At 40.8% G+C, this 44,659-nt stretch carries 34 protein-coding genes, 1 other RNA gene and 1 pseudogene (1 of these 36 only partly in view); 23 read left to right on the forward strand and 13 right to left on the reverse strand.

From position 1 onward, the window contains the following. On the reverse strand, positions 1-2,475 hold the 5' portion of the coding sequence (locus L2672_RS12635; RefSeq protein WP_248996216.1) for a penicillin-binding protein 1A. The gene continues 108 nt to the left of window position 1, outside the view; the window shows 2,475 of its 2,583 coding nt (coding positions 1-2,475); it begins with the start codon at positions 2,473-2,475; its stop codon lies off the left edge, out of view. Positions 2,476-2,676: 201 nt separating this feature from the next. Here L2672_RS12635 and L2672_RS12640 point away from each other — a divergent pair, with 201 nt between their 5' ends. From L2672_RS12640 to L2672_RS12680, 9 genes are all read left to right on the forward strand, one after another. Continuing rightward, entirely contained in the window at positions 2,677-3,756 is a 1,080-nt protein-coding gene (locus tag L2672_RS12640; RefSeq protein ID WP_248996217.1) for a pilus assembly protein PilM, read from the forward strand. Further along, a complete protein-coding gene (locus L2672_RS12645; protein ID WP_248996218.1) occupies positions 3,744-4,328 on the forward strand; it encodes a PilN domain-containing protein in 585 nt (194 codons plus the stop codon). The genes L2672_RS12640 and L2672_RS12645 overlap by 13 nt, the downstream gene beginning before the upstream one ends. After that, positions 4,325-4,939, forward strand: coding sequence for a type IV pilus inner membrane component PilO (locus L2672_RS12650; RefSeq protein WP_248996219.1), 615 nt, complete (start codon positions 4,325-4,327; stop codon positions 4,937-4,939). Before L2672_RS12645 ends, L2672_RS12650 begins: the two co-directional genes overlap by 4 nt. Continuing rightward, complete coding sequence (locus tag L2672_RS12655; RefSeq protein ID WP_248996220.1) at positions 4,940-5,458, forward strand: pilus assembly protein PilP; 519 nt, start codon at positions 4,940-4,942, stop codon at positions 5,456-5,458. Between the two features lie 22 nt (positions 5,459-5,480). Further along, a complete protein-coding gene (locus L2672_RS12660) occupies positions 5,481-7,529 on the forward strand; it encodes a type IV pilus secretin PilQ (protein ID WP_248996221.1) in 2,049 nt (682 codons plus the stop codon). A gap of 236 nt (positions 7,530-7,765) precedes the next feature. Beyond that, positions 7,766-8,281, forward strand: a complete 516-nt coding sequence (aroK, locus tag L2672_RS12665) for a shikimate kinase AroK (RefSeq protein ID WP_248996222.1) — start codon at positions 7,766-7,768, stop codon at positions 8,279-8,281. A gap of 8 nt (positions 8,282-8,289) precedes the next feature. Next, complete coding sequence (gene aroB / locus L2672_RS12670; RefSeq protein WP_248996223.1) at positions 8,290-9,366, forward strand: 3-dehydroquinate synthase; 1,077 nt, start codon at positions 8,290-8,292, stop codon at positions 9,364-9,366. Between the two features lie 18 nt (positions 9,367-9,384). Beyond that, on the forward strand, positions 9,385-10,887 hold the full coding sequence (locus L2672_RS12675) for an AAA family ATPase (protein WP_248996224.1): 1,503 nt from the start codon (positions 9,385-9,387) through the stop codon (positions 10,885-10,887). A 61-nt stretch (positions 10,888-10,948) separates the two neighbouring features. Next, positions 10,949-11,791, forward strand: coding sequence for a Dam family site-specific DNA-(adenine-N6)-methyltransferase (locus L2672_RS12680; protein ID WP_248996225.1), 843 nt, complete (start codon positions 10,949-10,951; stop codon positions 11,789-11,791). Positions 11,792-11,843: 52 nt separating this feature from the next. On the opposite strand, the gene L2672_RS12685 is transcribed toward L2672_RS12680, so the two are convergent. Next, positions 11,844-12,023, reverse strand: a complete 180-nt coding sequence (locus L2672_RS12685; protein WP_248996226.1) for a DUF2970 domain-containing protein — start codon at positions 12,021-12,023, stop codon at positions 11,844-11,846. Position 12,024: 1 nt separating this feature from the next. Next, entirely contained in the window at positions 12,025-12,390 is a 366-nt protein-coding gene (locus L2672_RS12690; RefSeq protein ID WP_248996227.1) for a hypothetical protein, read from the reverse strand. Positions 12,391-12,670: 280 nt separating this feature from the next. On the opposite strand from L2672_RS12690, the gene rpe reads away from it, so the two are divergent. The 3 genes from rpe to trpS all read left to right on the forward strand — a co-directional run bounded on the left by rpe (position 12,671) and on the right by trpS (position 15,140). Then, positions 12,671-13,339 carry a ribulose-phosphate 3-epimerase gene (gene rpe, locus L2672_RS12695; RefSeq protein ID WP_248996247.1) on the forward strand — a complete coding sequence of 223 codons (669 nt, stop codon included), beginning with the start codon at positions 12,671-12,673 and terminating at the stop codon, positions 13,337-13,339. Between the two features lie 33 nt (positions 13,340-13,372). Beyond that, complete coding sequence (locus tag L2672_RS12700) at positions 13,373-14,053, forward strand: phosphoglycolate phosphatase (protein WP_248996228.1); 681 nt, start codon at positions 13,373-13,375, stop codon at positions 14,051-14,053. 88 nt (positions 14,054-14,141) lie between these two features. Further along, the gene (gene trpS / locus L2672_RS12705) at positions 14,142-15,140 is read left to right on the forward strand and encodes a tryptophan--tRNA ligase (protein WP_248996229.1); all 999 of its coding nucleotides are present in this window, start codon (positions 14,142-14,144) and stop codon (positions 15,138-15,140) included. 63 nt (positions 15,141-15,203) lie between these two features. On the opposite strand, the gene L2672_RS12710 is transcribed toward trpS, so the two are convergent. The 4 genes from L2672_RS12710 to L2672_RS12725 all read right to left on the reverse strand — a co-directional run bounded on the left by L2672_RS12710 (position 15,204) and on the right by L2672_RS12725 (position 18,635). Then, positions 15,204-15,782 (reverse strand): BON domain-containing protein, encoded by a 579-nt coding sequence (locus L2672_RS12710; protein ID WP_248996230.1) that lies wholly within the window; start codon positions 15,780-15,782, stop codon positions 15,204-15,206. After that, complete coding sequence (locus L2672_RS12715) at positions 15,779-16,372, reverse strand: phosphoheptose isomerase (protein ID WP_188842316.1); 594 nt, start codon at positions 16,370-16,372, stop codon at positions 15,779-15,781. The genes L2672_RS12710 and L2672_RS12715 overlap by 4 nt, the downstream gene beginning before the upstream one ends. 113 nt (positions 16,373-16,485) lie before the next feature. Further along, on the reverse strand, positions 16,486-16,812 hold the full coding sequence (locus L2672_RS12720; RefSeq protein WP_248996231.1) for a YraN family protein: 327 nt from the start codon (positions 16,810-16,812) through the stop codon (positions 16,486-16,488). After that, positions 16,809-18,635 (reverse strand): penicillin-binding protein activator, encoded by a 1,827-nt coding sequence (locus tag L2672_RS12725; protein ID WP_248996232.1) that lies wholly within the window; start codon positions 18,633-18,635, stop codon positions 16,809-16,811. The genes L2672_RS12720 and L2672_RS12725 overlap by 4 nt, the downstream gene beginning before the upstream one ends. Positions 18,636-18,724: 89 nt before the next feature. Here L2672_RS12725 and rsmI point away from each other — a divergent pair, with 89 nt between their 5' ends. Continuing rightward, positions 18,725-19,567 (forward strand): 16S rRNA (cytidine(1402)-2'-O)-methyltransferase, encoded by an 843-nt coding sequence (gene rsmI, locus L2672_RS12730; protein WP_248996248.1) that lies wholly within the window; start codon positions 18,725-18,727, stop codon positions 19,565-19,567. 65 nt (positions 19,568-19,632) lie between these two features. Beyond that, positions 19,633-19,976: RNase P RNA component class A (rnpB, locus tag L2672_RS12735), an RNA gene on the forward strand. A gap of 713 nt (positions 19,977-20,689) precedes the next feature. Here the strand turns inward: rnpB and L2672_RS12740 are convergent. Continuing rightward, entirely contained in the window at positions 20,690-22,357 is a 1,668-nt protein-coding gene (locus L2672_RS12740; protein ID WP_248996233.1) for a sensor domain-containing diguanylate cyclase, read from the reverse strand. Between the two features lie 340 nt (positions 22,358-22,697). Here L2672_RS12740 and L2672_RS12745 point away from each other — a divergent pair, with 340 nt between their 5' ends. Both L2672_RS12745 and L2672_RS12750 read left to right on the forward strand, forming a co-directional pair. Then, entirely contained in the window at positions 22,698-24,164 is a 1,467-nt protein-coding gene (locus L2672_RS12745) for a carbon starvation CstA family protein (protein WP_248996234.1), read from the forward strand. A 117-nt stretch (positions 24,165-24,281) separates the two neighbouring features. Further along, positions 24,282-25,076, forward strand: a complete 795-nt coding sequence (locus tag L2672_RS12750) for a substrate-binding periplasmic protein (RefSeq protein ID WP_248996235.1) — start codon at positions 24,282-24,284, stop codon at positions 25,074-25,076. A gap of 14 nt (positions 25,077-25,090) precedes the next feature. Here the strand turns inward: L2672_RS12750 and L2672_RS12755 are convergent, their stop codons facing one another. Beyond that, complete coding sequence (locus L2672_RS12755; protein ID WP_248996236.1) at positions 25,091-26,722, reverse strand: BamA/TamA family outer membrane protein; 1,632 nt, start codon at positions 26,720-26,722, stop codon at positions 25,091-25,093. 192 nt (positions 26,723-26,914) lie between these two features. Beyond that, positions 26,915-28,135, reverse strand: a complete 1,221-nt coding sequence (locus L2672_RS12760) for a threonine/serine exporter family protein (RefSeq protein WP_248996237.1) — start codon at positions 28,133-28,135, stop codon at positions 26,915-26,917. Positions 28,136-28,288: 153 nt separating this feature from the next. Here L2672_RS12760 and L2672_RS12765 point away from each other — a divergent pair, with 153 nt between their 5' ends. The 6 genes from L2672_RS12765 to L2672_RS12790 all read left to right on the forward strand — a co-directional run bounded on the left by L2672_RS12765 (position 28,289) and on the right by L2672_RS12790 (position 41,432). Further along, positions 28,289-28,684, forward strand: a complete 396-nt coding sequence (locus L2672_RS12765; protein WP_248996238.1) for an MAPEG family protein — start codon at positions 28,289-28,291, stop codon at positions 28,682-28,684. Positions 28,685-28,903: 219 nt separating this feature from the next. Beyond that, on the forward strand, positions 28,904-31,222 hold the full coding sequence (locus L2672_RS12770; protein WP_248996239.1) for a YgiQ family radical SAM protein: 2,319 nt from the start codon (positions 28,904-28,906) through the stop codon (positions 31,220-31,222). Between the two features lie 132 nt (positions 31,223-31,354). After that, complete coding sequence (locus tag L2672_RS12775; RefSeq protein ID WP_248996240.1) at positions 31,355-31,951, forward strand: hypothetical protein; 597 nt, start codon at positions 31,355-31,357, stop codon at positions 31,949-31,951. 1,456 nt (positions 31,952-33,407) lie between these two features. After that, entirely contained in the window at positions 33,408-34,397 is a 990-nt protein-coding gene (locus tag L2672_RS12780) for a polysaccharide lyase family 7 protein (RefSeq protein ID WP_248996241.1), read from the forward strand. A gap of 341 nt (positions 34,398-34,738) precedes the next feature. Continuing rightward, positions 34,739-37,777, forward strand: a complete 3,039-nt coding sequence (locus L2672_RS12785; protein WP_248996242.1) for a TonB-dependent receptor — start codon at positions 34,739-34,741, stop codon at positions 37,775-37,777. A gap of 64 nt (positions 37,778-37,841) precedes the next feature. Then, positions 37,842-41,432: a VCBS domain-containing protein gene (locus L2672_RS12790; protein WP_248996243.1), complete on the forward strand. Its 3,591-nt coding sequence runs from the start codon at positions 37,842-37,844 to the stop codon at positions 41,430-41,432. Between the two features lie 590 nt (positions 41,433-42,022). Here L2672_RS12790 and L2672_RS12795 read toward each other — a convergent pair. The 3 genes from L2672_RS12795 to L2672_RS12805 all read right to left on the reverse strand — a co-directional run bounded on the left by L2672_RS12795 (position 42,023) and on the right by L2672_RS12805 (position 44,006). Continuing rightward, positions 42,023-42,601, reverse strand: coding sequence for a lipid-binding SYLF domain-containing protein (locus L2672_RS12795; RefSeq protein WP_420833161.1), 579 nt, complete (start codon positions 42,599-42,601; stop codon positions 42,023-42,025). A 72-nt stretch (positions 42,602-42,673) separates the two neighbouring features. After that, positions 42,674-43,570 (reverse strand): hypothetical protein, encoded by an 897-nt coding sequence (locus L2672_RS12800; protein ID WP_248996244.1) that lies wholly within the window; start codon positions 43,568-43,570, stop codon positions 42,674-42,676. 49 nt (positions 43,571-43,619) lie between these two features. Beyond that, positions 43,620-44,006, reverse strand: a complete 387-nt coding sequence (locus L2672_RS12805; RefSeq protein ID WP_248996245.1) for a nitrous oxide-stimulated promoter family protein — start codon at positions 44,004-44,006, stop codon at positions 43,620-43,622. A 330-nt stretch (positions 44,007-44,336) separates the two neighbouring features. On the opposite strand from L2672_RS12805, the pseudogene L2672_RS12810 reads away from it, so the two are divergent. Continuing rightward, positions 44,337-44,659: pseudogene (locus L2672_RS12810) on the forward strand (hypothetical protein); the annotation flags it as partial.

The raw sequence follows: 44,659 nt of genomic DNA on the forward strand, positions 1-44,659 counted from the left end.
GGTGGTATGGTCAGTTTTACGCGTCAGCTTACCGGTTTCTAAATCAATACGTACTGATACAATGCCTCTAGGAGGCTCAGATGGATATTCTGGAGTACCTTTTAACGCTTGATTCATGAAATCATTCCAACCTGGGCCAGCTGTTTTCGCACCTGCTTCAGCACCTGATATTTGGTCAGGTGCGCCATTTGCCATCCAACTTGTACGACCCAGTTGACGCCCGTGATCATCAAAACCTACCCAGAAAGTTGACGTTAGTGTTGGATTAAAGCCACTAAACCAAGTGTCTCTTGATTCATTGGTTGTACCGGTTTTACCCGCAATATCGTGACGACGGATCAGCTTTGACGCACGCCAAGCCGTACCATTCCAGCCCGTCCCTTTACTCCAATCACCGCCACCCCAAATAACACTTTTTAATGCTTCGGTAATTAAGAAAGCGGTTTGCTCAGAAATAATTTGCTTGGCATAACGGCCATTCTCACGCTGACAAACTAACGCCTCATCATCTAAGCTTGCGGCAACTGAGGCAGCATCATCGGTATTGTTGAGTTCATCGCTCATTGCAGAAAATGGATCGTCGATTTCAAGTGCAGATTGAGTATCAACGTCGGTTTCAACACTGACTTCTTCAGGAGGTGAGCAGGCTAGTGTTGGTGATGCTTGCTCAATCACATTTCCAAAGGCATCAGTAACATGGTCTATAAAGTAGGGCTCAACTAAGTAGCCACCGTTGGCAAATACGTTAAACGCTGTCGCCACTTGCAATGGTGTTACAGAGGGAGAACCTAAAGCTAAAGACTCATTCCGTGGTAAATCGGCTGGGTCAAAACCAAACTTAACCAACGTATCAATGGTTTTTTGTATGCCTGTATGACGTAATGCGCGAACAGACATTACGTTAATCGACTGCGCTAAACCCACTCGTAAGCGTGTTGGGCCACCATAAATATCAGGTGAGTTTTTAGGCCTCCAGGCAGTCCCTTGGCGAGTGTCTGGCTTATTGATTGGTGCATTATTAATAAGTGTCGCTAAAGTCCAATCTTGTTCTAATGTTGTCGCATAAATGAAGGGTTTAATATTAGAACCTAACTGTCGCTTGGCTTGTGTGACTCGATTAAATTGGCTTTGACCAAAACTAAATCCACCCACTAATGAACGAATAGCTCCATCAAATGGATCAAGGCTGACCGTTGCACTGGAAACCTCAGGAATTTGAGAGAGTTGCCAATGGTCACCGTTATGCCTGACATACACCTGTTGCCCCACATCTAGAATATCGCTGGCAAGTTTAGGGGGTAAACCTTGACGCTTATCTGTGATGTACTTACGAGCCCATTTTAGCCCGTTCCAATTCAAGGTTTGTTGTTGACCATTAGCCAATAAAACTTGTGCTTGTTGTTCAGATACACTCAACACTGCTGCGGGTTTAATACCTTGTAGCTCTGATGTTTTGCTTAATCGTTCGATAATTTGTTCATGTTCTAACGGTGTTTCTGTCCATAGTTGCGAAATAGGACCGCGATACCCATGACGTTGGTCATACGCAAATACATTGTTGCGTAATGCATCTTGTGCCATGAGCTGTAAGTCTGAAGAAATAGTAGTGTAAACATTATATCCATTGGTATAAGCAGCTTCTTCACCGTACTTTTGAATCATGTAATCACGAGCCATTTCAGATATATATGGCGCATACAAGTCAATTTCAGCCCCATGATATTTGGCCGTGACTGGAGCATTGCTAGCAGCTTGATACTCATCTTGAGTGATATTGTTTCTCTCAAGCATTCTGCTTAATACCCAGTTTCGGCGAGCAACGGCTCTGGTTGGGTTGCGAATTGGGTTCGCTGCTGAAGGCGCTTGAGGTAAACCGGCAATCATCGCCATTTCAGGTAAGGTTAATTCATCTAAGTTTTTGCCGTAATAAACTTGAGCTGCTGCGCCAACACCGTAAGCACGGTTACCTAAAAATGAGCGATTTAAATAAAGGGTTAAGATTTCATGCTTGGTGAGGGCTTTTTCAATTTTTAAGGCTAAAAAGATTTCTTTAATTTTACGAATGTAGGTTTTTTCATTCGATAAGAAAAAGCCACGAGCGACCTGTTGGGTAATAGTACTGGCACCTTGGCTCTTTTTACCGGTGGTGATCAAAATGGTCGCTGCACGAATAATTCCAATGGGGTCAATGCCTTTGTGCTCAAAGAACCTAGCGTCTTCAGTATCAAGTACTGCGTCAATTAATTGTTGCGGCACCTCTTCAAATTCGACAGGAATTCGACGTTTCTCACCAAATTGAGAAATGAGTTTTCCATCACTACTGTATATACGTAATGGCGTTTGTAATTGAACTGTTTTTAGTGAATTGACATCAGGTAAATCTGGCAATACATAAAAATATGCCGCTGCAATAGCGCCAATTCCTAATAAAGTTAAACTTAAAAAGGCAATAATTAATCGCTTAAACCACTTCACGTATCAATTCCAAAAATCTCAAATAGAGGCAATAGTATATAAGCCGTAGGCGTTTTGTTGAAGTAAAAACGGCGAAAGTTAAAATAGTATTTGTAAAAAATAGAAACATTTTATACAAATAAGTGTAACTAGATGATTTTGTGCTACTATGAAAACTTACTAAAACTTATTAAAACAATAATAGAATAGTGATGATGGAATATGCTTTCTAAATTATGGAAACGTCAAGCACCGCAAATGCTGGGAGTCGATATTGGCTCTCATGAAGTAAAAGCCATATTGTTGGGTAAGACTGCTGACGGTTATAAAATTCAAAACTATGCTGCTGTGCCAATTAAAAAAGGTGCGGTGGTTGATCATGATATTCGTGATTCAGAGGCCTTATTGGAGTGCTTACAAAAAGTGATGCGCTCTTTACCTAAAGGTGTGAAAAATGCTGCTGTGGCAGTTTCTGGATCTGCGGTTATGACAAAAGTGATTTACATGGACGCTTCATTAAACGAAGAAGAAATGGAAGCACAAATTGAAATTGAAGCGGATAATTTAATCCCATACTCACTGGATGAAGTGAGCATTGATTTCGAAACGCTTAGTCAAAACGCAACGGACCCATCAAAGGTGGATGTACTATTAAGTGCATGCCGCACTGAGAATATTGACTCCCGAGTAGATGCACTTGATGACGTTGGCTTAGATGTCAAAGTGGTTGATGTTGAAGGTTATGCGCTTGGTCGTTCTGCGGAATTAATATACTCACAACTGCCAGAAGGCGCGAAAGATAAAACCATTGCTATGGTTGATGTGGGTGCCAATATTACCACTTTTGCAGTGGTTGAGGCCGGTGAAACTACATTCATTCGAGAACAAGCTTTTGGTGGTGAATTATTCACTCAGTCAATTTTGTCTTTTTATGGCATGTCTTATGCTGAAGCTGAAGCTGCGAAAATAAGTGCTAACCTACCTCGTAATTATATGTTTGAAGTGTTATCTCCTTTTCAAACGCAGTTACTGCAACAAATTAAGCGTACCTTACAAATTTATTGTACTGCCAGCGGCCGCGATAAAGTTGATTACGTCGTGTTGAGTGGTGGTACGGGTAAATTAGAGGGGATGGTCTCAGTGTTAGATAAGGAATTAGGTGTTCATGCGATTGTAGCAGACCCATTTCAGGGATGCTTACACGCAGATGACAATATTAAGTCGCAAATACAACCCTCAATAAACAAATTTATGGTAGCCAGTGGGTTAGCCTTGAGGAGTTATGCTCAATGGCGAACATAAACTTACTGCCGTGGCGTGAAGAGTCACGAGAAAAACAAAAGCGCGATTTTATCGGTATTCTTGCACTGGTATTTTTGTTGACCTCTTTGTTGGTATACCTGTTTATCAGCTATATTGAGTTAGTCACAGATGATCAGCGTCAACGTAATCAATACTTAATGTCTGAAATCAGCCTGTTAGACGCGCAAATTGCCGAAATTAAAAAAATTACTGAGCGTAAAAAGGACATTGAAAGAAGAACAGAAATTATTCTTGGCCTTCAGCAATCACGTAATTTGCCGACACATGTTTTAGATGAGTTAGTTAGAATTGTCCCTCCAGGAATTTATTTATCTAGTATTGAGAAAAAAGGCAGTATTCTTTGGATCGAAGGACGAAGTGAATCCAATAACAACGTTGCTAATATGATGAGAAAAGTAAAAACATCACGTTTTTTAAATGACCCAAGTATGCAGTCTATTATTTCTCAAAATGACAATATACGTCAGTTACAACGCTTTAAATTAAGAGTGTCGATTACAGATGAATTTGGAAATAAAGCCCTTGATATGCAACAAGGAGCGACAAAATGAATCTAGATTTAGACCAATTTAATGATATTGATTTTGAGAATATTGGTAGCTGGCCAAAGTTAGTTAAGATTGTGTTTGCCTCTTTCTTATCTCTTTGTGTCATCGGGGCGAGTTACTATTTATTTATCGCTGATACTATTGCCGTGATGGAGACGGAACAGAAGAAAGAAATTGAATTAAAAGCAGATTTTGAGTCGAAATATCGTTTAGCTGCTAATCTTAAGTTATATCGTGAACAATTGGTCATCATGGAAGAGCAATTTGCAGAGCTATTAAAAATGCTGCCTTCTGAAAATGAAATGCCTGGATTACTTGATGATATTACTTTTGTGGCAACTGATGCAGGCCTACGTATTAATAGTTTGGATTGGGATGCTGAAATTGAGCGCGACTTTTATATAGAGTTTCCGATTCGATTAAACGTCGAGGGCGATTATCACCAAATAGGCAATATGGTGAGTGGTGTGGCTAAGTTGCCCCGTATTGTGAGTTTGCATGACTTTACCATTACTCATAATGAAGCAGGTGGTTTGTCGATGGCTATTTTAGCCAAAACATACCGTTTTAAAGAAGGTGCACAGTTACCTAAAGAAAATAAGGGGAAGAAGTAAATGAAACTTTTACCCATTTTTATTGGTGCTAGCGTATTGTTAACAGGTTGTATTGGTGACCACAGTGACCTAAAGTTATTTGTGACGACCACAAAAGCACAGCATGTTGCACATATTCCACCTTTGAAAGAGACACCAAAGTTTGAGCATTTTGCTTATCAAGCGGAGCTGATGCGTAGTCCGTTTATTCCTCCCTCAAGGGAGTTAACCGAAGAAGTTATCGACACCTCAAAAGATTGCTTACAGCCTGATCTTAAAAGGCGTAAAGGTCGCTTAGAAACCTACGCGTTAGATAATTTAAAAATGCGTGGAACGTTGAGCGAAGATGGCACCACTTGGGCATTAGTCGAATCGACCGATTCCAATGTTTATCGTATGGGTGTAGGTGAGTATTTAGGTCTTTATCATGGTCGTATTGCCAATGTGACACCTCAATACATCGAAATTATAGAATTAATTCCTGACGGTTCAGGTTGCTGGGCTGAACGCCCAAGTAGCTTAGAACTTTCAGGTCAATAACCGTGCGAAGGATGAGGGAACAATGAAATCTTCTGCCGCGATGAGAATATCAATGACGAATTCATCAACAATCAAAGCTCTTTTAGGGGCGGTATTATTCATATGTGCATTGCCAAGTGCTGTTGCAGCTAATCGTTTGGTTGATGTTAAATATCACTCAATAGTTGACCATCAACTGGAGCTTGAACTGGTATTTGATTCACCAGTAACCTCTCCGAAGGTTGACTTGTCAGCAGACCCTGCTGAAATCATGTTGAGTTTTGGCGATAGCATATCGGATTTACCGTCAGAAGAGATCCCAATTGATACCGTGGGTGTGGAGAGTTTAACGACACAACAACAGTCTGAAAATTTATCAGTTGTTGTCGCTTTAGACAGTGTTAAACCTTACCAAGGTAAAATTGTTGGTAATACTTATCGACTCACCATCAACGATGCCGTTTCTGGCCCTTCTAGTGCCGATAACCCTTTTGTTAATACCATTAATAGCATTGATTTTCGTCGTAACAGTAAAGGCGGTGGTGAATTAATTTTTAATTTAAGTAACCGTTCAGTCGCTGCAAATGTGCAGCAGGTTGGGGCCAAATTAGAAATCAAACTATATAACACCAACATCAGTAGTGACTTATTGTATGTTATGGATGTGCAAGACTTTGCCACGCCTGTAAGCAGTTTTGAAACGTTCAAAGAGGATTTAACCTCGCGCATTATGGTAGATGTTGACGGTTCGTATGAATATGACCACAAGCAAGACGGTAATGTTTTCAGAGTTAACATTGATAAAGTTGAGCGAGTATCAGTCGCAAAAGAAGAAAAGAAATATAATGGTCGTTCACTCTCATTAAATTTCCAAAACATATCAGTACGCACCGTGCTGCAAATTATTGCTGATTACAATAACTTCAACTTAGTGACCAGTGACACTGTAGAAGGCAACATCACGCTGCGTTTAGATGACGTGCCTTGGGATCAAGCTTTAGATTTGATTCTGCAAACTAAAGGTCTTGATAAACGTATTGAAGGGAATATTTTGATGGTTGCTCCAAGCGAGGAGTTAGCCATTAGAGAAAGCAACGAACTTAAAAATAAGCAAGAAGTAAAAGAGTTAGCGCCATTATATTCAGAATATCTACAAATTAACTATGCCAAAGCATTAGATATTGCAGAGTTATTAAAAGGAGCTGATTCAAGCTTATTATCTAACCGAGGAAGTGTGGCGGTTGATGAACGAACCAATACTTTATTAGTTAAAGACACCGCTGAAATTTTAGAAAGTGTGCACCGTCTAATTGATGTGCTTGATATTCCAATTAAGCAAGTATTGATTGAATCTCGTATGGTGACAGTAAAAGATGATGTATCAGAAGACTTAGGTATTCGTTGGGGTATTACAGACCAACAGGGATCTAAAGGAACTTCAGGTAGACTAGAAGGTGCGGGGGATATTGCCAGTGGTATTATTCCAGGTTTAGATGACCGTTTAAATGTTAATTTACCTGCGGCAGTATCAAACCCAACTAGTATTGCTTTCCATGTCGCTAAGTTAGCCGATGGTACGGTGCTAGACTTAGAGTTAAGCGCCCTAGAGCAAGAAAATAAAGGTGAGATTATTGCCAGCCCACGTATTACGACATCGAATCAAAAAGCCGCTTATATTGAGCAAGGTGTAGAGATTCCATATGTCGAGTCGGCTTCAAGTGGTGCCACCTCTGTTAGCTTTAAAAAGGCAGTATTATCGCTGCGGGTGACCCCACAAATTACCCCTGATAACCGTGTCATTCTTGACCTTGAAATCACTCAAGACTCTCAAGGTCAGGTTGTGCAAACACCCACGGGTGAAGCAGTATCAATTGATACTCAGCGTATTGGAACTCAAGTGCTAGTTGATAACGGTGAAACAATTGTATTAGGGGGTATTTACCAGCAAAACCTGATCAGCCGGGTCAGCAAAGTCCCTGTGTTAGGTGATATTCCTTTAGTGGGTTTCTTATTTAGAAACACCACCGATAGCAACGAAAGACAAGAATTGCTTATTTTTGTGACGCCTAAAATTATCTCAGAAAAATTATAAGCCTCATAAAGCATAATAATCAGGCCAGCTATAATGTAGCTGGCCTGATGTTTTTAACTCGCATAATAAATATATTTAATAAATTGGTTATAAATTGCAGCCATGACTTGCCAGCAATAGGCTTAAACTGAGATAATCCTCCGTCAAGTCTCATTAGAGCAGGTAATAATTTAAGCGGTCGACAGTTTCTTTTGTCGATTAGGCATTCTTTCATATAAGATTCAGACGTATACGAAATGGCTGAAAAACGTAATATTTTTCTAGTAGGCCCTATGGGCGCAGGTAAAAGCACAATTGGCCGTCATTTGGCTCAAATGCTGCATTTAGAATTCCACGATTCTGATCACGAGATTGAACAACGCACAGGCGCTGATATCGCATGGGTGTTTGATGTTGAGGGTGAAGAGGGTTTCCGTCGTCGTGAGGCACAAGTCATTGCAGATCTTTCAGAGAAGCAAGGTATTGTACTCGCAACAGGTGGTGGCTCTGTCCAAAGCAAAGATATTCGCAATTATCTTTCTGCTCGTGGCATTGTGGTGTATTTAGAGACGACTATCGACAAGCAAGTTGCTCGTACGCAACGCGATAAACGTCGTCCATTACTGCAAGTTGATGATCCACGCCAAGTCCTTGAGGACTTAGCAGAATCACGTAATCCTTTGTACGAAGAGATTGCGGATATCATTGTCAAAACAGATGAACAAAGTGCGAAAATTGTCGCAAATCAAATTATTGAGCAACTCGGTTTCTAGGTAAATTTATGCAACAAATTCAGGTTGATTTAGGTGAAAGAAGTTACCCCATTTATATAGGCCAGAATTTGATGTGTGATAGTGACTTATTTAGTCGCTACCTCGTAAACAAGAATATACTCATAGTTAGCAATGACACTATTGCCCCTCTGTACTTAGCGACATTGGAACAGGCAATGGTGTCTTGTGCGTCGGTTGAAAAAATGATTCTTCCTGACGGTGAAAAGTTTAAAGATCTTACTCACCTCGACCTAATCTTCAGTGCTTTACTGGAGAATAACTTTGCCAGAGACTCAGTTCTTGTGGCTTTAGGTGGCGGCGTGATAGGTGACATGACCGGCTTTGCAGCAGCATGTTACCAACGTGGCGTAGACTTTATTCAAGTGCCAACGACATTGCTATCTCAAGTCGACTCTTCTGTCGGCGGTAAAACCGCAGTCAATCATCCTTTAGGTAAGAACATGATAGGGGCATTTTATCAGCCTCAAAGTGTGATTATTGATACCGAATGTTTAAAAACATTACCTGCAACTGAGTTCGCTGCTGGTATGGCTGAGGTGATTAAATACGGCATTATCTGGGATGGTGAGTTTTTTAATTGGTTAGAGCAAAACGTGGCTCAACTGAAGTCTTTAGATACTTCTGCTTTAGAATACGCTATTGCCAAATGTTGCCAAATTAAAGCCGATGTTGTTAATCAAGATGAAACCGAGCGCGGAGTTAGAGCCTTGTTGAACTTGGGGCATACCTTTGGCCACGCCATTGAGGCTGAAATGGGGTACGGTGCTTGGTTACACGGCGATGCTGTTGCTGCAGGCACGATTCTTGCTGCGCAAACTGCACAAAAGCTAAATTTAATCGATGAGTCAATTGTTTGTCGTATTCGAGATATATTTATTGCTTTTGATTTGCCTGTTGAAGCCCCTGATTCGATGGATTTCAATAGTTTTATCAAGCATATGCGCCGCGACAAAAAAGTGTTAGCAGGTAAAATCAGACTTATTTTACCAACTGCATTAGGTCAAGCCGATGTGTTCAGTGATGTCAGTGAAGATATAATTGAACAGGTGATCAGCCGCGCATAAACAACGTGTGGTGGATTTTTGACTTCAACATTACTTCTTCCTAGCCAAGAAGAGCTGGTACAAAGGTTACTTCATAGCGCAAATTACAGCGGGCAACTGCAGTTATTATGCGGTACCAAGGGCACAGGAAAGTCGACATTAACAACAGTATTAGCCAGCGAGTTAGAGGAACATAACTCGGCACTTGTGCTGTGTCCTCCTCACGCAGAAGCAGCAGAAATTCGGCGTAAAATACTGGTTCAGTTAATTTCGTCACCTATTTTTGATGATGAAATGCCCTTACTGGATACCTTTTTGCGTATCCAATCAACACTTTCAAAGCCTTTACACATTATTATTGATGATGCTCACTTATTGCCTAAAACGCTTTGGGCTGAGTGTATTTTACTGTCGCAAATGCAATGTGCTGGCGCTAATATCGCTATCACTATGGCAATAGATAGTCATTTCTTATCTGAGTTAATGGCTGAATTGTCAGAAGATATGCGCGAGATTTTACTCCCGCTGTTTATAGAGCCTTTAACCATCGCAGAACGAGATGGCCTGTATCAAAGCTTACTACTACGTAGTGGTTATACCCCATTTATTGCAAGGGGCATTATTCATAATCAGCTTGAGCAGCAATCTGGCACTCCGCTTGAAGTCGTTAAGTTGTTAGAGTTAGCCATTACAGAGCCTGAAAAAGCGCCAGCTAAAAAATTTACGTTGATTAAATCGATAAGCTTTATTGGGGTGTTGCTATTAGCCTCAGGTGGAGGGTATTTCCTATGGAACGCTAATGCCACAGTGAGTAGCAAGGTGATGACTCATCAGATTGAATTAACGGCAACGCAGCAGTTACGGAAGCAACACGCTAATGAAGTTATCCATCAATTTGCCACTAAGTTAGTCGCTCCAGTAGACCGATGGCTGCCGAGTCGAGTTGATAAAATTGCGCCTAGTTTGATCATAGTTGCCCCTCAAAGTGAGCAAATGTTGATTCATCAGTCCGATGTACCTTCACAACCACAAACACAGTCGCAAGTACAACAACGGAGCCAGACTGATATCCCTAGTCTTGGTGACAATAGTGACTCACTATCCCAAAACTTTCAGAAAATTGACCAGCAGGCAATAGCAACTCAAGCTGAGCCTACTCAACGTCAGCTGGCTACAGTCGACTTAGCCTCTGCTCAAAGTGTTAGTGTAGGGGGAGTCAGCATACCTGATGAAATAAACGAAAATGACACGACTCCAGTCGCTATTGATTCTGTATTGCCAACGTTTAAAGGTTATACCTTACAACTGGCAAGTGTGCGTGACAAAAAGTCGCTGAGCCGAATTGTTAATAAGCTGGCAAGCGAAGAAGGTATGTATTTGGCCGAGTATAAGCACCGCCACATTATATTATTTGGGCAGTTTAACTCACTAGCAGAGGCACAATCGCAAGCAGAGAGACTTAAGCAGCAGGGTTTTAATTCGCCTTGGCTAAGAAAATGGCAAGATTTAGACGAATATACAATACAGCAGGAAAGTCGATGATAAATAGGCGTAAACAGAGTACAATCGTCTGCTTTGATTTGGGCAGCAAGTAACTCACTTTATGACAAAAAAGCATCGAGCCTTTTTAAAATGGGCGGGTGGAAAATATAAACTCGTCGAAGAATTATCCAAGCATTTACCTAAAGGGCAACGGCTAGTTGAGCCTTTTGTTGGTGCTGGCTCAGTGTTTTTAAATACCCAATATGACGAGTATTTGCTGTGTGATATTAATCAAGATTTAATTAATCTTTATCAAATTGTTCAACAGAAGCCTGACGAATATATTGCGGCCGCAAAGGCTTTATTTGTACCTGAAATGAACAATAAAGAAGCTTACTACAAAGTGCGCCAAGCCTTTAACGCCACTCAAGATCCTTTCACTCGTTCGGTGTATTTTTTGTATATGAACCGTTTTGGTTTTAACGGCTTGTGCCGTTATAACCGCAAAGGTGGATTTAACGTGCCTTTTGGTTCATATAAAAAACCGTATTTTCCGGAGAAAGAAATTCAATACTTTTCCGTTAAAGCGCAAAATGCGGTATTCAAATGTATTGGCTATGAAAAAGCATTTGAGCTCGCGAAACCGGGAGATGTGATTTATTGTGACCCACCTTATGCACCGCTTTCGACCACGGCAAGTTTTACCACTTACGCAGGACCGGGCTTTAGTTTAGATGATCAAGCTTTACTGGCTAGACACTCTCGTCAAACGGCGCATAAGCGCAATATTCCGGTGTTGATCAGTAACCATGATATTCCGTTGACGCGTGAGCTTTATCGCGGCTCAAAGCTGGCTACCATAGCTGTGCAAAGAAACATTAGTCAAAAAGGCACTTCTCGAAATAAAGTGGATGAGATAATGGCGTTATATGACCATCATTTTTATGACGATGAGCAAGACTAATACTCATCAAACGACTATAGAATCTAAAGCAACCTGAACGGCTAAGGGGTGACTAGCCGACCACTTGTCGAACAATTAAAATAAGCGCTAAAACCAGCGCTATTGCCAGTAGCACTCCCATCAAAATAAACGGGATAGGGGAGGTATGCTTAAAGTCTCTTTGGCGGTTATTATCCGATTGCACCCCAATAAATGCCGCTAGCGTGCTGGTTAACACCTGCCAAAAAGACAAATTAAAGTTTCTCTGGATGACTTGAGTTAGGAAGGTCTGCAATAGGCTTATCTTTGTGGCCGTAAAGTAACTCAATAAGATCAATGAAATGAAACTGATTTGAGCGACTATTTCCGGTAATCCAATTTTTCCAGCTTACGTCATGATCTTCAAGCGCACAACGGTTATTTGGATGGCTGCTTGGTAAACTCGTATTGTATTCAACATCAGCTTTACAAGCACAGGCTTTTGCAGACTGGTTATCTTCATTTTGCGAGAAAGTTGCAGCCATCATGACGACAAGCGTTGTTGTTACTGCAGATGCAGCAACGCTGGTAAAGGGATTGCTACGGCAAAATGTTAAAGCACGATTTAAACGTAATCTCATAAGGGGATCCTTTCCATTAAATTGCCTTGTAGCAGGTTATTACTATGTTGATACAGGCTTATACGATTATCTGTCACTTTTTGCTTACTAATATTGAGACTAATTTACCGTTGAACTCGAATTATTATACCAAACTTGTATACATTATGAACATCAGTCAAAGATTTTATTTTTAATTCAAACTTGAGACCTACTCGGGTGCATTTTTTTATGGTTTAACTAGAGCCTATTTGTTTCAAAGGGTAAACTATTGCCACAATCATTTTGTTGAGAGACCATGATGCAACCTTATTTAATTGCCCCATCAATTTTATCAGCCGATTTTGCACGCTTAGGTGATGATGTTAAAGCCGTATTAGATGCCGGTGCTGATGTTGTCCACTTTGATGTAATGGATAACCACTACGTACCTAATTTAACTATAGGACCTATGGTTTGTACGGCGCTACGTAATTATGGCATCACTGCCGATATTGATGTGCATTTAATGGTGAAGCCGGTCGACAGAATTATTCCTGATTTTGCTAAAGCTGGGGCTTCAATTATTACCTTTCACCCAGAAGCTTCAGACCACATTGACCGCACCTTACAGTTGATTAAAGAGTCAGGTTGTAAAGCCGGTTTAGTGTTTAATCCAGCCACACCGCTTCATTATTTAGATCATGTTATGGATAAACTTGATGTGATTCTACTGATGTCGGTTAACCCAGGGTTTGGTGGTCAGTCATTTATTCCTTCGACATTAGACAAGCTACGTCAGGTGCGTGAGCGTATTGATGCTAGCGGGTTTGATATTCGCCTAGAAGTTGATGGTGGCGTTAAGGTTGATAATATTGCTGAAATCGCGGCCGCAGGAGCAGATATGTTTGTTGCTGGCTCGGCTATTTTTAATCAACCAGATTACAAAACGGTTGTTGATGAAATGCGTGCAGAGCTTGCCAAAGTATAATTGAAATCAGACCTCATAAAATAAAGTAGTATCATGACTAACTTCAAAAATATTAAGGCAATCGCTTTTGATTTAGACGGGACATTAATTGATAGTGTACCCGATTTAGCCGCAGCAACTAATGCTACTTTAGCGGAGCTTTCATTACCATTAGCCACCGAAGATCAAGTTAGAAGTTGGGTTGGCAATGGCGCAAAAACCTTAATGCGACGTGCGCTTAACAACGCCATGAATTCAGAGGTAAGTGATGAGCAATTGGCTGAAACTATGCCAAGGTTTATGCATTATTATGGTGAGTTTTTAGAAAAACACAGCCGCTTGTACCCGAACGTTCTGGTAACAATATCCGCGCTGAAACAAGCCGGTTATCCATTAGCTATTGTCACCAATAAACCTTATGAATTTACCGTTCCGCTGCTAAAAGCGTTCGGCTTAGCTGACTTTTTTGACCATGTACTGGGTGGCGATTCATTAGCAAAAATGAAGCCTGATCCACTGCCATTAACTCACTTACTTGAGCAATGGAAAATTAGCTCAGATGAATTGCTAATGATAGGCGACTCGAAGAATGATATCTTAGCAGCCAAATCAGCAAATGTAGCCGTGATTGGTTTAACCTACGGTTATAATTATGGCGAGCACATTAGTGTCAGTGAGCCTACTGCCGTTTGTGATGATTTTGCCCAAATTGGCCAGCTATTATTGACAAAGTAAGCAGCAAATTAATTAATATTGAATTTTCAAAGCTATTAGTACAGCTTTTATCACAGCTTTTAACACAGTAATTGGAGTAACTAAACCCATGACTAAACCCATTGTTTTCAGCGGCGCACAGCCATCAGGCGAGCTAACTATAGGTAACTATATGGGCGCGCTACGCCAGTGGGTGGCGATGCAAGAAACACATGACTGCATTTATTGTGTTGTTGATTTACATGCCATTACCGTACGCCAAGACCCTGAAAAACTCCGTGAAGCGTGTTTAGATACCTTAGCCTTGTATTTAGCCTGTGGTGTTGACCCAGAAAAAAGCACCGTATTTGTACAGTCGCATGTACCACAGCATACGCAATTAAGCTGGGCATTAAACTGCTATACCCAAATGGGTGAGCTAAACCGCATGACCCAGTTTAAAGATAAGTCACAAAAACATGCTAACAACATCAACGTGGGCTTATTTGGTTATCCTGTATTAATGGCGGCGGATATTTTACTTTATCAAGCTCAGTCTATTCCAGTTGGTCAAGACCAAATGCAGCATCTTGAGTTAACTAGAGATATTGCAACGCGTTTTAATAACGCATACGGCGACACATTTACCATTCCTCAAGCTTATATTCCTGAGCATGGGGCTAAAGTGATGTCGCTGCAAGACCCTGTTAAAAAGATGTCTAAGTCAGACGATAACCGTAATAATGTGATTGGTTTACTTGAAGAGCCTAAAGCTATTTTAAAGAAAGTTAAAAAAGCGATGACTGACAGTGATGAGCCACCTATTGTCCGTTTTGATGTTGAAAACAAGCCAGGCGTGTCTAATTTATTAAGCTTAATGTCTGGTGCAACGGGCAAATCAATTACTGAGTTAGAGGCTGAATTTGAAGGCAAGATGTATGGCCATTTAAAAGTGGCTGCAGGTGAAGCGGTTGTTGACATGCTAGCGCCAATTCAAGAGCGTTATAAAGCATTTAGAGCTGACGAAGCATATCTTGACCAAGTGATGAAGCAAGGCGCTGAAAAAGCTAAAGCGCGTGCTCAAGCCACTATTGAGCTGGTCTACAAAAAAATCGGCATGATTGTTTAGTCAATTAGCACAATAAAAAAGCCAGCAATTGCTGGCTTTTTTAATGACATAAATTAGTCAGAGCTAATCTTCTTTTGGCTCAACATACTCAAAGACTTTAATTACTTTACGGACACCAGCGGTATTGCGAGCAATATCCACAGCAATATCTGCTTGGCTGCGTTCAACAAGTCCAAGTAAAAAGACTTCGCCATTTTCAGTAATCACTTTAATACGCGTAATATCAAGTGACTTTTCATTTAGCATTCGGCCTTTTACTTTGGTAGTGACCCAAGTGTCATTACTGCGAGTCGTAAAAGAGGTGGGGTTACCAATGCGAATTTGATTATGAATTTTACCGCCAATATTTAAGGCTTGAACGGTTTTAATGGCTTTGTCACGCAGCATTGAGTTGGGCGCTTGCCCAATCATCAACACGTTTTTGTTCATCACAACACCGGTAATATTAGTTTGTTTTTTTAAATCATCATGTTTAGATAACGCACTAATAATTTCAAAATCAGCATTAGTATCACTAATTTGCGTCGACATGCTGCGCTCATCATTGGCCATTTTAGCGCCACCAACGGCGCCAATCATAACCGCTCCAGCGCATCCTTGAAGTAAGGCTAATACTGAAATGATGGCAATCAGCTTTATCATGCTTGTTCGTCCTGTGGGAATAACGTGCGATCAATATTGTCGCATAAGCAGTGAATCACTAATAAATGCACTTCTTGAATGCGAGCAGTGACATTAGACGGTACACGAATTTCAACGTCACCCGCGCTCATTAAACCGGCCATAGCACCGCCATCTTTACCTGTTAAGGCTACAATAGTCATGTCACGGCTAAGGGCCGCTTCCATCGCCTTAATTACGTTACCAGAGTTACCGCTGGTAGAAATTGCCAGTAAGATGTCACCAGGCTGACCTAAAGCTAAAATTTGCTTAGAAAAAATTTCGTCGTAACTGTAATCGTTCGCTATAGCGGTAATGGTTGAGGTATCACAGCTTAATGCAATGGCGGGTAAAGGGGGTCTTTCTATTTCATAACGATTTAATAGCTCAGCAGAAAAATGTTGAGCATCACCAGCACTACCGCCGTTACCACATGAAAGAATTTTATTGCCGCCAAGTAGGCATTGAACCATCATTTCAGCCGCTTTTTCAATCGACTCAGGTAGCGCTTCTGCAGCGTCAATTTTAGTTTGAATTGACTCAGTGAAGCTGTCTTTAATACGTTCTAGCATGCAACAATCCTTACGATAAAAATGTCATATTGGTGTTCAGTAGATCAACTATCATGGCACCAAGTTTATGCCGATATAATGCCATAAATCAGTGCTGTGGTAACTAAGGAAGCTTAAAAACATCCCTTAATCCAGTTTATTTGCCTATTGTTGATGGCAATCACATCGAATCTGCAATTTGGGTTAATGTTGTGTTGTTGAATATAAGCTTGAGCACAACATCTTATTCGATGTATTTGTTTGGCGCTTAGCGCATTAAGTGCCCCGCCAAATGCCTCACTTTTACGAAACTTTACTTCAACAAACACCAGAGTGTTGTCATCTTGCATGATTAAGTCAATCTCGCCGAACTTAAAGCGAACATTAGCAGCAACAAAGGTTAAGCCTTGTTGCTGTAAATGTTCTTTTGCTTGTTGTTCCGCAAGTTGACCTTGGGTCATAAGGGGGTTAATTGCCCTTGTTGGTATTTACCCCAAGTTAACTTTCTATCAATAATGCCGTTAGGTTGAACCGATAATGCGCCACTACGACCATTTAATTGATACCCCGGGAAAGCGTGCATTTGTGCCAAGCGATTAACTAGATCTAATGCATCGTAACCCATTACATATAAACGCTTTTGGCTATTGTTCCATGTTTTCCACAGTGACTCGACCATTTGGATTTCTTCACTGCTTTGCATCAACCACGGAATATCACTAATCATTACTTTATTCAGCTCTTGTGCTGATTGGCTTGACTCATTTTCAAGTCGGCCACGGCTAGAAGTATAAAGTGATACAGGTTCGGCAAAAACACTAAAGTTCACGTCTAAAAAGGCTTTTAATAATGATAAATCATGTGAAGCAGAGATCATGTAAATAGCATCAATATCTTGGCGAGAACGAAAATCAGCTTCTAATTTACTGCCCAAAATTTCTTTCATACGAGTGATACGAGCTTTACTGTCCGTGACACCAAGGGCTTGTTGCACGGTAAGCTTCATTTGGTCGCCGCGCTCAAAGTAATGAATTTCAGCATCATTCTCAGTTAACGATAACCAGGTTTGATTAAAGCTTTCAGCCATACGCTTACCAATGGGGTCATTACTGGTCAGCAGCAGTGGCAGTTTTACTCCATCGGCAAACATTTTTCTGGCGGCATCACTCGCTTCTTGAGCTGGAGACAACGAAAAATAAAACTGATTCGCTTGAGGTTTAAATACGTCGGTTTGATTTAAATACAACTGTGGCACAAGATCGTTTTTGTCTTGGTTTGCCCGTTGCAGTTCTTCTACTTCATTGGGTAATAAAGGACCAATAACAAATTCAGCTCCACTATCTATCGCTTGTTGGTAAGCTTGGGTAACACCCATTTGACTGTCGAAAAAGTTAACGGTGACATTTTTATCGAACTCAGCCATGTAACTAGACAAAATGCCCATTCTTATTGGCTCTGCAACGGAGGCTCGTGGGCCTGAAAGGGGCAGTAATACTGCAATGTTTTGAGGTCTGTAAGGCTTGGCATTAAGCGCTTGTTCCAAATCAGAAGGTAACTTCATTGCACCAGGATGATAAGGGTTATTGCGTTGCCACTCCCCTAAGTATTTTACCAACTGTGGTGGATCTACCGCATAATGTTTAGCAATATAAGCGAGTTGTAACCAGCCAGAAAAAACAGGGTTTGCAGGCTCGCGCATGAACGTTTTAATGGTTTCTTCATGCAATGGTTGTAATACCTGCCAAATAATGTCGTTGACTTGAGTCGATTCAGTTTTAGGTAAATAGCTACTTAATAAGCTTAATTGTCTGATTTGATCAATTGGTTGCTGTACCGCTTTGTACAATCTGGCTTTATATTGATGATAAGTCGCCATTTGCCATTTAGGTAACTGCCAGTTTGATGGGTAATTTAATTTGGTTAATGCGGCTTGCTCGTCTTGAACTTTCTCAGCAATACGCGCATTCAAATAAATATGTTCAGCCTTAATGGTTGGTACTTTAACCATCTTGGGTTGCATGGTGGTCAAAATATTTTGTGCTGCACTGAAATTGCCGTCATTAATATAGGCATGGGCGGCCAGCAATAAATAGCGATCACGTTTTTCATCAAGGGTACTAGCACTGGCAGCCGACAAATAGACTTCAGCTGTTTGTTCAACAGAAACTAATGATGAGTTCACTGAAGTGTCAGTGTTATTACCGGTTGTAGCTGTACAACCGACTAATAATGCTGAAAGTGTCAGTGCCGATAGAAATTTAATTGAAATCAGTCTTTTTAACACAGGGCTTCACTCTGGTAAGATATTGCCATTAGTTTAACCTGCTCTTACGCTTGGCGAAAGTCTTGCTGACAGAGATTATTGAGGTAGATATGGATCAAGTTGCTGCACTGTACATTGTACCGACGCCAATTGGCAATTTTGCTGATTTAAGTAGTCACGCCATTGAGGTATTAAATCGAGTCAGCTTAATCGCCTGTGAAGACACTCGTCACAGCGGAAGATTATTAAGCCACTATGGCATCGAAACCCGAAAAACAGCGTTGCATGATCACAATGAAAGAGACCGCGCTCAATGGGTGGTTCAGCAATTAGCCGCAGGCGATTCTATTGCACTGATATCAGATGCAGGCACGCCACTAATTTCAGACCCTGGTTACCACTTGGTTAAGCATGTACGCGAAGCAGGCCATAAAGTCATTCCACTGCCAGGCCCTTGTGCCGCTATCACCGCATTAAGTGCTTCAGGTTTACCCTCTGATAGATTCAGCTTTGAAGGCTTTTTACCCGCAAAAGAAAAAGGCCGAGTGGATAAGTTACAAGCGTTACAACAAGACCCTCGTACCTTGATATTTTATGAATCTCCACATCGTATCTTAGCTAGCCTAGAATCTATTGTGAAAGTATTTGGCGAAGACAGGCAAATGGTGATGGCGCGTGAAGTGACCAAAACCTTTGAGACTTTTTTATCTGGTACAGCCGCTGAAGTTTTGGCAATGGTGCAAGCTGATGAAAACCAGCAAAAAGGTGAAATAGTGATTATGTGCCATGGCTTTGTGCAACTAGAAGAAGAGACAACGCCAGCAGCTGCAATAGACACACTCACCTTATTAGCCGCAGAATTACCGCTAAAAAAGGCCGCCGCCATTGCCGCACAAATTCATGGTTTAAAGAAGAACGCCCTGTATAAATTAGGCTTAGCGCTCGATTTATAACATTTGCAGCTAAATGGACAGAATAATGCGTTGGCTTGTGGTTATGCATAAGCTATAATCCGCGCCGAGTTGGCCAGACAGTTGCTGCGTACTTAGGTACGGGGAGGAAAGTCCGGGCTTCAAAGAGCAGGGTACCAGGTAACGCCTGGGCGGTGTGAACCGACGACAAGTGCAACAGAGAGAAGACCGCCAGTTTCGACTGGTAAGGGTGAAAGGGTGCGGTAAGAGCGCACCGTGCGACTAGCAATAGTTCGTAGCAAGGTAAACTCTACCCGAAGCAAGACCAAATAGGGTTCCGTATGGCGTGGCTCGCGTTGGAACCGGGTAGGTCGCTTGAGCCTGTGAGCGATTGCAGGCCTAGATGAATAACTGTCCACGACAGGACCCGGCTTATCGGCCAACTCGACCTCTTATAAATAGAAGGCCTCACAGCAATGTGAGGCCTTTTATGTTTTAGTTCAATATCATATCAGCAAGGTCATATTCTATTTCATTCAAGCAATGCAGACTTCTACGTTATTCCAGCAAGGCTAACTTCTTCGTTATTCCAGCAAGGCTAACCTCTTCGTTATTCCAGCAGGGCTAATCTCTTCGTCATTCCAGCTACACTAACTTCTTCGTCATTCCAGCAGGGTTTTTGGGCTGGAATCTGCTTTACGTGGTTTGAACTTATTTGAGATGTTAGCAGTTAGCAAAGCAGATCCTCGATAAAAGATCTCGAGGATGACGGTTTTTTTATCGTCGAGGATGACGGGATTTTATCATCTAGCCTGGAGGCTGTTGATTGTTGTAATTTCAAGGGTGACGGTTGTCATTCAAATAATATTTACCTCTTCGTCTTCCTGTAATATTTATCTCTTCGTCAATTCAGCAAGGCTGACTTATACGACATTCCAGCAAGGCTGACTTCTTCGTCATTCCAGCAGGGTTTTTGGGCTGGAATCTGCTTTAAACGGTTTGAACTTATTTGAATGGTTAGCAGTTAGCAAAGCAGATCCTCGATAAAAGATCTCGAGGATGACGGATATTTTTTATCGTCGAGAATGACGGGATTTTATCATCAAGGATGACGGTTTTTATCGTCGAGGATGACGGACTTTTACTATCTAACGGTGCTGGTTGTTAGCCATTTACAGGAATATGCTCAGTCAACGATTGTTGCTGAATCTTATCTCTAATATCGGCATAGCAAACGACTTGATTGCGGCCATTGTTTTTGGCGAAATACATTGCTGAGTCGGCTAACTCTATCAGCTTTTTAGCGTCTTCAGAGTCGTGTGGGTACATTACAACACCAATTGACAGGGTAAAGCTAGGGAGCAGTTTGTCTTTAAATTGCAAGGTGGAGTTTGCTATGGCTTGTTGCATTCTTTCTGCAATTTCTTTGGCTTCAATATCTGTTGCTTGTGGCAGTAATACCACAAACTCTTCACCGCCATATCGGCATATAATGTCTTCACTTCGCACCGTTTCATTTAAGCATCTCGCCAGTACTTGGAGTACAAAGTCACCGGCATCATGGCCGTGCACATCGTTATAGCGTTTAAAGTGGTCAGCATCAATCATCATCAGTGCCACCGGTGACCCGTGGCGGTTACTGCGTTTAATTTCGGTTAGCATGGCTTCTTCTAAATAACGTCTATTGAATAAACCTGTTAAGGGGTCGTGCAATGCTTGGTTTCGTAACTCTTCCCGTAAAAATAACCCCGCCAGTGCTAGGCTGAGGTTTTCACTTAAAGTGGATACGGCTACTTGATGATAATCTAGGTAGTTTTCTTGGTTACTATAAAACTGTAATACTCCCAGGGTTTCTCCTCGAGCGGTGAGGGGGATACATAATTGATTAGTAAACTGAGCTTGGCTGCTGTTATGCGAGCAAGCGATACTGTTGTGATGTTTAATATGAGACGTGCCTCTTTTTAATCCCCAGCATTCATCTGGCTCAAACATGAAATTATGTAAGTTATCGCTGTCTCCCCATGTTGCTTCTGTTTTGAGTTTTTCTCGCGAAGAGTTATATATCGCCAGTGCGCCTGATGCCTCAGGAAATAAGTTCTGACAGGATTGACTCAATACTGAATACAGTTCATCAAACGAATTACACGAGCTTAATAACGCGCTGATTTCATTTAATGATGAAATTTCATGAGTACGCTCTTTAATTCGCTGCTCTAGAATGTAGTGGTCATTTTTTATTCGTCGATTGATGTGCTGAACAATTAACCAACTGACCAAAAGTACAATGATGACGGAGACAACTGCAGAAACAAAAAATAATGTTTGGTAAACCTTAATCGAATTGAACATCATTTCTTGAGGCATGGCGATACGAAGATAGTATTTTTGGCTATCGATAGTAATTAGCTTTGCGCTATATAACAGGTTAGTTTTTAATGTATTACTGTATCGCCAAGCAACGCCGACACCATCTTGACTGGCTAGGGCTTGCTTTATTTCTGGGCGAGAAGAGTGGTTTTCTAGTGTCGCAACGTCTTGTTGCGATACTGAGGAGTCTGCTAATACTTTGCCTGAAAAATCGACAAGAGTGTAACGCTGCTCAGTAATTTGGTGTAAGTGGTTTATTTTATTAGCAATTGACTGAATAGGGATATATTTATCAGATGAAAGAAATAGACTCGCATTTTCAAGTAAAGTTTGTAGATGATGCTGATGAGCACTTTTGGCAAAATCTTCAAGCTGTTTATTCATTAAGTAATTAATAAATACAAGTAATACTAGCACCACAATTACAGGGATTATTGTTAATTGTTTTATACTGAGTCGATTCATAATTACCTGTAATATTTGCGTTTAAATCGGCATTGTTGAGTTTATCAACGAGAATTATTCCAGATTAAATTATAGATGTGATTAAGATAATTGCCAGTGATGCAATTTGTAATAAACCTATTTTGTCGGGGGAAGTTCACACAAAGGGTGATGTCGCGCAGTGTTGGAGGGTGGTAAGTGTGACTTGGGTAGCGAAAATTAGACTTTAGTCTAAGGTGTTGTCTATTGCTATTATCGATTGAGTAGCAGACACTCCACACTACCCTTGATGAACTTAATGTAGCCGAGTTTGGTTGGGTTAAGTGAAATCATAATTATCATAATGAGACTGGATATCCCTATGTTAATTTTCTTTGTTTGTATCGCTTTATTGATACTCGCCTATAAATTTTATAGCCCTTTTGTTGAACGCCAAGCCGGAATAGATCCTACTGCTAAGACTCCTCAAACTCGATTTAATGATGGTGTTGATTATGTTGAGGTTCACCCTGTAAAAGCTTATCTGATTCAGTTTTTGAATGTAGCCGGTGTTGGTCCCATTTTTGGGCCAATATTAGGGGCGTTATATGGTCCTGTTGCGCTGGTGTGGATTGTTATTGGTAATATTCTGGGCGGAGCGGTACATGATTACTTTTCCGGTGTGCTTAGTATTAAAGAAGATGGAAAAAGCTTACCTGAAATTGCCGGCCACTATTTTAATGTGTTCTTTAAAGGCTTGATGCTGGTGTTTACCGCTATGCTGTTATTTTTTGTGGGGGTGGTATTTATTATGAGCCCTGCGGGCTTATTAAGTAATTTGAGCTTTTTTGAAGGCACTATTTTAGCGGGTAACACTTTTTGGGTGCTGGTGATTTTAGGCTACTACTTTTTAGCCACACTTCTACCTATCGATAAAATTATCACCAAATTGTATCCATTGTTTGGTTTATTAATGATAGTCATGACCTTGTCTCTTGCGGTGGCATTATTATTTAACGCGCCACATTTACCGGTTGCAGAAGACTTTTTAGCGTATTTTGACCATAGCCACTATAACAACGACTTACTTGAACCTAATCCAGATGGCTTGCCTGTATGGCCGCTGTTGTTTGTGACCATTACCTGTGGGGCAATTAGTGGTTTTCACTCTACACAGGCACCTATTATGGCGCGCTGTTTAACCAATGAGAAATATGTTCGCCCTGTGTATTACGGTGCAATGATGTCTGAGGGCATTGTGGCCTGTGTTTGGGCAACGGCGGGTATTGCAGCATTCCCAGGTGGATACGTTGAGTTAAAAGAAATATTAGCTCAAGGTGGGCCGGGGTTAGTGGTTAATCAAGTTGCGACGAGTTACTTAGGGGTTATGGGCGGTATTATGGCGATTATTGCGGTGGCGGTATTCCCGATCACCTCTGGTGATACGGCATTCAGATCATTGCGTTTAACCATTATTGATGCGTTCAATATTCCACAAAGTATTCGCAATCGTTTACTGCTTGCGGTGCCGATTTTAGTGATAGCTTACTTTATGACTAAAATTGATTTCTCATTAATTTGGCGTTATTTCGCGTTTTCGAACATGCTGCTTTCAACCAGTGTTTTATGGTTAGCCACTAAATATCTATTTGATCGCAATGCTTTCCATTGGATTGTGAGTATTCCGGCTATTATCGGAACATCAGTAACCGTGTCTTATATTATGACTGCGGGCATTGGCTTAGGATTACCTCAAGGGTTAAGCCAACCTATTGGAATCGCTGTGGGTATTATGGCGCTGATTGCATTAGTGATTACTCATCAAAAGCGTAAAGTTGCTGCAGCGTAAAGATTAATTTTTAGAATACAAGCCTTACAAATGTAAGGCTTTTTTATTGTTATCAGTATGGTTCACCATTATTCAACTATAATGTAGTTAACGGAAAATGGATGAACCCTGAAATGTATGAAATATGGATTAGCATTGTTACTTTGCTTACTGTTAAGTTTTTGTTCTTTAAGTACAAAAGCTGAGTCAGCCAAGAAAATTAATACACGTGACTATAACTTTGTAGCTATAGATCATTTAGCTGAGCAACAGGTGGCGGCCAATATTGTGTTGCGGTTGTGTCAGGACTTGTCATGGGAATGCCCCATTAGTTTTATGCCAGCTAAACGGGCAGAGCGGTCTGTTCTTAATGCGATGCGAGCGGGTGAGGTAGCGCGAATTTGGCAATATGGAGAAAATAACCGCAACTTGTTAAGAGTCCCCACGCCTTTTTATTCACTTCGAACCACCATGTTTGTCAATCAAGGTTCCAAAATCTTTATTAATAAACTTGAAGACTTTAAGCACTATAATGTGGGGATCATCAGTGGTGTAAAACATACGCTTTTTTTGGAAACACTGGGTCGTAATGTATTAATTGCGAACTCTTCTAAGCAGTTGTTTTCAATGTTAGAAACTAAGCGTATTGATATTGCCGTGACCAGTAGTTTAGATGGTTGGAATACTATTCAATCTTTTAATAAGCATTTGTTTAAAGAGCAGCGTCTATCGCTAGCGACGCAACCTAAATTTGAGTATCCGTTGTATATTTATTTGCACCCTAACTGGGGTTATTTATTAGACCCATTGGATAAGCTTATTCATAAAAAGATAGCCAATGGAGATTTAGCGCGCTTAATTAAAAAAACAGAGGGCGAATTAGTCTATGGCCCTTCGTATTCATTTGAAGATATTGACGACCCGATATATTAACCGTGTTGATAATATTAAAAGTGGTCTTTAATTTGAAATCTAAATTCCCAGTCATTCACATCCGCCCCATTGGTAAAGGGTTTAGCGATATCAATATGAGCCACATTGCCATAGCTTGATTTTGACGAGTAAATTCTTGCCCCAATCCCCACGCTACCAATAGGTGCATTTTGCTCATTCAAATCATCGGTGCCCCCAAATGCCTGACCAATATCGGTAAAAACTGCCCAGCCTAATTCGGCTAGTTGGTATAAGTTAATATTGGGGTAATTTCTTAATTCGGCAGTAAATACCCATTGATGATCACCATGTTGATAGTCATTGGGGTAGCCTCTAATGCCAGTTTCGTCACCCAAAGCAAAGGTGCGATCAAGGTAATTATTGTCAGATGTGGCTAGCCAAGCTTTGGTGTAAGTCGTCCACTTATCGGTAATATGATAAAAGTATTCAGCAGAGGCTGACACGTTGTAAAAGTCTGCTTGGCTGGTGGCAAGATCAGCTTCAGCGGCTAATTTGAATAAAAAAAGGTGATCATCTGCTCGCCATCCTCGGCTACTTGATAAATCGATATGATAACCAATGTCAGCATCTTCAGCTAAGTCATTGGTTTCAAAACCTAGTTTAATTTTGTGATGCCAGCCAAGGTTAAAATCTTCATTATTACCAATCAAATAAATGTTATTTAAAACGGTAAAGTCATCTTGTAAATACTCATAGCCCACCCAAGGGTAAATAAATTCTCTATCTTGGGGTAATTCGCTGTCAGGCATCGATGCCAAGTTAGCAAATTGATGCTCGTCTTGGGTTATGCCAAAAGTTAACCGCGATAATTCATCTTGCTTTTTGTTGATAAGCCAACCAAAACTGAGTTTGGCGTAGTTAATTTGATGCTCAAACTCATTAATATCTAGCCCGTTTTGTCTAAGGGTATCGGTACGTTTGTCTTGCAACCAAGCCGCGCCGTACATGTGTTGAGTATTCAAGGCGTAAAAGGGTTTATCAAAGGCGAAGGAAGAGGCTTGGCCGTCACTGTTGTCGTAAAAGTCAGCCGAAATAGTAGCATGTTTGATCAGCTTTACCGGTGCGCTAAAGGCAAACTTATAACCGGTTCTGTCTGCGTTAGACTGATATCTAATGCGGGTGCTGATGCCTAAGCCCAGTAAGTTGTCTTCTTTTATGCCAACTGAGTATTTGGTTTCGCCGCCACTTTTACTTAAGCTAAATGTCGGTAGCAATGACCAATTGTCCCATGTCTCAACTAATATTGATTGAGCATATTCAGCGTCTGCATCGGGGGCGACCGACAAAGCCGTTATTTTAGCATCTCGAATATAAGCTTCTGCCCGTAATAAGCGTTGCGCCTCTTGAATATCTTTTTCTGTCAGCTTATCACCTTGCTCAAAAGATAAGTTATCAATAATGGTCGATTCTTTAGTATTGATATGAAGGAAATTAGCCCAACGATGAATAAAAAAACTATTGGGGGCAGATTCGTCAAAAATAGGGTTGCTTTGTACGACTATCTGGCTGGTAATTAAAGATTTTTCTGTTGCAGTATGGTCGCCATCATTAGTGTTATTTGCGAATAAGGTCAGCGGGAACAAACAATAAGGAATCGTCAATAAAACCTGACAGGTTTTGCGCATTTCTATGTCCTTATGTGAATGTTTGGTCTATTAACAATACACTGATATTTAGCCCAATATCAATTAATTATAAACGCAGACCAGTAAAGGCAAAATAAGGAAAAAAGACACGATGGATTAGCGGGTTAACCGAAAATTTGGTGGCTGTATACTGTTGCTCTGCCTTGTGAAAGAGCAACAGTATCATTCGTGTTATAAAGAGCGTCGTGGAGGCACCACAACATTAGCAAAAATAAGCCCCGCAATAAGCGACATAAAGATTAAAAAGATTTGGGTGCCAATATGCGATTGATTCAACATGGTTTCACCAGAAATTAGCGCATTTAACCCTATGTAGGTTTTACTGCCGGGAACCAAAATCACAATGCCTTGCAGTAACGCAATAGAAACCGGTGCCTTCATCCATCTTGCGTATAAGTTGGAATAAATACCCACAGCCAACGCGCCCACAAAAATACCTATTGACTCGCCTAAATATATTCCGCCTAACATGGCTGAGAAAAACGCCACAATACCGGCAAAAATCCCCCAAGGAGAATCTTTTAAACGGGCTTTAAAAATGATCACCAAACAGGTTGATAAAATAGGCACCGCAGACCAAATGGCCCATTTAGGTAAAGGTTGTGGCTCAATGTAAACGGCTTCACCAAATATCGCTTTACCTATTGTCATGCCCAGTACCGCACCAAAATACAGTTTAAATAATTGCATAACCGCATCCATGATGCGGGCTGTGCCAGAAATTAAATCGCGTGCGGCTAATTCAGCCAGCCCCAGTGTGAGTGCTAAACCGGGAATAAAGATAATAATGCCTGATAAAATGGTCACAGGCAGGTTAATACTGGGGTCGAACTGAGCAATGCCACACACAATAATAGCGCACACCACCGCCGCTAAAGGTTCTAGCATTTCAGCTACACGTTTAGAGCGTTCCGCCCAAAATACTAAGCCGTATACAATAAAGCCTAGCATGGCTGACCAAAACACATCGTGCCAACCGGTACCCATTAACATGGCAAATGCACCTGCACTACTACCAAATGCCAGTAGAGTGAGTTTATGGCCATAGGGGTTAGGTTTATTGGCAATTTCTTCAAGGCGTTCAAGCGCCTCTTGCAATGTTCGTTGCCCAGAACTGAGCTCTTCAACTAAATCAAAGGTGCGAGCTAACGAGCCTAAATCTAAGTCTCCGGGCTTAACGCGGGCAACATGGTTATATTCTTGTTCAGTGTCGTGTTGAAGCACAAATGTCATCGAGGTGGGAGACACTAAAAAATAGCCTTCAATACCCAAGGTATGTGAGACGGTTTGTAAGTGGGATTCTAGGCGGTATGCCGGCGTTCCAAACTTATGGAGAGCTTTACCTAACTTAATAATAAATTTACGCTTTTCGATAAAGTCTTGACTGTCCACTGGCCTTAAATCACTCTGCTATTTTGTTGAGGCTAATAAGTCGCGCATAGTAACTGATTTATATTGATTAATCGATAAACAATTATCTTCAATAGTGATAATTTTACAGCAATAAGGTTATGATGTTGTTACAACAACAAAAAGGAGCCACACATGGGGTTATTAGTCACCGGATTATATGCCAGTTTGACAGGGTTATTAGTACTGGCATTGTCATATCGAGTAGTTAAATATCGTCGAGCAAATGCTATTGGTATCGGTAGTGGTGGTAATAAAGATTTGTCACTCGCCATGAGAGTTCACGGAAATTTATTAGAAAACGCGCCTATAGTACTTATTTTGTTTGCCGCTGCTGAATTCAATGGTATGCCTAGTTATTTACTGCATGTGTTTGGCACACTGTGGATTGTTGCAAGATTACTGCATGCCATAGGCTTAACAAAAGGCAAAGGTGGTTATCATTTTGGGCGATTTTGGGGTGTGCTAACCACTTGGGCTATTTTGCTTGGTTTGTCGGTGGCTAACCTTGGTTTTTTTATAGGGCTATAAAAGCATTTTAATTATTCGTGTAACACCGCTTACTCTATTTATAACCTCATAAAATCAGTCACAATATCGTGATTACCTTGCATTTTATGAGGTTTTATTTACCCGAGTAATATTCAAAAATATTTCACATCTGCTGCTTTTTTAGTCACACTTAGTCTTCACCAACTGGTATACTCCGCGTCCGCTTATTTGGCGTATTGTTAATTTTAGGTCACCCGCATGCAAGTTGAGTCAACATTATTTAGTTATCCCAAATTTTGGGCTGAAAGCTTCGGCACAGCACCATTTTTACCCATGACCCGTAAAGAAATGAATAAACTGGGATGGGATAGTTGCGACATTATCATTGTTACTGGCGATGCATATGTTGACCACCCAAGCTTTGGTATGGCGGTAATTGGCCGTATGCTTGAGGCGCAAGGTTATCGGGTGGGTATTATTTCTCAACCTGATTGGCACAGCAAAGATGACTTTATGCAGTTAGGTCGCCCAAATTTATTTTTTGGGGTTACCGCTGGCAACATGGACTCAATGATCAACCGCTATACAGCCGACCGAAAATTACGCCACGATGACGCATATACAGCAGGCGATATTGGCGGCAAACGCCCAGACCGAGCTGTAACGGTTTACACTCAACGTTGTAAAGAAGCTTTTAAAGAAGTGCCTGTGGTGATTGGTGGTATTGAAGCCAGTTTACGCCGTATAGCGCACTATGATTATTGGTCAGATAAAGTGCGTCGCAGCGTAATATTTGACGCTAAAGCCGACATTTTAGTTTACGGTAATGCTGAACGACCACTAATGGAAGTGGCAAGACGATTAGCCAGCGGTGAAGCCGTTGAGCAAATTGACGATGTACGCGGTACCGCCATTATGCGTAAAGAAGCCATGCCCGGCTGGAAGGGAATGGACTCGCGTAAAATAGACCAACTACATAAAATAGACCCCATTCCAAACCCTTATGGTGCGGACGATGTTGGCTGCGAAAAGTTATCAGGGCCTAGCGACAAGAAGATTTTTGATAACGACGCCCCAAAACCTATCAGCGTTCAACCGCCAAGGCCAAGACCGTGGGAAAAAACCTATGTGTTATTGCCTGCTTACGACAAAGTGGCTGGCGATAAATATTTATACGCCCATGCTTCGCGCATATTGCATCAAGAGCAAAATCCAGGCTGTGCCAGAGCATTATTTCAGCCACATGATCAACACCGTGGAGTGTGGGTAAATCCACCTGCGTGGCCATTGAATACAGATGAAATGGATGCTGTATTCGATTTACCCTATCAACGTGTGCCGCACCCCAGCTATGGTAAAGAAAAAATACCTGCTTATGACATGATCAAAACCTCAATTAACATCATGCGCGGGTGTTTTGGTGGCTGTTCATTCTGTTCAATTACCGAACATGAAGGACGCATTATTCAAAGTCGTTCGCAAGAATCTATTATTAAAGAAATTCACGATATTCAAGAAAAAGTGCCTGGTTTTACTGGGGTAATTTCTGACTTAGGTGGCCCAACCGCCAACATGTATCGTTTAGGCTGTACCAGCGTAAAAGCCGAAACCACTTGTCGACGTTTATCCTGTGTTTACCCATCAATTTGTGGCCATTTGGGTACCGATCATAAACACACCATTGACCTATATCGTGCCGCAAGAGATGTTCCCGGTATTAAGAAGGTCCTTATTGCCTCAGGTGTACGTTATGACCTAGCCATTGAAGACCCTGCTTACATCAAAGAGTTGGCTAAACATCATGTTGGCGGCTATTTAAAAATTGCCCCAGAACATACCGAAGAAGGCCCATTGAGCAAAATGATGAAGCCGGGTATGGGCACTTATGACAAGTTTAAAGAGTTATTTGATAAGTTTTCTAAAGAGGCCGGTAAAGAGCAATTTTTAATTCCGTATTTTATTTCTGCTCATCCTGGAACCACTGACGAAGACATGGTGAACTTAGCATTGTGGCTGAAAGGCCAAAAGTTTAAGTTAGACCAAGTACAGAACTTTTATCCATCCCCTATGGCTAATGCAACAACCATTTACCATACCGAACTGAATTCACTTAAAAATGTGAAGCACACCAGTGAGCAAGTCAGCGTTCCTAAAAAGGGGCGTCAGCGTCGATTGCATAAGTCATTATTGCGTTACCACGACCCAGCAGGTTGGCCATTAATTCGTGAAGCTTTAATCGCCATGGGTAAAGAATATTTAATAGGCAATGGCCCCAGCCATTTAGTGCCGCCAGAAACCCGCAACGAGCGTAATCGTCCTAAATGGGGACAAAAAAATGCTAAAGCGGATGATAAACAAGGTGGTAAAACAGCCATGACCCGTTTTTCATCAAACCAGTTTGATGAGCGTAAAAACAGCGCGGCCAAAACCGAAGGCAAAAGTAACAATAAAGCAACTACCAAAGGCAAGGCTAAACCTTCGGCCAATAAAGGGTCTGTTAATAAGGGTTCTGGTCAGTCAGCAAAAGGAAAGTCAGCTGGAAAAGGCTGGGCTACACCGTCTAAATATAAACGTTAACCCATGCTAATTAATTGATTTTAAAGCTGCTTCGGCAGCTTTTTTTATAGTTTTTTTTGCAAAAGCCATTCAGGTAAATTTAAATAAACCCTGTTAAGGTGTAGGGATATTATAATTAAAAAGGCTGTAAACATGTTAAAAACATCAATTAATCGTATCGCTACCCCAGTATTATTAACCGCAACAATGGTGAGCTCATTTGCCGCAGTGGCAGCAGATGCTACTCAAAATAGCTATTTTGACGCCATTGCAGCTCATTGTGGTAAGGCTTACGAAGGCGTGGTTACAGCCGGAAATGCTGCAGATGATGGCTTTACGGGTAAGACGTTAATTATGCATGTGAGAGAATGCAGCAACACCGAATTAAAAGTGCCATTTCATGTAGGAGATGATCATTCAAGAACATGGGTGATCACCAAAACCGAGCAAGGGCTACGCCTAAAGCATGATCATCGCCACAAAGATGGCAGTGAAGACAAAGTCACCATGTACGGTGGTGATACTGCAAACTCAGGCACAGTCACTGAGCAGTCATTTCCAGTTGACGCCGAATCTATTGCAAACTTTAACGAAAATGGCTTAACCCAGTCAGTCACTAATGTGTGGCATATGTATATTACTCCAGAGGTATTCACTTATCGCCTAACGCGTGAAAACCGCGATTTTAGAGTGGACTTTGACTTAACTAAACCGGTTGCTTTACCTCCAACTCCGTGGGGACATGAGTAATTGTCGCTGAACCCATAAATTGACATAAATACACCCATAGTCTGACAAATTTAAAGCATAGTCTCACCAAATCTCGAGCGGCTGTACACAAAACGTACTGGTGTTGCTCGAGATTTTTGTTCATGTATATACGGAATTTACGTAAGCCTTCGCCCAATAAAAACGTTTTTAAATTCGCGAGTGCAAAAGTGAGCGAAACAATAATGTGTGAAAGCACGTTGGAATTCGACGCATGTTTTCATCATGAATTTAATTGCGACTTTTGGCAGTCAACCTGAAGGGGTTTACTACTGTTTTGTGGGTAAACGGTTGCCTTATACGCCTGACGCGTGACTTCACTACATTGATGGGATGACAAAGTTTTATGAATATAAGCCTTGTTGTTTTATTGGCCATAGTGATCTCTTAGCTTTGTCAGTCTATTCATTTATTATAAAATATCAATAACTTATCACCTCTTTATATTTTTGTTACTTTGCATTCTCTGTGTTGGATTTGTCATTCTTCGGCTTAAACAGTGGCGTTAGGCCACGTTTGATTTTACTTCATTAAGCTTGTCGGTCGCATTAGCTTATCCTCAGTACTTTGTTGCCAGCAACCCATAAATGTCATCGGTTGAAAGGTTATCATGACATGCATCGAAATAGGCGCTAATGCGCCTGACAGCGTAGCTTCGTTCAACAAGAGCATTAATGATTAATCACAATCAATACCAATTATCGTACAGCTTATAATCTGCATATTAGTTCTGAACTGTAATCTCATTACATCATCTATCGGTAATGCCTGTATGAGAATTGGTAACAACTATTGCTGTAAATTGGTAATACAGATTAGTCGCTGGCTAACTTTGTTCTGTTATTTGGTCATGTGGTCATATCCATTAGTAGAGAATATAAAAACTATTCAACAATAACAGCCTAATCTTTCTGTAAGTTATTGTTTACTCTGTTCCTTTTTATTATGTAAAAAATGTGTCAAGCCAATACGCTAGTCTTTTTCATGCTTTCGTTACTACCAATTTTGGTTTTTGGTAATGCGTTGGGTGCTATTTTGGTTGACATTGATGTGTTGTGGTGGTTATATTTTGTTTAACGAAAGGTTACAACTGTGAATAAATTGTTAGGTGGGTAACTGCGTTTAGGTAAGTTATTTATGATTCTATGCATAGCTCTTTGATCATATACAACAAAGGGATCTGCTTGTTTTTGCAACGAAATTAGATAATTTTTGGTGTTAATTAGCAGCAAAGTCTTACCTATTTTTATTACGTTTTTCAGGGGTAGTTAAGTTCATGTGTAGGTGCGCCACTATATGCTGCGCATATAAGTATTCTAAGTAAGCTTTGAAAATAGTTAAGCCGAACAATACACGAACATATTCAACAAAGAGATCGTAAATTATAAAGGATTCCAATATCAACACGTATAAATCTTACCGACATTTTCAAAAGAAAATGTGTGACATTTTTGCTGTGCTAGTTTTTGCTTTAGCTGTTTTTAGCGCATCACTCAATGCTCTGGAAGTTGAGGATAATACGCTTATTCCTAAGTCACACACTAGCCTTGCTGAAGGTGTTTTACTGGGGGATTTGTCAAAACTCGATCCGCTTAAAAAGCCAGGTGAAAATTTTGACTTACTCGATTGGTCGTTAACGTTGCCAACCGATCTCAACAAAGATAAAAAAGCTGATACCGTCTATGAGAAATCATTAAGTAAAGGCTTTGACTTAAAACCATTTTTTTATACAGCAGATGATGGTGGCTTGGTATTCGCTTGCCCAAACGTAGGTGCCAAAACCTCAAAAAATACAAAATATGCAAGAACTGAACTACGGGAAATGCTACGTAGAGGTAATGTTCGAATTAAAACTCGTGGCCTGACTAAAAATAACTGGGTTTTCAGCAATGCGCATGGTTCGGCGAAAGCTAAGTCTGGGGGTGTTGAAGGCAGTTTGGAAGGGACTTTGGCAATAAACCGAGTGTCTACCACAGGTGATATAAAAAAGGTTGGACGTGTGGTCATCGGGCAAATTCACGCGACGGATGACGAACCTATTCGTTTATATTACCGAAAATTACCAGCCAACTCGAAAGGGGCTATTTATTTTGCCCATGAAATAAATGATGGTGATGATATTTGGATAAATATGATTGGCTCACGTTCACATACTTTGTCAGACCCTGATGACGGAATCGCCTTAAACGAAAAATTCTCTTATAAAATTTCCGTCGTAGATGAAGTGTTGTTCGTCACCATAATCAGGGAAGGTAAGCCTAATATTACTAAGTACTACGATATGAAAGATAGTGGTTATAGTGCTAGTAACCAATATATGTACTTTAAAGCAGGTGTTTATAATCAAAACAATGACGGCGCTGATGGTGATTATGTGCAAGCCACTTTCTATCATATCCATAATATGCATAAAGGGTATAAATTTTAGCGCAGTTAACACAGTAATTTAAAATTCGTAACTACAATTATTGGTTATATTTTTATTTAAATTAATAGGTTAAAACTTTTGTTTGGGTTTTGTCTGTTGGAATGAATATAACTCTAATTTAAATATAAGAATTTAAAGCAGTAACCTGCTTGCAATAATAAATATAAGAATTTAAGGCAGTAAGCTGCTTGCAATAATAAATATAAGAATTTAATGGCAGTAATAACCTGCTTGCAATAATAAATATAAGAATTTAATGGCAGTAATAACCTGCTCGCAATAATAAATATACCAATATATGGCACTAACATGCTTATTAAAATACTAAGGGGAAGTACGGTATGTCGACGAAATTAAGTAAAAAAACAAAACCCATCCATACAATAGGGAAGTTCAAGCTTTCACCTATAGCAAAATGGATGAAGCTTGCTGCATTTACTTCTATAACCAGTTCTTTTGCATTTTCGGCAATAGCACAAGAAGCCGAAACTGAAAATCTAGATAAAGTTGATAATGATATAGAAGTTGTTGTAGTTACTGGTACACGTAGAACAATTCAAGACCAAATTGCAATAAAGCGTGAATCTACCACGGTTGTTGACGGTTTATCTGCTTCAGATATTGGTGATTTACCTGCACTTTCAATTGGTGAGGCGCTAGAAACATTAACGGGTGCATCATCTCACCGTGAAAATGGTGGTGCTACTGAAATCAGTATTCGTGGTTTAGGCCCATTCTTAAGTAGCACTAACATCAATGGCCGTGAAGCGACCAATGGTAGTGGTGACCGTTCAGTTAACTTTTCTCAGTTCCCATCAGAGTTGATGCAGAAAGTAGCTATTTATAAAACACAAGACGCTTCCATGATTGAAGGTGGGGTTGCCGGTGTTATTACCCTGGAGACACTTAAGCCTTTAGATTTTGGTAAGCAACGTTTTCAGGCTGAAGTAAAAGGTAACTACAACCCAGACCAAGCAAACGTTGACAATTCACTTCAAGGTGATTTGGGCTACCGTGGAACACTAAGTTATGTTGATCAATTTGAGTTTGATAACGGTCAAGCATTTGGTTTGAGTGTCGGTTTGCAGCGTCAAGATATTAGCCAGCCAGAAGCTGAATATAGAAGCTCAAGCCCAACGGGTTCATCTTTGTGGGCATGTTTGAATGATCCAACCGATACCAATACCGGTTTTTTCCGTAGCTCAGCGGGCGATTGTGAAGATGAAATTGTTGGCTCGAATAACCAAGGTTATAATAATAATATTGATCCAGATACAGGTCTTGCAGTAGATGATGGCAGAGAATACGCATGGACTGGCTCAAGCCGAAGCTTCCGTCAAAATGAAACATCTGATGAAAGAGACGCTTTATTCTTTGCTCTACAATACCAACCCTCAAATAAATGGGATATCAATTTTGACGCGCAAATTTCAGATCGCACCCAAGCAGAAGCGCGTCATGATTTAATTTTCTTACAAAAGCGCGTTACACCGGGTGTAACGGGACAAAATCTGATCACAAACGATGTTGGCGGTATTCTACATTGGGAAGGTGAAGAACGTATCGAGTCTGCGGGTGAGCAATTTTCGCGTGAAGAAAACTATCGTGGATATGGCTTGAACGTTGAACATTTTTTCTCTGATGATCTAAAGATTAGTGTTGACCTTGGCTATTCTAAAACCAGCCGTGAAGAACTACAAATAACAAACCGAGGAAGAACGAGCTCTCGTCCTTTCTTATCTTGGGATTTAGGTGAATATATTCCTCATTTCACAGTGACTGATTTTGATGTGACTGATATTTCCAATTTTACTGATAGCCTTCGTACTCGTATCGACAGAGAAAATGTCCGCGACAACGAAATTATGGGTGCACGCGTTGATTTTGATTATATTCTAGACAGTGATTTTTTTAGTAGCGTGCAAGCTGGCGTTCGCGTTTCTGAGCTAACATTTGTTCAATTTGGTGGCACGAACGGTAATGGCTCAAGAACTACATATAATTTAGATGAATCTGCAACATCGGCCATCGATGTACTTGAAGGTTGCCAAATAGCCTTCCCTGAGTCTGATTTTTTATCCAGTGTTTCTGACGGTGATATCATCACCCATGTTGACAGTTCAGGTAATGTTGTAGAAAGCGGTACAGGCGCTTCGTGGGCTACTTACAATAACGAATGTTTCTCACAAGCTGTAGCAGCATCACAAGGCGGCGAATTCGCATACCCAGAGGTTACATACGAGAATGCGGGTACTATTGACGTAACAGAACAAACTACCTCTGCTTACGCCATGCTTAATTACGACTCTGAAATGTTCGGTAAATTTATTCGTGGTAACTTTGGTGTTCGTGTAGTGAATACTGACGTTACCTCTATTGGCTTTAGAGAAGGTTTCGACGTTGTCACTGATCCGGCGACAGGTATCGTCGAATTAGTACCAAACGAAAGTATTGAAAAGATTGTTGGTGGTGGTGATTACACTGAAGTACTACCAAGCTTTAACTTGGTCGTTGATTATGATGACAATATTCTCCTAAGAGCCGGTATTTACCGAGGTATGTCACGTGCAGATCCATCTAATCTAAGTTATAGCCGCACATTCGTAACCGATGACTCGGATGACCCTGAATCAGTTGAAGACTTGTTGGTTGGTGTTAATGGTTCAGGTAACCCTGATCTTCAGCCATTAATGTCATGGAACTATGACGCTGCTGTTGAATGGTATCCAAGCGATGACTCTATAGTAGCGTTAGGTGTTTACTACAAACAATTCAATGGCAATTTCCAACAGCAAACACAGTTAGAGACGTTTACCGTTGACGGTGTGGAAGTTTCTTTACCTATTACGAATTCAGTTACTAGTGACGAAAAAAGTGACCTTTATGGTTTTGAAGCGTCATTCTCGTATCGTTGGGATTTAGGCATTGGTGTGAAGTTTGGTTATAACTACTCAGATACAAGCTACGAGTTTGAAGATAGTAACTACGGTAATACCTTTACTACTGGTTTAGATGGTGTTGTTACTCAGGAAACCGTAGGTATTGTTCCTCCTGCCTCTGTACCTGGATTTTCTGAGCATGTATTCAATGGACAGCTTTACTACCAAATAGGTGATTTTGATACTGCGCTTATCTACAAGTATCGCAGTGAATACTTCCAACCATACACTTCTAACGGCACAAGACTACGCTATGTTGGTGAGGCAAATGTTTGGGAAGCTCGTGCTGCTTACAAAATCAATCAACACGTTCGCGTTAAAGTTTCAGCAATTAACTTGTTCAGTGAGCCTCGTCGTGATGACTTCTATGTCAAAGGTAACTTGGGCCAAGTAAGTGATTACGGTCCTCGCCTGTTCGCAGGTGTCAGCTTTAAGTACTAGCTAAGTCTAGTAGTTAAATAAAACAAGCTAAATTTGAAGAAAGAATCTTTGTGGAGTCATAAAAATGAATAATAAATCACTTATACCGCTCATCATTGCGACAGGCCTAGTAGGTTGTGGCGGTGGTGACGGTGCTGAACTAGATGGTAATACTCGCGGTAGTATAACAATAACCGGAAGTAATTTTATCGCTGGCGAAACAATCTCTGCAGCAGCTACTGATGCTGACGGAATTATTGCTGACACACTTACTTACGTTTGGTCAACAGGTACTATCGGCACATCTTACACAATTACTGAAGCTGACGAAGGCACAGTTATTTCTGTTTCTGCTAATTATACAGATGATGCAGGTTTTACCGAAGGTGTTGGTGCATCTACACCTGTTATCAACCCAACCTTAAATGTTTCTGCTCGCATTATTAAGGGCCCTATTGATGGTGCAACTTGTGACATATTTGAAGTTGAGGATAGTGGCGCTGCGGTTCTTCCTGCGCAAGGCACTGCAACCTCTGACACTACAGGTGGCGTTACATTTATCGACGTACATTTCGAAGGTTTAGGTTTAATCACTTGTACTGGCGGTACTTATACGGACGAATCAACAGGTTTAACCTTAGATGCTCCTCAACTTCGCTCTGTAGTGAATGTAGTTGAAAATATTATTGAGACTGATGATGAGGGTGTGGAAACCATACTACCACCACCTACCTATGTTGTTTCTCCTTTAACCGAAATGGCTGTTCAAAACGCGGGTAGTGATTTAAACCAGTTTGCTGACGCAGCTGAAATAATTAATGCTCGTTTTGGTATTCGTTTTGATACAACAGAAGTGCTTCCTACTTTAGTTGGTACTGTTGAACTTGGTGCTGATGGTGCTGAAAACGCTGATAGATATGGTTCTGTGCTAGCGCTACTATCACAAGTTGATGCAGACAACGCAGACGCAGATTTATCTACCGTTATGCAAGATCTTGCTAGTGACGTCGCTGATGGTTCTTTTTCTGAAGAGTCTTTAGTTACACTTGAGACAGCACAAATGAATTTGCAAACTACTTCACAAGTTGCTAGTTCGGTTGATGAGGCGTTACTTGATGTAATTGGAGCCGCTGTTGGTTATAACAATGACCCTGTTGCAGCAATCATCGAAGGTGAATTTGGCGGTACTGTTCAACATACTGCTATTAATCCATTAACTGGTTCACTAACCATTATTGATCCAAACTTTGAAGAAGACGCTTTTGTTGCTCAAACAGATGTAGCACTTGATTATGGTACATTTAGTATCAGCGCCAACGGTAGCTGGTCTTACACGGTTAACACTGAAAATGATACTTTAGCGAACCTTGAAATAGGTGACTCTGTAAGTGATTCAATCACTATCGCTTCTATTGATGGTACGACTGCTGATATTGTTATTCGTGTTGCTTCACTTACTCAAGTTGTAAAAATAAGCGATACAGGCGGCGATACGGGTGAGATTAGATTTAGCGTTGATAACCTTCGTCAAGGTAAGCTGAGTGCATCTATATCTAAAGAGGTTGCGCTTGGTAGTGATGGAAATATTAAAGATGCTTACATTACGCTTTATGGCTCATCTGGTAGTTCTAGTGAATCGCTTATAGATTTGCGTATTCAAGGAACTCAAACTCAAGACGACGGCACTGTAATTGACCCTCGTTTCTTTGTTCGAAATACTGACAGTGACGCTTACCCTGGCAATATGATCACTGCACCATTAGTTGAAGAGCAGTTTTATGATGTAGAAATCACATGGGACTTAGATCAAGCAGATCAAATCACCGTGACTATTGATGGTGAAGTGATTGGTGGAGGTTCATTCTCTACAGCAGCAGTTGTTGACTCTGATTATACAGGCTTAGACCAGTGGTTCGCTGATGGTGTTAAAGCTATCCAATTTAGATTCGGTGATAATGATAGAACGATTCCTTTCGGTTCTTTCTATGTTGATAACATTGAAGTATTTTCTGATACCGCTGGCACAGCAAGCGTCTTTTCAGATGACTTTGAAAGCTATGATGCAGGTGAAACTTTAGATGCTACAGACAGCAAGTATGGCTTAGCTATTTACTCAGAAGTTATTGTTTTTGATGCAGGTGACGGCACAGAAGAATCAACCCCAGCAGTATTCTTTGATTTAACTGGAAGAATAGCAGCTGATGAAGCAACGACTACAGGTTTAGTAAGTGTACTTGACCCAGATGATGGCGAAGCATTTATTGTTCAGACAACCTTAATGGGTACATACGGTACTTTAGCAATATTAGATGATGGCTCTTGGACCTATACTCTTGATACTGCTAATGCCACTATTGCAGCACTTGTTGTGGGTGAAAGTGAACTCGATACCTTTACTATTGAATCTTTTGATGGCACAACCGCTGAATTGGCAATCACTATTACAGGCACAGTTGTTGTTGATACTGGAGCAAACAATGTTGCCAGAATGGCTGATACATCATTAACGGCTGATGCTGAGTTACGTTTAACAACGGATCCACTTGCTGCAGGTTCAATTTCTACAACTATTAAGCGACAAGCAATTTCAGGCTTCACTGCGACACCAGATGTTTCTGAAAACAATACCGTTTACATCAGTATTTATGGTGGCTCTGCCTCTTCGAGCAATCTAACGGGTGAAATTGCGTTTAGTGACGGTGGTGTTGTTCAATATCGTGATGCAGACAAGAAACAACAAACTGTTGAAGGTATAACTGTTGTTGATGATGCAGATATAGATGTGGTAATTGAGTGGACAGCAACAGGTTATTCACTTTCAATTGATGGTGGTTCAACCTTCTACGGTCCTTATGTTGCAATTAATACGGGGACTGCGACAGAAACCTATCAAGTACGCATTGGTAGCTCAGATAAAGAGTCTTCAAAAGAATTATTGGCTGATGACATTGTGATTGCTGATGATACAGATTCGACAATACTATCTGAGGACTTTGAAACTTATGTTGATGGTGAAGATTTAAGTACAACTTATTCAAGTTCTGCTGAAGCAACCGTTAAGACCATAGCGGGAACTAGTGTAAATAAAGTTGCCCGAATGGCTGACACATCACTAGACGCTGACGCTGAGTTACGTTTAACGACGGCGGCACTTGCTGAAGGCTCTATTTCTGCAAGCATTAAGCTACAAGCCATTGCTGACTTCACTGCTACACCAGATGTTAGCGAAGATAACACTGCTTATATTAGTATCTATGGTGGCTCTGCCTCTTCAAGTAACCTAACGGGTGAAATAATCTTTAGTAATGGTGCTATTAAATATCGTGATGCAGCAAAAGAGCAGCAAACCATTGAAGGCTTAACTTATGCTGATGATACCGATATTGATGTAGTTATAGATTGGACTGCAACAGGTTACTCTTTGTCAATTGATGGCGGTACAACCTTCTACGGTCCTTATGAAGCAATCAATACAGGTACAGCGACAGAAACGTATCAAATACGTATTGGTAGCTCTTCGAAAGAGTCAGCAAAAGAGTTATTAGCTGATGATATCGTGATTGCTGATGCAACAGATACGGCGGTTCTATCTGAGGACTTCGAAAGTTATGCTGTGGGTGACGATCTAAGTACGACTTACTCTAGTTCTGCCGAAGCTACAGTGCAAGAAGACTAATCAACTTGCAGTTGTAAATTAATGTTTTAAACAATGTGTTAAAAATGCCGCTTATTGATAGCGGCATTTTTTGTTCTTTATCTTTCTCGTCTTTAGCGAGTTTTTTAAATATCCAGCTATAAGCATTTTAACAAATAGGTGAATGAAAATAACAGATTTTAGATCAAGCTTTTAGAGCGCTTGAGGTAATTAAATGAAAGGCAACCATACAATAAAGAGACCTTTATGCCGTACCTGAAAGATCGGACAAAATTGTTAACTGATCAGTATTAGATAATGACTTGATTGATACGTGTGGAATTGAAAAGCATATTACCGAGAACAAAGCGATTAGAGAATAATAGCTTACTAACTCAGTGCTTGGGTTCAATATAATGCATACACCGTGATACCTAATAAAACCTACACTCTCGACATTACTACCCAAACTTAGGGCTTTGGGCTAAATGCGTTAGATTTTCAATCCAATTACCCGTAATTTAAATGAAAAAAGTATCTTAACTGATTAAATTAACACTGACCCCTTTTATACTGACCCCTTTTATAGAAAATGGCTACCATTTGGTAGCCATTTTTTATGCAAAACTAGGTTATTTAGCATCAAAGGTAAAAGACTGGCCAGCTAAGGCTGCTTCGTACATTAAGCCCCCTTTTGCGGCGGTAAATATAGCCATGCCATTCATGTAAACAGCTTTGGCTGCATGATTACTACCCGCTTGTCCCGCGCCTGCGGAATGGCCCGTTGTACCCACTTGAGCGCTCGCGCCGACATTGATTGCAACCGCAGATGCTTGAGCACTAAATTCGAAACTACCACTGGTGAAGTCATTGTAGGCTTCGGCATTTTTGAAAAAGATAATCTCGCTGTAAGCTTGGCCACCTAATTGAAAACCAATCGACAACTGGCTGAGTGTAGAGTTACCTGTGTGCATGCCGCCTTTATAAACTCGCCCTTTGCCGTAAGCAGCACCAATTCCTATGCCGCCTTTACCCACTGTAGGGAAAATGGCATAGCCGTAGGCGGTATTAAAAAATGCTTGGGTTTCTGCAGCCTTTTGAAAGTTAGTAATAGCCTCTGTATAGCTTGAATCATTTGCCTGTGATGTTGGCGAAAATACAATAGCTAACCCTATGAACATGGTGAAAACAAAAGTGAGTAATCGTGTCATATAAACCTCAATGTAAGCTGTTTGAATGTATGCAAGTTAACATAACTGACATCATCATAACCCAGTTTGACGTTAGGATGTACGCTTGGTTTTCTTTGTGGTGCTTATCACATCTTGTAAATAAGCCATTTCATCATCATCTAAAACGGGAGTGCTAGTTGGTGTCGGCTTGGGATGATGTGTCGATTGATTGATAGACCTTAAGTACGCTGCTTTAGTCACCTGATGTAGACTATAAAAAGCTAAAATATACACGGTAACCAGTAAGCTTAAACGAGTAATAGTTTCAGGTATCATCGATTGATAATCACCTAAATAAAAAGGCAAATAAGCTGAAATTAAGCGAATTATCCAGTTGATTAAAATGCCTATGGCGATGACTGTTACCCATTCAATTTTATTGTCACTAGGCACTGAAGCATTGAGTGATTGTAATTGACGGCTTTGCTTTACAAGTCGGTAAATTAAAGCCAGATAAATAGCGCTTTGTATTAACGCTAAACACGGCAGAATGATCGCAAATACATTAATTCGGCTTAATTCGGTTATCGATGACACACGGCTCTCTGTCGCATTTGGGTCGATACCTATACTAAACAGTATGGCTGAAGTGGTCATTAGAGCAATGATCATAGCAAGTAGCGTATGTTTAAGATAATGAGGTTGAAAAGTGACGGGATGTAAACTTTGTTTGCTGTACAGATAGAGCAACGGCATTAATAAGAAGAATAATGGATAAAGCAGCGTAAGCAGTAAATGAATGGGAAGTGTAATGGCGTCATTTGTGAGCAAACCCGTCATAAAATAAAGCCCTACCAACATAAATATAGAGGCCAATATATTATGACGGTTGTAGGTGCTTCGATAAATGAAGCGCACATATAGCGCCACCCCAAAGCAGTGTATTCCGCCAATTAAAGACAGCCACCAAAAAGCTTGAATGAAAATATCATGATCAAGTGTCATCATGTTGATAAGTCATTTAAAAATGGCCAAAAGTATCATTAAGGTAATCTGCTTAACTCTGTTTGCGCAAGTGTCGATTACTGGCCTCTTTAGGCGGCTTTCCAGGTGCAGGTTTTCGCTCTGCCAGTAAATGCTTAATAGCCATTATGGGGTGGGGTAGTAACATTCTTGGCCCTGCATAAATCATAATTTCACGGGCTTTTTGCTTCATTTTTGGTTTGTAGCAATGTACAGGGCATTTATTACATGTGGGTTTTTCTTGCCCATATGGACAGCGGTCAAGTCTGGTTTCGGCGTAGGCTAAAAACTCATCACAAGATTCACACAAACTATTTTGAGGTTTGTTGCAGTGGTGTGCTTTACAGTAGATTTCAACCATTGCACTAATGGTTTGAAATTCAAACAACAGTTTGCCTGAAAGTAACGATGAATCTGTCATGACGATAACCTAGTAAATTAGTCAACTACTTAATTTTAAATTGCCATATTAGAGTAGACAAATTTAACCCTACAGGTTGTGATTAAGCGCATGTAAGTGCTAAATGTTGGTAGCTTAATCACAATAAATGAGTTGAAAGCCACATCCTGCACGAAATGTTACAGATAAAATGGGGTAAACACTTGATTTATGGGTAGTGATTAGATTACTAATAGTGATGTGTGCTCAAAAAAACAGCGCTTGCTTGTTGCCAGACTCAAGGTAAGCATTGGCAAAATAATTAGCCGTCCACTTATAACATGTACACCGCGAAATACAGGATGATATTGAATGAAAATAATCATAGTCATTATTTTAGTGGCAATAGGGGTTTATTTATATAACCGTGCTAAAGCCACCGCTGAGCAAGAAGCCGCTGAGCAACAACCCCAAAAACCTTCTAATCGCACCGAGGCTGAAATTAATGCATTAGATGAGCAAGCTTCAGCGGAAGTGGAAGCGGTTGACAAGGTTGCAACTGAGGTGGTTGACTCGATGCCAGAGCCAGAGCCAGAGCCAGAGCCAGAGCCAGAGCCAGAGCCAGAGCCAGAGCCAGAGCCAGAGCCAGAGCCAGAGCCAGAGCCAGAGCCAGAGCCAGAGCCAGAGCCAGAGCC

The sequence above is a fragment of the Shewanella gaetbuli genome, from assembly GCF_023284065.1.
GTDB lineage: Bacteria > Pseudomonadota > Gammaproteobacteria > Enterobacterales > Shewanellaceae > Shewanella > Shewanella gaetbuli.

Bases quoted from the DNA above. Each gene is read 5' to 3' on its own strand.
- rsmI (WP_248996248.1), top strand. From the start codon at position 18,725: ATGGATCAAGTTGCTGCACTGTACATTGTACCGACGCCAATTGGCAAT.
- L2672_RS12740 (WP_248996233.1), bottom strand. From the start codon at position 22,357: ATGAATCGACTCAGTATAAAACAATTAACAATAATCCCTGTAATTGTG.
- L2672_RS12680 (WP_248996225.1), top strand. From the start codon at position 10,949: ATGACAAAAAAGCATCGAGCCTTTTTAAAATGGGCGGGTGGAAAATAT.
- L2672_RS12750 (WP_248996235.1), top strand. From the start codon at position 24,282: ATGAAATATGGATTAGCATTGTTACTTTGCTTACTGTTAAGTTTTTGT.
- L2672_RS12650 (WP_248996219.1), top strand. From the start codon at position 4,325: ATGAATCTAGATTTAGACCAATTTAATGATATTGATTTTGAGAATATT.
- aroK (WP_248996222.1), top strand. From the start codon at position 7,766: ATGGCTGAAAAACGTAATATTTTTCTAGTAGGCCCTATGGGCGCAGGT.
- L2672_RS12770 (WP_248996239.1), top strand. From the start codon at position 28,904: ATGCAAGTTGAGTCAACATTATTTAGTTATCCCAAATTTTGGGCTGAA.
- L2672_RS12780 (WP_248996241.1), top strand. From the start codon at position 33,408: ATGTGTGACATTTTTGCTGTGCTAGTTTTTGCTTTAGCTGTTTTTAGC.
- L2672_RS12715 (WP_188842316.1), bottom strand. From the start codon at position 16,372: ATGCTAGAACGTATTAAAGACAGCTTCACTGAGTCAATTCAAACTAAA.
- L2672_RS12755 (WP_248996236.1), bottom strand. From the start codon at position 26,722: ATGCGCAAAACCTGTCAGGTTTTATTGACGATTCCTTATTGTTTGTTC.
- trpS (WP_248996229.1), top strand. From the start codon at position 14,142: ATGACTAAACCCATTGTTTTCAGCGGCGCACAGCCATCAGGCGAGCTA.
- L2672_RS12790 (WP_248996243.1), top strand. From the start codon at position 37,842: ATGAATAATAAATCACTTATACCGCTCATCATTGCGACAGGCCTAGTA.
- aroB (WP_248996223.1), top strand. From the start codon at position 8,290: ATGCAACAAATTCAGGTTGATTTAGGTGAAAGAAGTTACCCCATTTAT.
- L2672_RS12645 (WP_248996218.1), top strand. From the start codon at position 3,744: ATGGCGAACATAAACTTACTGCCGTGGCGTGAAGAGTCACGAGAAAAA.
- L2672_RS12805 (WP_248996245.1), bottom strand. From the start codon at position 44,006: ATGACAGATTCATCGTTACTTTCAGGCAAACTGTTGTTTGAATTTCAA.
- L2672_RS12700 (WP_248996228.1), top strand. From the start codon at position 13,373: ATGACTAACTTCAAAAATATTAAGGCAATCGCTTTTGATTTAGACGGG.
- rpe (WP_248996247.1), top strand. From the start codon at position 12,671: ATGCAACCTTATTTAATTGCCCCATCAATTTTATCAGCCGATTTTGCA.
- L2672_RS12745 (WP_248996234.1), top strand. From the start codon at position 22,698: ATGTTAATTTTCTTTGTTTGTATCGCTTTATTGATACTCGCCTATAAA.
- L2672_RS12690 (WP_248996227.1), bottom strand. From the start codon at position 12,390: ATGAGATTACGTTTAAATCGTGCTTTAACATTTTGCCGTAGCAATCCC.
- L2672_RS12775 (WP_248996240.1), top strand. From the start codon at position 31,355: ATGTTAAAAACATCAATTAATCGTATCGCTACCCCAGTATTATTAACC.
- L2672_RS12660 (WP_248996221.1), top strand. From the start codon at position 5,481: ATGAAATCTTCTGCCGCGATGAGAATATCAATGACGAATTCATCAACA.
- L2672_RS12640 (WP_248996217.1), top strand. From the start codon at position 2,677: ATGCTTTCTAAATTATGGAAACGTCAAGCACCGCAAATGCTGGGAGTC.
- L2672_RS12720 (WP_248996231.1), bottom strand. From the start codon at position 16,812: ATGACCCAAGGTCAACTTGCGGAACAACAAGCAAAAGAACATTTACAG.
- L2672_RS12655 (WP_248996220.1), top strand. From the start codon at position 4,940: ATGAAACTTTTACCCATTTTTATTGGTGCTAGCGTATTGTTAACAGGT.
- L2672_RS12710 (WP_248996230.1), bottom strand. From the start codon at position 15,782: ATGATAAAGCTGATTGCCATCATTTCAGTATTAGCCTTACTTCAAGGA.
- L2672_RS12765 (WP_248996238.1), top strand. From the start codon at position 28,289: ATGGGGTTATTAGTCACCGGATTATATGCCAGTTTGACAGGGTTATTA.
- L2672_RS12785 (WP_248996242.1), top strand. From the start codon at position 34,739: ATGTCGACGAAATTAAGTAAAAAAACAAAACCCATCCATACAATAGGG.
- L2672_RS12795 (WP_420833161.1), bottom strand. From the start codon at position 42,601: ATGACACGATTACTCACTTTTGTTTTCACCATGTTCATAGGGTTAGCT.
- L2672_RS12800 (WP_248996244.1), bottom strand. From the start codon at position 43,570: ATGATGACACTTGATCATGATATTTTCATTCAAGCTTTTTGGTGGCTG.